This is a genomic window from Marinobacter sp. P4B1 (assembly GCF_001447135.1).
Lineage (GTDB): Bacteria > Pseudomonadota > Gammaproteobacteria > Pseudomonadales > Oleiphilaceae > Marinobacter > Marinobacter vinifirmus.
Genome location: NZ_LLXM01000013.1, coordinates 57,106 through 113,830 on the forward strand (window position 1 = coordinate 57,106; position 56,725 = coordinate 113,830).

56 protein-coding genes (2 of these 56 running past the window's edge) are annotated in these 56,725 nt (G+C 59.7%); 34 read left to right on the top strand and 22 right to left on the bottom strand.

The genetic code is table 11. The features are described from left to right. The 7 genes in view from murA to AQ621_RS09745 are tightly spaced (at most 60 nt apart) and all read right to left on the bottom strand, a layout consistent with a single transcriptional unit that may run on beyond the window. Positions 1-443, bottom strand: the beginning of a protein-coding gene (murA, locus tag AQ621_RS09715; RefSeq protein WP_058341293.1) for a UDP-N-acetylglucosamine 1-carboxyvinyltransferase. Its footprint begins 820 nt before the window's first position; 443 of the gene's 1,263 nt are visible here — the first part of the coding sequence; the start codon lies at positions 441-443; its stop codon lies off the left edge, out of view. Between the two features lie 19 nt (positions 444-462). Further along, a complete protein-coding gene (locus tag AQ621_RS09720; RefSeq protein WP_022989665.1) occupies positions 463-711 on the bottom strand; it encodes a BolA family protein in 249 nt (82 codons plus the stop codon). A 60-nt stretch (positions 712-771) separates the two neighbouring features. Then, on the bottom strand, positions 772-1,083 hold the full coding sequence (locus AQ621_RS09725) for an STAS domain-containing protein (protein WP_058341294.1): 312 nt from the start codon (positions 1,081-1,083) through the stop codon (positions 772-774). Beyond that, the gene (locus AQ621_RS09730) at positions 1,080-1,733 is read right to left on the bottom strand and encodes an MlaC/ttg2D family ABC transporter substrate-binding protein (RefSeq protein ID WP_058341295.1); all 654 of its coding nucleotides are present in this window, start codon (positions 1,731-1,733) and stop codon (positions 1,080-1,082) included. Before AQ621_RS09730 ends, AQ621_RS09725 begins: the two co-directional genes overlap by 4 nt. Before the next feature lie 38 nt (positions 1,734-1,771). Continuing rightward, positions 1,772-2,221 carry an outer membrane lipid asymmetry maintenance protein MlaD gene (mlaD, locus tag AQ621_RS09735; RefSeq protein ID WP_058341296.1) on the bottom strand — a complete coding sequence of 150 codons (450 nt, stop codon included), beginning with the start codon at positions 2,219-2,221 and terminating at the stop codon, positions 1,772-1,774. Positions 2,222-2,243: 22 nt separating this feature from the next. Next, positions 2,244-3,026, bottom strand: coding sequence for a lipid asymmetry maintenance ABC transporter permease subunit MlaE (mlaE, locus tag AQ621_RS09740; protein ID WP_058341297.1), 783 nt, complete (start codon positions 3,024-3,026; stop codon positions 2,244-2,246). Further along, entirely contained in the window at positions 3,023-3,835 is an 813-nt protein-coding gene (locus tag AQ621_RS09745) for an ATP-binding cassette domain-containing protein (RefSeq protein WP_058341298.1), read from the bottom strand. Before AQ621_RS09745 ends, mlaE begins: the two co-directional genes overlap by 4 nt. 137 nt (positions 3,836-3,972) lie before the next feature. Between AQ621_RS09745 and AQ621_RS09750 the strand changes: the two genes are divergently transcribed. The 12 genes from AQ621_RS09750 to yjgA all read left to right on the top strand — a co-directional run bounded on the left by AQ621_RS09750 (position 3,973) and on the right by yjgA (position 13,216). Beyond that, the gene (locus tag AQ621_RS09750; RefSeq protein WP_058341299.1) at positions 3,973-4,962 is read left to right on the top strand and encodes a KpsF/GutQ family sugar-phosphate isomerase; all 990 of its coding nucleotides are present in this window, start codon (positions 3,973-3,975) and stop codon (positions 4,960-4,962) included. Next, positions 4,963-5,544, top strand: a complete 582-nt coding sequence (locus tag AQ621_RS09755; RefSeq protein ID WP_058341300.1) for a KdsC family phosphatase — start codon at positions 4,963-4,965, stop codon at positions 5,542-5,544. It abuts the gene before it with no gap. After that, the gene (lptC, locus tag AQ621_RS09760; protein ID WP_058341301.1) at positions 5,541-6,140 is read left to right on the top strand and encodes an LPS export ABC transporter periplasmic protein LptC; all 600 of its coding nucleotides are present in this window, start codon (positions 5,541-5,543) and stop codon (positions 6,138-6,140) included. The genes AQ621_RS09755 and lptC overlap by 4 nt, the downstream gene beginning before the upstream one ends. After that, a complete protein-coding gene (gene lptA / locus AQ621_RS09765) occupies positions 6,124-6,693 on the top strand; it encodes a lipopolysaccharide transport periplasmic protein LptA (protein WP_058341302.1) in 570 nt (189 codons plus the stop codon). The genes lptC and lptA overlap by 17 nt, the downstream gene beginning before the upstream one ends. Beyond that, complete coding sequence (gene lptB / locus AQ621_RS09770) at positions 6,671-7,396, top strand: LPS export ABC transporter ATP-binding protein (protein WP_058341303.1); 726 nt, start codon at positions 6,671-6,673, stop codon at positions 7,394-7,396. Before lptA ends, lptB begins: the two co-directional genes overlap by 23 nt. A 133-nt stretch (positions 7,397-7,529) precedes the next feature. Beyond that, complete coding sequence (locus AQ621_RS09775) at positions 7,530-9,062, top strand: RNA polymerase factor sigma-54 (RefSeq protein WP_058341437.1); 1,533 nt, start codon at positions 7,530-7,532, stop codon at positions 9,060-9,062. 96 nt (positions 9,063-9,158) lie between these two features. Next, positions 9,159-9,461, top strand: coding sequence for a ribosome hibernation promoting factor (gene hpf, locus AQ621_RS09780; protein WP_022989677.1), 303 nt, complete (start codon positions 9,159-9,161; stop codon positions 9,459-9,461). A gap of 95 nt (positions 9,462-9,556) precedes the next feature. Then, the gene (ptsN, locus tag AQ621_RS09785; protein ID WP_058341304.1) at positions 9,557-10,027 is read left to right on the top strand and encodes a PTS IIA-like nitrogen regulatory protein PtsN; all 471 of its coding nucleotides are present in this window, start codon (positions 9,557-9,559) and stop codon (positions 10,025-10,027) included. Positions 10,028-10,061: 34 nt separating this feature from the next. Continuing rightward, a complete protein-coding gene (rapZ, locus tag AQ621_RS09790) occupies positions 10,062-10,946 on the top strand; it encodes an RNase adapter RapZ (RefSeq protein ID WP_058341305.1) in 885 nt (294 codons plus the stop codon). A 6-nt stretch (positions 10,947-10,952) separates the two neighbouring features. Further along, positions 10,953-11,222 (top strand): HPr family phosphocarrier protein, encoded by a 270-nt coding sequence (locus AQ621_RS09795; protein ID WP_022989680.1) that lies wholly within the window; start codon positions 10,953-10,955, stop codon positions 11,220-11,222. Between the two features lie 86 nt (positions 11,223-11,308). Then, complete coding sequence (gene mgtE, locus AQ621_RS09800; RefSeq protein ID WP_058341306.1) at positions 11,309-12,670, top strand: magnesium transporter; 1,362 nt, start codon at positions 11,309-11,311, stop codon at positions 12,668-12,670. 18 nt (positions 12,671-12,688) lie between these two features. Continuing rightward, positions 12,689-13,216, top strand: a complete 528-nt coding sequence (yjgA, locus tag AQ621_RS09805; protein ID WP_022989682.1) for a ribosome biogenesis factor YjgA — start codon at positions 12,689-12,691, stop codon at positions 13,214-13,216. A gap of 28 nt (positions 13,217-13,244) precedes the next feature. Here yjgA and AQ621_RS09810 read toward each other — a convergent pair whose 3' ends face one another. The 7 genes from AQ621_RS09810 to AQ621_RS09840 are packed head-to-tail and all read right to left on the bottom strand — an operon-like array spanning position 13,245 to position 22,339. Continuing rightward, on the bottom strand, positions 13,245-14,069 hold the full coding sequence (locus tag AQ621_RS09810; protein ID WP_058341307.1) for a carbon-nitrogen hydrolase family protein: 825 nt from the start codon (positions 14,067-14,069) through the stop codon (positions 13,245-13,247). A gap of 10 nt (positions 14,070-14,079) precedes the next feature. Then, the gene (locus AQ621_RS09815; protein WP_058341308.1) at positions 14,080-17,802 is read right to left on the bottom strand and encodes a YhdP family phospholipid transporter; all 3,723 of its coding nucleotides are present in this window, start codon (positions 17,800-17,802) and stop codon (positions 14,080-14,082) included. A gap of 39 nt (positions 17,803-17,841) precedes the next feature. Beyond that, the gene (gene rng, locus AQ621_RS09820; protein WP_022989685.1) at positions 17,842-19,323 is read right to left on the bottom strand and encodes a ribonuclease G; all 1,482 of its coding nucleotides are present in this window, start codon (positions 19,321-19,323) and stop codon (positions 17,842-17,844) included. After that, a complete protein-coding gene (locus AQ621_RS09825) occupies positions 19,320-19,922 on the bottom strand; it encodes a Maf family protein (RefSeq protein ID WP_058341309.1) in 603 nt (200 codons plus the stop codon). The genes rng and AQ621_RS09825 overlap by 4 nt, the downstream gene beginning before the upstream one ends. Before the next feature lie 4 nt (positions 19,923-19,926). After that, positions 19,927-20,403 (bottom strand): rod shape-determining protein MreD, encoded by a 477-nt coding sequence (gene mreD, locus AQ621_RS09830; protein WP_022989687.1) that lies wholly within the window; start codon positions 20,401-20,403, stop codon positions 19,927-19,929. Next, the gene (mreC, locus tag AQ621_RS09835; protein WP_082641021.1) at positions 20,403-21,269 is read right to left on the bottom strand and encodes a rod shape-determining protein MreC; all 867 of its coding nucleotides are present in this window, start codon (positions 21,267-21,269) and stop codon (positions 20,403-20,405) included. The genes mreD and mreC overlap by 1 nt, the downstream gene beginning before the upstream one ends. A gap of 29 nt (positions 21,270-21,298) precedes the next feature. Further along, complete coding sequence (locus AQ621_RS09840; protein ID WP_036219800.1) at positions 21,299-22,339, bottom strand: rod shape-determining protein; 1,041 nt, start codon at positions 22,337-22,339, stop codon at positions 21,299-21,301. A gap of 403 nt (positions 22,340-22,742) precedes the next feature. On the opposite strand from AQ621_RS09840, the gene gatC reads away from it, so the two are divergent. Genes gatC through gatB form a run of 3 tightly spaced genes read left to right on the top strand, consistent with a single transcriptional unit; the run spans position 22,743 to position 25,995 of the window. Further along, complete coding sequence (gene gatC, locus AQ621_RS09850) at positions 22,743-23,030, top strand: Asp-tRNA(Asn)/Glu-tRNA(Gln) amidotransferase subunit GatC (protein WP_014422114.1); 288 nt, start codon at positions 22,743-22,745, stop codon at positions 23,028-23,030. Between the two features lie 33 nt (positions 23,031-23,063). After that, positions 23,064-24,521 (top strand): Asp-tRNA(Asn)/Glu-tRNA(Gln) amidotransferase subunit GatA, encoded by a 1,458-nt coding sequence (gatA, locus tag AQ621_RS09855; protein WP_058341311.1) that lies wholly within the window; start codon positions 23,064-23,066, stop codon positions 24,519-24,521. Between the two features lie 22 nt (positions 24,522-24,543). After that, positions 24,544-25,995: an Asp-tRNA(Asn)/Glu-tRNA(Gln) amidotransferase subunit GatB gene (gene gatB / locus AQ621_RS09860; RefSeq protein WP_058341312.1), complete on the top strand. Its 1,452-nt coding sequence runs from the start codon at positions 24,544-24,546 to the stop codon at positions 25,993-25,995. Positions 25,996-26,451: 456 nt separating this feature from the next. Here the strand turns inward: gatB and AQ621_RS09865 are convergent, their stop codons facing one another. Continuing rightward, the gene (locus AQ621_RS09865; protein ID WP_058341313.1) at positions 26,452-27,399 is read right to left on the bottom strand and encodes a LysR family transcriptional regulator; all 948 of its coding nucleotides are present in this window, start codon (positions 27,397-27,399) and stop codon (positions 26,452-26,454) included. 132 nt (positions 27,400-27,531) lie between these two features. On the opposite strand from AQ621_RS09865, the gene AQ621_RS09870 reads away from it, so the two are divergent. From AQ621_RS09870 to AQ621_RS09880, 3 genes are read left to right on the top strand one after another with little or no spacing between them, the layout of a single operon-like run. Beyond that, a complete protein-coding gene (locus AQ621_RS09870) occupies positions 27,532-28,959 on the top strand; it encodes an acetyl-CoA carboxylase biotin carboxylase subunit (RefSeq protein WP_058341314.1) in 1,428 nt (475 codons plus the stop codon). 36 nt (positions 28,960-28,995) lie between these two features. Then, positions 28,996-30,798 carry a sodium-extruding oxaloacetate decarboxylase subunit alpha gene (gene oadA / locus AQ621_RS09875; RefSeq protein ID WP_227508303.1) on the top strand — a complete coding sequence of 601 codons (1,803 nt, stop codon included), beginning with the start codon at positions 28,996-28,998 and terminating at the stop codon, positions 30,796-30,798. Positions 30,799-30,816: 18 nt separating this feature from the next. Next, a complete protein-coding gene (locus AQ621_RS09880) occupies positions 30,817-31,482 on the top strand; it encodes a carbonic anhydrase (protein ID WP_058341316.1) in 666 nt (221 codons plus the stop codon). Positions 31,483-31,638: 156 nt separating this feature from the next. Here AQ621_RS09880 and rimO read toward each other — a convergent pair whose 3' ends face one another. Beyond that, a complete protein-coding gene (gene rimO / locus AQ621_RS09885; RefSeq protein ID WP_058341317.1) occupies positions 31,639-32,979 on the bottom strand; it encodes a 30S ribosomal protein S12 methylthiotransferase RimO in 1,341 nt (446 codons plus the stop codon). Positions 32,980-33,232: 253 nt separating this feature from the next. On the opposite strand from rimO, the gene AQ621_RS17320 reads away from it, so the two are divergent. From AQ621_RS17320 to AQ621_RS09915, 6 genes are all read left to right on the top strand, one after another. Then, the gene (locus tag AQ621_RS17320; protein ID WP_082641023.1) at positions 33,233-33,679 is read left to right on the top strand and encodes a PilZ domain-containing protein; all 447 of its coding nucleotides are present in this window, start codon (positions 33,233-33,235) and stop codon (positions 33,677-33,679) included. Positions 33,680-33,825: 146 nt separating this feature from the next. Beyond that, positions 33,826-34,734, top strand: coding sequence for a sulfate adenylyltransferase subunit CysD (cysD, locus tag AQ621_RS09895; protein WP_058341318.1), 909 nt, complete (start codon positions 33,826-33,828; stop codon positions 34,732-34,734). A gap of 1 nt (position 34,735) precedes the next feature. Further along, complete coding sequence (cysN, locus tag AQ621_RS09900) at positions 34,736-36,394, top strand: sulfate adenylyltransferase subunit CysN (protein ID WP_058341319.1); 1,659 nt, start codon at positions 34,736-34,738, stop codon at positions 36,392-36,394. Between the two features lie 230 nt (positions 36,395-36,624). Then, entirely contained in the window at positions 36,625-36,876 is a 252-nt protein-coding gene (locus tag AQ621_RS09905) for a type II toxin-antitoxin system Phd/YefM family antitoxin (RefSeq protein WP_022989702.1), read from the top strand. Next, on the top strand, positions 36,873-37,127 hold the full coding sequence (locus AQ621_RS09910) for a Txe/YoeB family addiction module toxin (protein WP_058341320.1): 255 nt from the start codon (positions 36,873-36,875) through the stop codon (positions 37,125-37,127). The genes AQ621_RS09905 and AQ621_RS09910 overlap by 4 nt, the downstream gene beginning before the upstream one ends. 248 nt (positions 37,128-37,375) lie before the next feature. Further along, entirely contained in the window at positions 37,376-38,392 is a 1,017-nt protein-coding gene (locus AQ621_RS09915) for a nucleoid-associated protein (protein ID WP_058341321.1), read from the top strand. A 155-nt stretch (positions 38,393-38,547) separates the two neighbouring features. Here AQ621_RS09915 and trmH read toward each other — a convergent pair whose 3' ends face one another. Beyond that, entirely contained in the window at positions 38,548-39,288 is a 741-nt protein-coding gene (gene trmH, locus AQ621_RS09920; protein ID WP_058341322.1) for a tRNA (guanosine(18)-2'-O)-methyltransferase TrmH, read from the bottom strand. A 314-nt stretch (positions 39,289-39,602) separates the two neighbouring features. Between trmH and miaB the strand changes: the two genes are divergently transcribed. The 5 genes from miaB (at position 39,603) to lnt (ending at position 45,227) form a co-directional block, all read left to right on the top strand. Further along, positions 39,603-40,949: a tRNA (N6-isopentenyl adenosine(37)-C2)-methylthiotransferase MiaB gene (miaB, locus tag AQ621_RS09925; protein WP_058341323.1), complete on the top strand. Its 1,347-nt coding sequence runs from the start codon at positions 39,603-39,605 to the stop codon at positions 40,947-40,949. Between the two features lie 442 nt (positions 40,950-41,391). Continuing rightward, the gene (locus tag AQ621_RS09930) at positions 41,392-42,378 is read left to right on the top strand and encodes a PhoH family protein (RefSeq protein ID WP_022989707.1); all 987 of its coding nucleotides are present in this window, start codon (positions 41,392-41,394) and stop codon (positions 42,376-42,378) included. Further along, positions 42,375-42,848, top strand: a complete 474-nt coding sequence (gene ybeY / locus AQ621_RS09935) for an rRNA maturation RNase YbeY (protein ID WP_058341324.1) — start codon at positions 42,375-42,377, stop codon at positions 42,846-42,848. Before AQ621_RS09930 ends, ybeY begins: the two co-directional genes overlap by 4 nt. After that, positions 42,845-43,690, top strand: a complete 846-nt coding sequence (locus tag AQ621_RS09940) for an HlyC/CorC family transporter (RefSeq protein ID WP_022989709.1) — start codon at positions 42,845-42,847, stop codon at positions 43,688-43,690. Before ybeY ends, AQ621_RS09940 begins: the two co-directional genes overlap by 4 nt. Before the next feature lie 67 nt (positions 43,691-43,757). Next, on the top strand, positions 43,758-45,227 hold the full coding sequence (lnt, locus tag AQ621_RS09945; RefSeq protein ID WP_145840277.1) for an apolipoprotein N-acyltransferase: 1,470 nt from the start codon (positions 43,758-43,760) through the stop codon (positions 45,225-45,227). Between the two features lie 157 nt (positions 45,228-45,384). On the opposite strand, the gene AQ621_RS09950 is transcribed toward lnt, so the two are convergent. Further along, the gene (locus AQ621_RS09950) at positions 45,385-45,933 is read right to left on the bottom strand and encodes a zinc ribbon-containing protein (protein ID WP_058341326.1); all 549 of its coding nucleotides are present in this window, start codon (positions 45,931-45,933) and stop codon (positions 45,385-45,387) included. A gap of 183 nt (positions 45,934-46,116) precedes the next feature. Here AQ621_RS09950 and leuS point away from each other — a divergent pair, with 183 nt between their 5' ends. The 5 genes from leuS to AQ621_RS09975 all read left to right on the top strand — a co-directional run bounded on the left by leuS (position 46,117) and on the right by AQ621_RS09975 (position 51,487). After that, positions 46,117-48,702, top strand: a complete 2,586-nt coding sequence (gene leuS / locus AQ621_RS09955; protein WP_058341440.1) for a leucine--tRNA ligase — start codon at positions 46,117-46,119, stop codon at positions 48,700-48,702. Position 48,703: 1 nt separating this feature from the next. Continuing rightward, complete coding sequence (gene lptE, locus AQ621_RS09960) at positions 48,704-49,285, top strand: LPS-assembly lipoprotein LptE (RefSeq protein WP_058341327.1); 582 nt, start codon at positions 48,704-48,706, stop codon at positions 49,283-49,285. Further along, positions 49,282-50,295, top strand: coding sequence for a DNA polymerase III subunit delta (gene holA, locus AQ621_RS09965; protein WP_058341328.1), 1,014 nt, complete (start codon positions 49,282-49,284; stop codon positions 50,293-50,295). The genes lptE and holA overlap by 4 nt, the downstream gene beginning before the upstream one ends. Positions 50,296-50,399: 104 nt before the next feature. Then, positions 50,400-50,663, top strand: coding sequence for a hypothetical protein (locus AQ621_RS09970; protein WP_022989716.1), 264 nt, complete (start codon positions 50,400-50,402; stop codon positions 50,661-50,663). A gap of 188 nt (positions 50,664-50,851) precedes the next feature. After that, positions 50,852-51,487: an endonuclease gene (locus AQ621_RS09975; protein ID WP_058341329.1), complete on the top strand. Its 636-nt coding sequence runs from the start codon at positions 50,852-50,854 to the stop codon at positions 51,485-51,487. A 273-nt stretch (positions 51,488-51,760) separates the two neighbouring features. On the opposite strand, the gene AQ621_RS09980 is transcribed toward AQ621_RS09975, so the two are convergent. The 4 genes from AQ621_RS09980 to bioC all read right to left on the bottom strand — a co-directional run. Next, entirely contained in the window at positions 51,761-53,551 is a 1,791-nt protein-coding gene (locus AQ621_RS09980) for an acyl-CoA dehydrogenase C-terminal domain-containing protein (protein WP_058341330.1), read from the bottom strand. Between the two features lie 223 nt (positions 53,552-53,774). Beyond that, entirely contained in the window at positions 53,775-55,574 is a 1,800-nt protein-coding gene (locus AQ621_RS09985) for an acyl-CoA dehydrogenase C-terminal domain-containing protein (RefSeq protein WP_058341331.1), read from the bottom strand. Between the two features lie 182 nt (positions 55,575-55,756). Further along, complete coding sequence (gene bioD / locus AQ621_RS09990) at positions 55,757-56,461, bottom strand: dethiobiotin synthase (RefSeq protein WP_058341332.1); 705 nt, start codon at positions 56,459-56,461, stop codon at positions 55,757-55,759. A 193-nt stretch (positions 56,462-56,654) separates the two neighbouring features. After that, positions 56,655-56,725, bottom strand: the 3' end of a protein-coding gene (bioC, locus tag AQ621_RS09995; RefSeq protein ID WP_058341333.1) for a malonyl-ACP O-methyltransferase BioC. Its footprint extends 754 nt past the window's final position; the window shows 71 of its 825 coding nt (coding positions 755-825); the start codon falls outside the window, past its right edge — the gene reads right to left on this strand; it ends in the stop codon at positions 56,655-56,657.

The following is a 56,725-nucleotide window of genomic DNA, read 5'->3' on the forward strand; positions in this document are numbered from 1 at the left end:
TTCGCCTTGATGTAGCCGTTCTCCACCTTGATGTCTGCGCCCATCAGCTCCAGGCCGTGGATGTGCAGGTTCACCGGGCGGGTACCGATGGCACAGCCACCGGGCAGGGACACTTCCGCTTCGCCGAAATGCGCCACCAGCGGGCCCAGCACCAGGATGGAGGCGCGCATGGTTTTCACCAGCTCGTAGGGCGCGTGGAAGTGCTTGATGGTGTTGGCGTGAATTTCCACACTCATCTTTTCGTCGATCATCAGCTCCACGCCCATGCGGCCCAGCAGCTCGATCATGGTGGTGATGTCGTTCAGGTGCGGCAGGTTGCCGATGGTTACCGGCTCATCGGCCAGCAGCGTGGCCGCCAGAATGGGCAGTGCCGCGTTCTTGGCGCCGGAAATGCGAATCTCGCCATCCAGGGGCTTGCGGCCCCCGATCAGAAGTTTGTCCACAATACTTGTCCTGTGCTGTTCAGGCCTGGGCCTGCCGCTCGGCCCACTCGCTCGGGGTGTAGGCTTTCGGGTGAAGGGCGTGAATGGTGCCGTCCATAATGTGCTGGAACAGTACCTTGTTGATCATCTGCTGCCGTTTGATGGTGGGCAGGCCTTCAAATACGTCACCCACAGCAACCACAAGGTAGTGGCTGCCATCGACCTGTACCTGAACCTCGCAACCGGGCAGGGCTTCTTTCACAAGTTCGGTAACCTGGGCGGCGTCCATAGGGATTCCTCGACTGGTTTGAAATCAGGGGCGGAATTGTAACCAATTCCCGGGCGCCGGTCAGCTGTGTGTGGCAAATCCGGGAATCTGGTCTTCCAGATTGCTGAGGGCGGCCAACGACAACAGGCGGTCGCTGGCACCCTGAAATGTGAGGGGTTGCTGTTTTTCCAGGGCCAGCCGGTGCCAGCACAACAGCATGGACAACACCACACTGTGGGCGGTGGCCAGGCCGGAAAGGTCAACGGTTAACGGGCCGCTGGCCGCCCCGATCAATTGTTCACCCTGCTTGCGCAGGGCGATCACGGTATCGGCATTCACCTCACCGGTTACGGCGAGTGTATTACCTGAGAGCTCGACAGCCGGAGCAGTCATGAACGGTCCAGCTCTTCATCAAGTTTCAGGGCTTCAACGGCATCGCCCCACCCATCGATCACGGCCTGAACCTGGCCACGATTCTGTTCCATTTCCTGGGCAAATCGATCCCGGAACGCCAGGCCAATGTTCACGCCTTCCACAATGACGTTCTCCATCATCCAGCGGCCTTCGCCATTGCGGTACATGGAGTAGGTGACCGGATAGCGGTTGCCGGACGCGCTGATTACTTCCATCTGCACAGACGCACGGTCGTCGTTCTGAGCCAGGATTTCCGCGTCCAGCACGTTGATTTCGAAGTTCTCGGCACTCACCAGCGCCTGGGCGTAGCTATCGAACAGGCTGCGCTTGAACTTGGCCACAAACTCGTCCCGCTGTTCGGGGGAAGTCTGGCGAGCGTAGCGCCCCATCACCCGGGCCGCAATGCGGCGAAAATCCACAAACTGGTCCAGGGTTTCATCCATGCTGGCGTAGAAGGCTTCCGGGTCCTGCTCGTAAAGGCCCTTTTCTTCATTGAGCTTCTGCACCAGCTTCTGGGTGTTTTCGTCTACATACTGTTTCAGGTCATCTTCCGGACCGGCCCAGGCCTGGCCCGCCACCAGGGCAACCATGGCAAACATCCAGATGAATCGTTGTTTCAGGGCAAGCATTGTGTTCTCCCGTATTCGTTTCTGTGCTCTGCCCGGCATCAGCGTCCGGAGGCAAAGTTACTGATCAGCCGCTCCAGGTTCATGGCGGACTGAGTGGAATAAAAGGTGTCGCCCGGGTTCAGGGACTCAAGGTCGCCACCAACAGATATATCAATGTACTGATCTCCCAGCAGGCCGGATGTACGTATTACTGCTGCACTGTCCGCCGGGATATTGTCGATGCCGGCATCGATAGCCAGCACTACCCGAGCCTGGAAGGTTTCGGTATCCAACTCGATGGATTCGATGGCACCGATGGTTACACCCGCCATCGACACCTTGCCCCGGGGCGCCAGGCCTCCGGTGTCATTGAAGTTGGCATAGAGGGTGTAACGATCACCGGCCGATTTCGGCGACAGTCCGCTCACCTGCAATGCCAGGAACAGCAGGGCGGCCAACCCGGCGATCATGAACAGGCCTACGATTACTTCTGTGGTTCTTTGTGCCATTGCAGGCTCCCTGAAAATTTGATCAGAAATCGCCGAACATGACGGCCGTCAGGACGAAGTCCAGCCCGAGCACCGCCAGCGATGAATAAACAACGGTTTTGGTGGTGGCAGAACTGATGCCGGCGGAGGTGGGCACACAATCATAGCCCTGATACACCGCAATCCAGGCGCAGACAAACCCGAACACCACGCTCTTGATAACGCCATTCAGCACGTCATCCACAAAATCCACTGACGACTGCATATTGCCCCAGAACGCGCCTTCAAACACGCCCAGCCAGTCCACGCCAACCAGCATGCCGCCCCAGATACCCACTACAGAGAAGATGATAGCCAGTACCGGCATGGCGATGAATCCGGCCCAGAGCCTGGGCGCAATCACCCGGCGCAAGGGGTCCACACCCATCATCTCCATACTGGAGAGCTGCTCGGTGGCTTTCATCAGGCCGATCTCTGCAGTCAGTGCGGAACCGGCCCGACCGGCAAACAGCAGAGCCGTTACCACCGGCCCCAGCTCTCGCACCAGCGTAAGGGCGATCATCTGGCCAATCGCAGCTTCGGAGCCGTAATCGCTGAGAATGGTGTAGCCCTGCAGGCCCAGCACCATGCCGATAAACAGCCCGGACACCACCACAATGGCCAGCGAAAGTACGCCGACAAAATACAGCTGGCGCAGCAACAGCGGGAACCCGGTCGCCGGCCGGGGAATGCCTGCCAGAACGCCCACCAGGAAGCGCCCGGACCGGCCAAAGGAAGAAATGACATCCAGCCCGCCACGGCCCAGGTCGGCAATACGGTCGATCATAGTGCGCCTCCGGTTACGCCGAAGTCCGCAGCGGCATCGCTGGCCGGATAATGGAACGGCACCGGGCCATCGGGCTGGCCATTCAGAAATTGCTGGACTCGGTCAGACGGATGCTCGCGCAACTCCTCCGGAGTACCTTCTCCGATCACCTTGCCGTCCGCCAGGATACAGGCGTAGTGGCAAATGCTGAGGGATTCCGGCACATCGTGGGAGACCAGCACGCTGGTCAGCCCCATGGAACTGTTCAGATCCCGGATCAGCTTCACCAGCACGCCCATGGCAATGGGGTCCTGCCCGGCGAAGGGCTCGTCGTACATGATCAGTTCCGGGTCCAGGGCAATACTTCGGGCCAGTGCGACCCGGCGGGTCATGCCGCCGGACAGTTCGGAAGGCATGAGTTTGCGGGCACCACGCAGGCCCACGGCTTCGAGCTTCATCAGCACGATGTCGCGAATCATGTCTTCCGGCAACTTTGTGTGAACCCGAAGGGGGAAAGCAACGTTTTCATAAACGCTCAGGTCAGTGAACAGGGCGCCACTCTGGAACAGCATGCCCATTTTTTCCCGCAGCCGGTATAGGTCTTTGCGCTTGAGGGCCGGCACATTGTGGCCGTCCACGGTAACCTTCCCGGAATCCGGCCTTAGCTGGCCGCCGATCAGGCGCAAAAGCGTGGTCTTGCCGGTGCCGCTGGGGCCCATAATGGCGGTGATCTTGCCCTTGGGTATGTCCAGCGTTACGCCGTCGAAAATGCGGCGACCACCTCGGGAAAACACCACATCCTTAAGTGTTATGTAAGCAGATGACTCCATAATCCATCCTTCTCGGGGAGCGCCTACATTAAGACAAGAGGTTCATAAATGATATACTTGCCAGCCAATCGCTCACGGCCCGGATGGTAGCCGGGGCAGCCAGACCGAGCAAGCGGACAGAGGGAAAACCAGCCGAGATGACAGACTCCAATTCTTCAGGTGGCCAGGACTACCGCACCTCTGCCTTGCGGGCCATCCGCATCGAACGGGAAGCTATCGAAGCCCTTGAAGGCCGCATTAACGGCGACTTCACCCGGGCTTGCGAGGTCATCATGGCCTGCAAGGGCCGCGTGGTGGTGACCGGCATGGGCAAATCCGGCCACATCGGCAACAAGATTGCCGCCACCCTGGCCAGCACCGGCACTCCTTCATTCTTTGTCCACCCCGGCGAAGCCAGCCACGGCGACATGGGCATGATTACCCCGCAGGATGTGGTCATTGCCATCTCCAACAGTGGCAGCACCAGCGAAGTGGTTACCATCCTGCCCCTGATCAAGCGCATGGGCGCTCCGCTGATCAGCATGACCGGCAACCCCAACTCGGTCCTGGCCAAGGAAGCCATTGCCAACCTGGATGTCAGCGTGGCTATTGAAGCCTGCCCCCTGGGGCTGGCGCCCACATCCAGCACCACTGCCACCCTGGTGATGGGCGATGCCCTGGCCGTTGCCCTGCTGGAAGCCCGCGGCTTCAGCGCGGAAGACTTCGCGTTCTCCCACCCCGGCGGCAGCCTGGGCCGGCGCTTGCTGCTGCGGGTCTCCGACATCATGCATTCTGGCGACGCGATTCCGAAAGTCTTCGAGGATGTCAGCCTCAGCACCGCGCTGCTGGAAATCACCCGCAAGGGCCTGGGCATGACCACGGTAGTGAATACAAAGGGCGAACTGACCGGCATCTTCACCGACGGCGACCTGCGCCGTACCCTGGACAAATCCGTGGATGTGCACACCACTGTCATCCGGGATGTCATGACCCGCCACGGCAAAACCATCCGCGCCGACCACCTGGCCGCCGAAGCCCTGAACATGATGGAAGAACTGAAGATCAACGCCCTGCCGGTCACCGATGAAAACGGCCAGCTGACCGGCGCCATCAACATGCACGACCTGCTGCGCGCGGGGGTTATCTGAATGACCGGCATGGTTCACCCCCTGCAAAACCAGTGGAACGACGCACTGAAAGCCAAAGCCGCCGCCATCCGCCTGGTGGCCTTTGACGTAGACGGCATTATGAGTGATGGCCGCCTGTACTTCAGCGCCGGCGGCGACGAGCTGAAAACCTTCAACATCCTGGATGGCCTGGGCCTGAAACAGCTGATGCATGCCGGCATTACCGTGGCGGTGATTACCGGAAGGCGCTCGCCGCTCACCGAAAAGCGCATGAACGACCTGGGCATCAGCCACCTGATGCAGGGCCGGGAAGACAAGCGGGTGGCCTTGCAGGAACTGGTGGCTGACATGGACATTACCGCCGGGCAAATCGGCTACATGGGCGATGACCTGCCGGACCTCCCTGCCCTGCAGTACGCGGGCCTTGGCATCAGCGTGCCCAACGGCCACTGGCTGGTACGCCGGCATGCCGACTACTGCACACAGGCAGCGGGCGGTCAGGGCGCCGTGCGCGAAGCCTGCGAACTGATTCTCTGGGCCCAGGGCCAGCTGGAAAACACCCTGGCCCCCTACCTGGCCGAATCACAGGACGACCGGGCATGATCCGGCGGTTCTTTTCCTCACAGGCCGGCACACCCTGGCTGCGCACCCTGGCCCTGGCGGCTACGGTTGCCGCCACGGTTTACCTGATGTGGCAAAGCGGCGAGCCACCGGTACCCGATCCCGAAGCGGCACAGCTTCGGGGCCCCGCCGAGCCGGACGGCTTCGTGGTGGGCGCCGACTACCGGGCCTGGAATGAACAGGGCACCCTGGAAATCCACATGACCAGCCCCCGCATCGAGCAGTTCGATCACGACAGCAGCGCCAGGATGACAGACCCGCGCGCCCGCCTGTTCGGCGAGGGTGAGGCCGAACCGTGGATAATTGAAGCCGATGCAGGTAGCCTGCTGCAATCTCAGGGGCTGATGCACCTGGAAGGTAACGTGACCGTACTGCGCACCAGCGGCGACTCCCGGGCCACGCTGGCCACCGAAGCGCTGACCCTGGACAACAACGAAGGCACCGTATTCACCGACCTGCCGGTAACCATTACCGAGCCGTTCGGTACCACCCAGGCCACCGGAATGAAGGCCTGGATTGATCAACGCATACTGGAACTCAACTCCCGGGTGGAAGGGCAATATGAAACCGTCAGGTAAGCTCCGTTTTTATCCGCCGGCGCTGCTGGCTGCCGCGCTGATGCTGGCCGCCCCGGCGATGGCCTTTGATATGGACTCGAACACCCCCATCCAGGTGAGTGCCGACTCCGCCCGGCTGGATGACAGCGCCGGCGTGGCCACCTACACCGGCGAGGTGGAACTGGTGCAGGGCCGCACCCGGCTGGAAGCCCAGCGGGTGGTGCTGTACCGGGACGACCAGGGCCTGAGCCGCATTGAAGCCAGCGGATCTCCCGCCCATTACCGCCAGCCCTCCCGGGAAGGCGAAGGCATGACCAATGCCAGCGCCCTGAACATTACCTGGGCCGCAAAAGACAACCAGCTGACCTTCGAGCGCCAGGCCGTCATCGAACAGGCGGGCAACACCTTCAAGGGTGATGTTATTCATTACAATACGGTCAGCCGGGTGGTTACCGCCGAGGGCGGCAGTACAGAAACCGGCGGTTCCGGCCGGGTCGAAATGGTCATCCAGCCGCGTAACACCGGCCAGTCCAGCAACGGGGAAGGTTCTGATGGCAGTACTCAGGGCCAGTAATCTGGCCAAAAGCTACAAGCAGAAAAAAGTGGTCCTGGATGTTTCCCTGGAGATCCGCTCCGGAGAAATCGTCGGCCTGCTGGGCCCCAATGGCGCCGGCAAAACCACCTGCTTTTACATGATCGTAGGCCTGGTGCCGGCAGATCGGGGCCGCATCACCATCGACAGCCAGGACATCACTCCGCTGCCCATGCACGGCCGCGCCCGCAAGGGTATCGGTTACCTGCCCCAGGAAGCCTCGGTATTCCGCAAACTCACCGTGCGGGACAACATCATGGCCATCCTGGAAACCCGCAAGGGCCTGAACAGGGCCGGCCGGGAAGCCAAGCTGGAAGAGCTGCTGGAAGAATTTCACATCACCCATATCCGGGACAGCCTCGGCATGGCCCTGTCCGGTGGCGAACGTCGCCGGGTGGAAATTGCCCGGGCCCTGGCCATGGAGCCTGCCTTCATCCTGCTGGACGAGCCCTTCGCCGGGGTAGACCCCATTTCCGTCAGCGACATCAAACACATTATCCGGCACCTGCGGGATAAGGGCATTGGCGTACTGATTACCGACCATAATGTGCGGGAAACCCTGGATATCTGTGAGAACGCCTACATTGTGTCCGGCGGCCACATCATTGCCTCCGGCAACTCCGAGGCCATCCTCGCCAACCAGCAGGTAAAAGAGGTGTATCTCGGGGACGAATTCCGCCTTTAAGCGGAACGCCCCGCCCTTTCACCGAGGTCTGATTGTGTTGCAGAACGGTAACAAGTAAACTCGGCAAAGATCTTGCAAGGAAATTCGATTTTTTACCGGGATACCAGTCTGTTATGGATCTAAAGCCATGGTTATGAAAGCCTCGTTACAGCTAAAACTGGGCCAGAGCCTGACCATGACGCCCCAGTTGCAGCAGGCCATTCGCTTGTTGCAGCTTTCTACCCTCGATCTCCAGCAGGAAATCCAGCAGGCGCTGGACTCCAACCCCATGCTGGAAACCGCCGAGGACGACGACCACGGCCCGGATGACACCACCGAACCGCAAAGTTCTGACGACCAGGATAACGAAACCGCCAGCGCCCAGGATGACAACGCCCCGGAAAGCAGCAACGACTGGGACGAATCCGAAAACGGGCCGGACTGGAACTCGGAAAACGACATTACCGACACCATTCCTGACGACCTGCCGGTCGATACCGCCTGGGAAGACATCTACCAAACCGCCCCGGCCAGCACTCCAAAAGACGACGACGAGAACGACTCGGACTTCGAAACCCGCAACTCCCCTACGGAAACCCTGCGGGATCACCTGGAATGGCAGCTGAACCTCACCCCCCTGAGCGAACGGGACCAGGCCATCGCGCACGCCCTGATGGACGCCGTGGACGACCGGGGCTATCTCACCTCGCCGCTGGACGAAATCCACGCCGGCCTGCGTGAAGACAGCGATGAAGACCCACTGGACCTGGATGAGGTGGAAGCCGTGCTGCACCGGCTGCAGCATTTCGACCCCCCGGGTGTGTTTGCCCGGGACCTTCAGGAATGCCTGCTGATCCAGCTGAACCAGCTGCCACCGGACACCCCCTGGCTGCGCCAGGCGCGCCAGGTTGTCACCCAGTTCCTGCACCTGCTGGGCAACCGTGACTACGCACAGCTGCTGCGCCGCAGCCGGTTGAAGGAAGACCAGTTGCGGGAAGTCCTGGCCCTGATTACCAGCCTGAACCCGAAACCGGGGGATGTGATTGATCACGGTGATACCGACTACGTAATCCCCGATGTGATCGTACGCAAGCATGAAGGCCGGTGGCGGGTGGAACTGAACCCGGAAATTGCCCCGCGCATCCGGGTGAACGCCAGCTACGCCTCGCTGATTCGCCGGGCCGACAGCAGCGCCGACAACACCTACCTGCGCGACCAGCTGCAGGAAGCCAAGTGGTTCATCAAGAGCCTGCAGAGCCGTAACGAAACCCTGCTGAAAGTGGCCACCCGCATTGTCGAGCACCAGCAGGGCTTCCTGGACCAGGGCGAGGAGGCCATGAAGCCCCTGATCCTGTCGGACATCGCCCAGGCCGTGGAGATGCACGAGTCCACCATCTCCCGGGTAACCACCCAGAAATACATGCACACACCCCGGGGCATCTTCGAGCTGAAGTATTTCTTCTCCAGCCACGTGGGCACCGCCGAAGGCGGGGAGTGTTCCTCTACGGCAATTCGTGCCATGATCAGGAAACTGATTGCAGAGGAAACCCCGAAAAAGCCGTTGAGCGACAGCAAAATTGCGGCCATGCTAGGGGAACAGGGTATCAACGTGGCCCGGCGCACCGTGGCCAAGTATCGGGAGGCCATGCACATACCTCCTTCGAACGAACGCAAGCGACTGGTTTAAGCCTTTACCGACAATCGTTTACCAATATTCACCGGGGCACGAAGCCCTGGTACTCAGTCCGGCGGAACGCCGGCATGATGACAACAGGAGACGCCAATGCAACTCAACATTTCAGGCCATCACGTAGAACTGACCCCTGCACTGAAGGATTACGTCAACACCAAGTTCGAGAAGCTTGAGCGCCACTTTGACCACATCAGTAACTGTCAGGTGACGCTGGAAGTTGAGAAAGTTCGCCAGATGGCCGAAGCTACCCTCCACGTTGTGGGTGGCGAGGTTCACGCAAAGGCTGAAAACGAGGATATGTACGCGGCAATCGATGCCCTGGTGGACAAGCTTGACCGCCAGATCCTCAAGCACAAGGAAAAGAACGTAGACCGGATGCACGGTAACGGCTAAGCGCCTTCAGGCGCAGGCTACCGGGTAATTCAATCGAACGAGCTGCGGCAGGGCTACCGGCCGCAGCCTTTTTTTTACGGGTTCACAGTTAATCCATGAGCGATACATCCCTGACCATCGACAACATCCTGGCCCCGGCACTGACGCTGTGCCAGGTACCGGCGTCCAGCAAGAAACGGGTGTTGGAGTTTATTGCCGAGCGGATTCACTATCAGGACGAGACTCTCAACGATAACGACATCTTCAACAACTTGGTGTCCCGGGAGCGTCTTGGCAGCACAGGTATCGGGCAGGGTATCGCCATACCCCACTGCCGCCTGGAAGGCCTGGATCGGGTAATCGGAGTGTTGATGACCCTGGCCGAGCCGGTGGACTTCGATGCCATCGACAACCAGCCGGTAGACCTGGTGTTCGCCCTGGTTGTGCCCAAAGAAGCCACCAGCGAGCACCTGGAGCTGTTGAGCCAGCTTGCCGAACGTTTCAACGACAGCGCATTCTGCGAGCGCCTGCGCAAATGCCAGGATGCCGACTCCCTGTATAAGGGCATGACCACCGACAGCCAGTAACCGAGGGCTGTCAAAGTACGGGAGAAGCCTAACCATGAAGCTGATCATCGTCAGTGGCCGGTCCGGGTCGGGCAAGAGTACGGCACTGCACGTACTGGAAGACCTGGGGTTCTATTGCATAGACAACCTGCCCATCGGCCTGCTGTTTCCCCTGACCCGGGAAGCCGTGGCCCACGAGGCCCCCGGCCGCCTGAAGAAAATGGCGGTCAGTATCGATGCCCGCAACCTGTCCGGTGAACTGGCCAATTTCGAGGACATCTACCAGCGGCTGGGTGATACCGGGATCGAGATCGAAATCATCTTCCTGGATGCCGACGAGCAATCCCTGCTGCAGCGGTTCCACGCCACCCGGCGCAAGCACCCCCTGAGCGACGACAAGACCTCCCTGCGCGAAGCCATCAGCAACGAGAAACAGCTGCTGGAACCGCTGTCGAAGCTGGCCGACCTGTATATCAACACCACCGGCCTGTCCATGTACGAGTTGCGCGACATGGTGAAACAGCGGGTGGCCGGCCGCAGGGAACAGGAAATCGCCCTGCTGTTCCAGTCGTTCGGTTTCAAGCACGGCGTGCCGGTGGATTCCGATTATGTATTCGACGTGCGCTGCCTGCCCAATCCGTACTGGGACACCAGCCTGCGCAAGCACACCGGCACCGACCAGCCGGTAATCGATTTCCTGGAGCGGGAACCGCTGACCGGGCAAATGGTGGACGACCTCACCGGTTTCCTGAACACCTGGCTACCGTCCTTTGCCGACAGCAACCGCAGCTACATGACCATTTCCATCGGCTGCACCGGTGGCCAGCACCGGTCGGTGTATGTGTGCGAGCAATTGGGCGCTTACTTCCGCAAGCAGTACCGCAACGTGCAGGTGCGCCATACCGAGTTGCCTCACCTGCAAGCCCGGGGGGAGATCTGAGCCGCCATGATCTGCCGCCCCATCACCATTATCAACAAGCTCGGGCTGCACGCCCGGGCCACCAACAAGCTGGTCACCACCGCCTCCCGGTTTGACAGCAAGATCACCCTGAAGGCCAAGGGCCGGGAAGTGGATGCCCGCAACATCATGCAGGTGATGATGCTGGCCGCCAGCCAGGGTACCGAAGTGGAGCTGGCCGCCGATGGCCCGGACGAACAGGAAGCCATCGACGCCCTGGTTGCACTGATCGACGACTATTTCGGCGAGGGTGAATAAAACTTCGCCATTCACCTACAAGTCTTCCTCACCTGTGTAACCTAACTCCGCTATAATACAAAGGTTTTCTGATCGCAGGTGGTTTCATGACCGACATTCTGGAAAAAAGTCAGGCCCGACAGCGGCTTCGCTCCCTCAGTGAGGCCCTAGACAGTGGTGCCCTCAAACAGGTAGCGCGCATCCTGAATGGCGGCCTGAGCCCCAGTGATATTGCCCACCTGCTGGAATCTTCCCCGCCACGGCAGCGGGTTTTGCTGTGGAAGCTGGTCGACAAGCAGCTGGAAGGTGAAGTCCTCCAGTACATGTCGGACGACATCCGGGCCGACTTCCTGAGCGAGTTCAACGCCCAGGAACTGGCCAACCTGCTGGAAGACTTCGAATCGGACGACCTGGCCGACTTGCTGCAGCAGCTGCCGGATACGGTGATCCAGGAAGTCCTGGATACCATGGACGAGCAGGACCGGCAGCGGGTAGAGGAAGTACTCTCGTACCCGGAAGACACCGCCGGTGGTCTGATGAACACCGATACGGTGACGGTGCGCCCGGACATCACCATTGACGTTGTTCTGCGTTACCTGCGCCGGCACCGTACCCTGCCGCCGATGACCGACAGCCTGATTGTGGTCAGCCGGCGCGACGAATTTATCGGTATTCTGCCCATTACCCGCATGCTGGTATCCAATCCCGGCGCCACCGTGCGGGAGGTTATGGATACCGATATAGAGCCGATCCACGTCACCCTGTCCGACACCAAGGTTGCCACCCTGTTCGAGCGCTACGACCTGATCTCCGCACCGGTGGTGGATGAAACCAACCGCCTGCTCGGCCGGATCACCATCGATGACGTGGTCGACGTTATCCGGGACGACGCCGACCATTCCCTGATGAGCATGGCCGGCCTGGATGAAGACGAAGACACCTTTGCCCCGGTGATGAAAACCACCAAGCGCCGGGCCGTCTGGCTGGGCGTAAACCTGATTACCGCCTTTACCGCCTCGGCAGTCATCGGCCTGTTTGAAGAAACCATCTCCAAGGTGGTGGCTCTGGCGGTACTGATGCCTATCGTGGCCAGCATGGGCGGCATTGCCGGCAGCCAGACCCTGACCCTGGTTATCCGAGGCATGGCCGTGGGCCAGATCAGCGGCGCCAACGTAGGCTGGCTGCTGAACCGGGAGTTTCTCTCCGGCGTACTCAACGGCCTGTTATGGGCCCTGGTGGTGGCGACCGCCGCGGTGCTCTGGTTCAACGACTGGCTGATTGGTGCGGTGATTGCCGCTGCCCTGGTGATCAACCTGGTAGCTGCGGCCCTGGTGGGCACGGTGTTGCCGCTGTTCCTGAAATCCCGGAACATTGACCCGGCGCTGGCCGGCAGCGTTATCCTGACAACGGTAACCGATGTTGTCGGTTTCATGGCCTTCCTGGGATTGGCCACCCTTTTCTACGCCTGACAGACAAGCCTTATTGCCATGACAGACCAACACGAAGACCAGTTCGAGGAAGATTTCGGCCCCAGTAAATCCCAGCTCAAACGGGAAATGCACGCTCTGCAGGAACTGGGCAAACGCATGCTGGACCTGAGCGATGAACAACTGGCCTCGCTGACCATCAGCGAAACCCTGAAAGCCGCCATTGTGGAATCACGCCGGATTAACCAGCGCGAAGCCCGGCGCCGGCACCTGCAATACATCGGCAAGGTGATCCGCCAGGAAGATGACCCTGAAACGGTGAGCCGGGCCATTGATGCCTTCCACGCCGGCAGCGAGGAACACACGCGCCGGCACCACCTGGCCGAGCGCTGGCGCGACCGGATGATCGCCGAAGGCGACAAGGTGGTGGGCGAGTTTATCGACTACTGTCCGACCGCCGAGGTGCAGCATCTGCGCAACCTGGTGCGCAACGCCCGCAAGGATGTGGAGAAAGAGAAGAATACCGGCCAGTCCCGAAAACTGTTCCGCGCCCTGCGGGAATGGATTGACGACGCCGAGCAGCAGTAATCACGGCGGGGCACAATGCCCCACCGCTTTACAAGCGCCGGTGCTGCCACACCGGCATGCGGGTTCTCAGCTGTTCCAGCCGCTCCAGGTCCAGGTCTGCCAGCACCACGCCGGGGCCCTGCTCTAGTTCGCAGACCACCTCGCCCCAGGGATCACAAATCAAGCTATGGCCGTAGGTTTTGCGGCGTTCGCTGTTCTGACCACCCTGCCCGGCTGCCACCACCCATACCTGGTTCTCGATGGCCCGGGCACGAATCAGGGCATGCCAGTGGGCATCACCGGTCTGCCAGGTGAAGGCGCTGGGCAGGCATACCCAGTCTGCCCCTTGCTCCCGTAGCGCCCGGAACAACTCCGGGAAGCGCAGGTCGTAGCAGATTGCCAGCCCCAGCCTGCCCGCCGGCGTATCCACGGTAACCACCTGCTGCCCGGGCTCGAAGCTGTCTGACTCCCGGTACTGGCCGTGGGCATCGTCCACCATGGCATCGAACAGGTGGATTTTGTCATAGCGGGCGACTTCGTGGCCCTGGTCGTCATACACCAGGCAGCTGGCCCGCACCCGGTCCGGAATATCGCTGCCGTCAGGCCGGTTCGCCAGCGGCAGGGAGCCGCCGACAATCCAGAGTTTGTTTTGCCGGGCCTGGTCAGCCAGGAAACGGCGGATGACCGGTTCCGGCCCGGCCTCCTGCTCACCGCAGCCACGCATCTTCCCCGTGGCCAGTACGGCAAAGTTCTCGGGAAGCACGGCCACCTTCGCGCCCTGCCCTGCGGCTTCGGCCAGCAAGCGCCCGGCTTCGTCCAGGTTGGCTGCAACATCGTGGCTGCTGACCATCTGTATGGCGGCTACCTGTGTCATCCTTCCCTCCTTACTGTTCAGCAGTATCAAACACACTGCGCAGATCAACTTCGGGTTCGCTCCAGCTACCGGTGACACTGTAGGTGGCGCTGGTCAGTTTGCTCAAGGGGTCGCCAAGGATCTTGTCCAGCACAAACAGGGCGCCACCAATCGGCGCACTGGCTCCCATCAGTATGGCAGCCAGGGGCAGGTTCTGGGTAACCGGTAACACCACCACCAGTCGCATATCCAGGCTTTCATCGGCCATGTTGGTGGTGCCGTTGATCTTGAAGGCACCGGACGGGCCCACCAGTTGCAGCTCCGGGTCCATGGTAACCAGTCCGTCACTGATGCGGGCCTTGCCGGAAATAGCATCAAAGGCCACGCCCCGCTCGTACAGGTCGGAAAAGTCCAGGCGCAGGCGGCGCCACAGGGTGTCGGTGTTCAGCAGGTTGAAGACCCGGAACAATTGGGCCGAGTTGTTCTGCTCCAGGATCACGCCATCGTCCAGCCGCACGCTGACTTCCCCGCTGAGCGCACTCAGGCCGATATCATTGGGGCCACCAGGCCAGTCAATATCCAGCTCCACCGCCGTGGCCTGGTTGGTCATGGGGATGGAGCTGCCGGTCAGGGCTTCCAGGTCTTTCAGGGCACCGCCGGTCAGCTGGCCCTGAAAGCGGGTGGTTTCCCGGTCATCCACGACCCGCCAGACCATGTCGCCTGTCAGCTCCAGGGCACCCAGGCGGCCTTCAATGGCCTCCACATTCAGCTGGTGCGGGGCCGGGCGCAACCGGAAGCTCCAGCTGCCCGCCGACTCACCCCCAAGCTTGAGGTTACTGATGCGGCCGTCCACATCCGGCCAGCTGCCAATATCCAGCTGGCGGAAGGCTTCCAGCTGTTGCTCCAGGGTCAGCAGCTCAGGCGCTTGGTCCTGTTCGGTTGAAGCGTCCTCCCGGCTCAGGTGCAGTGTGTGCAGGTCGACCTCAACCACGCCGTCGCCCTGCGGAATAACAACCCGGCCGGCGGCCCGTTCCGATTCGGTATTGACCACCCAGCGGTCGCCCAGGTCCAGCGCGCTGATGGTGATATCGGTGAGCCGGTGGCTGCCCAGGCTCAGGTAATCAAACTGCAGGTCCACGGCAGACTCCTTCCAGAGCAGGTCGAACGCCATCCGGTCCTGCCAGTCTCCGGTAATGCGCACACCTTCCGGAGCGAAAGGATCAACCCGGGCTTCCAGCTGCGCGGTTTGGTCGGCGGTTTTGCCCAGCGGTTCCGGCCAGTCTACGTTCAGGCCGGCAAGGTCGGAGGTCATCACAATGCTCGAGGGCCCGCTGGCATCAATCCGCATCCGCCCGCTGTAATCCAGGGTACCCGCCAGGCCAAAGCTGCTGTCCTCACCCGGCTCCCACTGCTGCAAGAACGCCGGCAGGGCCAGGCGGCCGTCCTGGCGGATCGACAGTGCATCACCCGCCGCATTCTGTGTGAACGAGACGCTGACCGGCTGATCCATAAAACGGGCATGGACCGGGCCACCGGAAAAACCCCGTTCGGTGTGGTAGGTCAGGTCCGTGCGGATTCCGGTCCAGCTGAGGTCGGGCCCAGGCAGGCGGAAACCGCCGTTTTCGGTTTGAACCCGGGCCTGCACGGCGGTATCAGCGCCATCGCTCAGGGGAATATCGATGTTCAGGCCGAGCTGGAACTGGCCGGCAAACCCGGCGCCACTGACCGCCTGCCCTGCCAGTTCGCCCAAGGGGCTGTTGGCCATCCACCAGGCGACTGCCTCGCCCGGCACGCCGGATGCCACATCCACCAGCACCCGGGTAGGCTGCTCGTCACTGCCCGGCACCACCCGGACCACGCCTTCGCTGACCTCAAGGCCCCCGGTCCGGGCCCTGTTCAGGGTAACCAGGGTGTCGGCATTCTGGACTTCAACCCGGCCGGCGGCGGCCTCTACCTCCGGCCAGCGGTCGTCGTAGCGAACCCGGGCATTCTCGAACTCGTACCACATGGATGACACAAAGGAGCCCTTGGGCGCGCCGGAATCAATCCAGCCGTGACCATAGTACTGGCCGCCGGTGATGTCGGCTTCGGTAATCCGGGTGGTGAGCCACTGATACAGCCCCTCGTCGACCACTTTCGATGGTACAAATTCCGCCAGCATTCCGGCCTCGGCGTTCTCCACGCCTACGCGCAGGCCCAGGTAGTCGTCCCCGGCGCGGTCCAGCCGCAGCTCGAAGGCACCGGTCAGGCGGGTATTGTCCTGATAGGAAAACACCAGGTCATCTGCCCGAACCCGGCTGACACCACCAGACACTTGCCAGGACACCCGGCCGGTCATGGCGCTAAAAGTCCAGCTGCCGGTATACAATTCCGGGAAACCCAGGGTGACAGGCTGGTGGGTATCCAGCTCAACAAAGCCCTGATCGGCTGTCAGCTGCAGACGGCCGTTGAGCCCGGTGGCACCAGGTGCGCCGCCCCAAGGCTCAACCCCTAAGCCCCTTACCTGCCCGGACAACATGAAATCCCGGGTCTGCTCCGGCAAATCCAGCAGCATGTCGTCCAGATAGCCGGTGGGGCGGTAGTGGTCCAGTGCATCTTCGGCCACCTCGGGCAAGACAGACAGAGCCCGCACCAGCCGCCGGATCGGGCCCAGCGGCACCGCATCAGCCACCAGCGCAGAGGAATCGGGCTGGTTCAGCAGGCGCACACTGAACGGTTCCACCTGGTCGCCATCCCATTGCCACTGCAATTGCTGCAGCATCAGGTCACCCCCCCGGCGCCAGCCAAAGCGGGTGCTGATGTCTTCCAGCGGAGCCAGTGACGCCATGCCGACACCCAGCTGAAGGTACGGGGTTTCCAGGGTGCCCTGTATCTGCTGCAAGTTGCCGTTTTCAAAGGTCAGCCAGGCCCGTCCGCCGAGATCGAAGCCTTCCACCCGGATGCCGCGCCAGCTCAGGTCATCGATCAGGCCATCAAACAGGCGGCCCGAATCCACGTCTACATACAGCTGGCCGGTAAAGTCGCCCCGGAAAAAACGCTGCCCTACCAGCGCAAAGCTGGCTAGCTGGGTGGCCGTGCCGCTTTGCATGGCACGACCGGAAGCCTGGAACAGCCCACGGGTATACAGCAAATCAAGTCTGGGAATATAGAGATGGCGCAGGTCGTCCTCGTTCTGGCCGATGGCCAGGCTGACCCGGGTAATCCGTACCTCCGGCTCCGACAACCACTGGCCCGCCAGCTTCAGCCACTCCCGGGCTGCCCCTTCATTGAGCGGTTCCAGTTCGGCAATCTGCTCGACCGGGTCCGAGAGCTGGTCTCCGGGAGCCCGAATCAGGGTAAGCACCAGGCCATCGGCCTCGAAATCCTCGAACACCAGCCGAAGCCGTGATACCGACGCCAGGAAATCCAGCCGCAGGCGCAGGTGTTCCAGCTCGGCAATGGTGCGGCCGGAATCGGGATTGGAGAGGGTCAGTCCGGAGGCGGTCAGGGACGGGTCGAGCCAGTTCCAGCTGGAGGACAGCCGGGTAATATCTACATCCAGCCCGGTCTGGGCAGATATTTCAGCCGCAATACGATCGGAAAAGCGGTCGACCTGGGCGGTCAGCTGCCGGCCGATGCCGGCATACAGGGCAAGCAATACCAGAACCACCAGGATCGACCACCAGACCGCGCCTGCAATCAGCTCCAATAGCCGGCCAACCGGGCCGCTTTTTGGCAGCTCCGGCTGATCGGTGTTCTGATCGCGGCTCGACATATGGCAGAGAACTCCCCGGCTGGTTCCGCCGGTCAGGCGTCAGAGCAGAACCACATCGTACTGCTCCTGGCTGTAAAAAGGCTCTACCTGGAAGCGAATGGTCTTACTGATAAAGGTTTCAAGGTCGGCCACATTGTCGGATTCTTCGTCCAGCAGCCGGTCCACCACTTTCTGGGACGCCATCACGAGGTAGTTTTCCGCCTCGTAGGCCCGGTTGACCCGCAGGATCTCCCGAAAAATTTCATAGCACACCGTTTCGGCCGTTTTCAGGAAACCCCGGCCGTCGCAAATCGGGCACGGCTCGCAAAGCACCTGACCCAGGCTTTCGGTGGTGCGCTTGCGGGTCATTTCAACCAGGCCCAGCTCCGACACGCCGGTGATCTTGGTCTTGGCGTGGTCCCGCTCGAGCATTTTTTCCAGCATGCGGTGCACCTGGCGCTGGTGCTCCGGGTCTTCCATGTCGATAAAATCGATAATGATGATGCCGCCGAGGTTACGCAGGCGCAGCTGCCGGCTGATGGCCCGCGCCGCTTCCAGGTTGGTTTTGAAAATGGTTTCTTCAAGGTTCCGGTGGCCGACAAAGGCGCCGGTGTTGATGTCGATGGTGGTCATCGCCTCGGTCTGGTCGATGATCACATAGCCACCGGATTTCAGCTGCACCTTGCGGCTGAGCGCCTTCTGGATTTCATCTTCCACGGAATACAGGTCGAAGATCGGTCGCTCACCGGGGTAGTACTCAACCTTGTCGGCAAACTCGGTAACAAACTCCCGCACAAACTCCATCACCCGCTGGTAGCTCTCGCGGCTGTCGATGCGTACCTTTTCGGTTTGCGGCCGGATCAGGTCCCGGATGGTGCGGATAAACAGCGGCAGGTCCTGGTAAACAACGGCCGGAGCCTGCACCTTGCCGATCCGTTCCTTGATAGACACACTCAGCCGGTGCAGATAGGTCATGTCGGCGATCAACTCTTCCGCCTGGGCAGCTTCTGCCGCTGTGCGGATGATGTAACCGCCCTGCACGTCGCTGTCTTCGGCTGCGGCTTCTTCGATCAGGGTTTTCAGGCGGGCGCGTTCGGTTTCATCTTCAATGCGCTGGGAAATACCGACGTGGCTGACCCCGGGCATAAAGACCAGATAGCGGGACGGGATCGATAACTGGGTGGTCAGCCGAGCGCCCTTGGTGCCAATCGGGTCCTTGGTAACCTGAACCACCAGGGACTGGCCTTCGCGCAGCAGGGTGCGGATGTCGGGCACGGTTTTCGGGCCGTCTCCACCTTCGTCGCTGGGTTGTTGGGTGCAGGCTACGTCAGAGGCATGGATAAACGCCGCCCGTTCCAGGCCGATATCCACGAACGCTGCTTCCATGCCCGGTAGAACCCGCACGACCTTACCCTTGTAGATGTTGCCAACGATGCCTTTGCGGCTGGTCCGCTCGATATAGGCTTCCTGCAACATGCCGTTTTCGACCAGTGCCACCCGGGTTTCGACCGGGGTTACGTTGATCAGAATTTCTTCGCTCATGCCTGGTTCTCCTTACTGCGCGGCCAGTTCTGCCAGACCGGACAACCGGCCTGAGCGAGTAATTCGGCGGTTTCCTGTAGTGGCAATCCCACTACGGCACTGTAACTGCCTTTCAGTTCCCTGACAAAAATACCGCCACGGCCCTGAATGCCGTAGCCGCCGGCCTTATCCATCGGCTCGCCACTGGCCACGTAGGCCTGAATTTCCGGCTCGCCCAGGGTACGGAACGTTACTTCGGTGATGCTCACCCGGGACTGGCAATCGCTTCCCCTGGCGAGCGCCACGGCGGTCATGACCTGGTGGGTTTGCCCGGACAAACGGGACAGCATACTGCAAGCATGGTCATCCGACTCCGGCTTGGCCAGGATCTCGCCGGCCAATACCACGGTGGTGTCTGAACCCAGCACCAGGTTTTCCGGATGGTCAGCAGCAACCGCCAGGGCCTTTTCCCGGGCCAGCCGTTCTACGTAGTGTTCAGGGGATTCGCCGGCCAGCGGGGTTTCGTCGATATCCGCCGGGCAGGCCCGGTGGTTTACGCCAATCTGGCTCAGCAGCTCGGCACGTCGGGGAGAAGCAGATGCCAGGATCAGGCCGGTCATAGGGTTATCCGAGTTTGCGGTTCAGGCTATCGAGCAGTCCAGACACGAAGGGCCAGGCGACGGCACTGGTCAGCGCAGGCCATAGGTAACTGAAGCCGGGAGTGTCGGCGCCGAACAGCTGTTTAACGAAATGCACCAGCATCTGGTTGATGCCCACTAACAGAAACACCATCAGACACTGCTGGGGCAAGGGATACATGCGCAGGCGGTGATGAACCGTCAGCACCAGGAAGGCAATCAGGGCCATGGCCATGGCGTTGACGCCCAGCGGTGTGGATTCCAGGATATCCAGCAACAGACCCAGGCACCAGGCCATCACGATGCCGAATTGAGCGGGCGCCCGGAAAGTCCAGTAAAAGACGATAAGCCCCAGCCACTCGGGGCGGAACTCGAACCAGCCCACCGGGAACCAGGAAATACTGAGCACCAGCGCCAGCACAACCGTCAGGGCAAACAGGGGGTAGCTGATCACCGACAACATCAGTTCTGCTCCTCCACTTCTCCGAGCGGTACCAGCGGGGCTTCGGCTGGCTCATCCTTCTGCTGGAACACCACCAGTACCAGGCGGCTCTGGTTCAGCCGGGCCTTTGGCACGGCGACAATATCCACAAAGGGCTCGCCCGGCTCCTTGGAAATGCTGCTGACCTCTGCCACCGGATAGCCCCGGGGAAAACGACCACCCAGGCCCGAGCTCACCAGCATATCGCCTTCGCGGATATCGGCAGTGTCGGGGACATGCACCAGTTCCAGTTCGTCGGTCTCGCCGTTACCCAGCAGAATCGAGCGCAGGCCGTTGCGAACCACTTCCACGGGCACGGCATGGCTGCTGTCCGACACCAACAATACCCGGGAGGTAAACTGGCTGGTCTGGATCACCTGGCCCAACAGGCCTTCGGCATCGAGCACCGCCTGCCCGGTCGTTACACCGTCGTTGCTGCCTTTGTTGATGACAACCTCATGGGAGAAAGGGTCCGGGGAGACCGCGACCACTTCGCCGACAATCACCCGGTCATCCAGCACTTCGGAGGAGTTCAGCAGGCGGCGCAGTTCGTTGTTTTCAGACGCCAGGGCGGCGTATTTGAGGGCCCGGCGCTCGAGAATTAGCAGGCGGGTTTTGAGTTCTTCGTTTTCCTGCTGCAGGTCGTCGCGGCTGACAAACAGGCCGGAGAACCAGTCGCTGAAGCGGTAGGGCGCGTTGCCCAGCCAGTAAACGGGGCCAAGGCCGGTAGCAATCACGCTGCGCACCGGTGCCAGCTTGTCAAAACGGCCATCGGCAGCGATTAACGCTGCCGATACCAGAATCACAAGCAGAAGTCTGAAGCCGGGAACCGGCCCCTGGACGAAGATGGTCTTAATGGCTTAGCCCTCCCACAGGGTCACCCCTCCTGGGAGAACATTCCGATGCCACCGCGATCAATGACTTCCAGCGCCTTGCCGCCACCACGGGCGACACAGGTGAGCGGGTCTTCGGCGATGATCACCGGCAGACCGGTCTCTTCACTGATGAGTTTGTCCAGGCCACGCAGCAGGGCGCCACCACCGGTCAGCACGATGCCGCGCTCGGCGATATCAGAGGCCAGTTCGGGCGGAGACTGCTCGAGGGCGCTTTTCACGGTCTGGACGATCTGGGCCAGGGATTCCTGCAGGGCATCCAGAATTTCTTCACTGTTCAGGGTGAAGGCCCGGGGCACACCCTCGGCCAGGTTGCGACCGCGAACGTCGATCTCGCGCACTTCCAGGCCTTCGTAGGCGCAGCCGATTTCGTGCTTGATGCGCTCGGCGGTGGAATCACCGATCAGGCTGCCGTAGTTGCGGCGCACGTAGGTGACGATGGCTTCGTCGAATTTGTCACCGCCGACACGCACGGAATCCGCATATACGATGCCGTTCAGTGAGATGATGGCGATTTCGGTGGTGCCGCCGCCGATGTCGACGATCATGGAGCCGCTGGCTTCTTCTACCGGCAGGCCGGCACCGATGGCCGCCGCCATGGGCTCTTCAATCAGGAAGACTTCACGGGCGCCGGCGCCCAGGGCAGATTCGCGGATGGCTTTGCGTTCTACCTGGGTGGATTTGCTGGGCACACACACCAGTACGCGGGGGCTCGGGGTGATGAAGCTGTTTTCGTGCACTTTGTGGATGAAGTGCTGGAGCATTTTTTCGGTGACTACGAAGTCTGCAATCACGCCGTCTTTCATCGGGCGGATGGCGGTAATGTTGCCCGGGGTACGGCCAAGCATGCGCTTCGCTTCGGCGCCTACGGCGGCGACCATTTTCTGGGACCCGCTGGTGCGGATGGCGACAACGGAGGGTTCGTCCAGTACGATTCCGCGATCACGTACAAAAATCAGTGTGTTGGCGGTGCCCAGGTCGATGGACAGGTCGCTTGAGAACAGGCCTCGGAGTCTTTTGATCAGCATTAGTGTAGTTTCAACCTGAGAGTTGCGGTTGCGGATGTAGAAGAATCCGGCAACTTTAGCAGTGGCGCCATTTTCAGGCAAGGCGCCATCTGTGGCGGGAGCTTACCATTCTCACATTTTTGGGCGTGTTCCGGGGCCAATCTTGGCTTCGATTCTGCTAATATATCGGGCTTTATTGCAGTCAGGGTCTGGTGCTCCTTTCTTTTGGTGCGCAGATGCTTGTGGGTAAGGCTTTCCAAAACACGCTCCTTCGGCACATCCATGTGGCGCTTGGGCTCCGCCATCCTTGGCTCCGCACAGTTTTGGAAAGCCCTACCCACAAGCATCTCCAAACATTATTCCTGGCTTCAGAACAGTCATTAAATTGTTTTCACACTCTTTTATTCCTATTGGAGGCAACGTGAGCATTTCCCGCGAGGACATCGAAAAAGTTGCCGTGCTCGCCCGCATCAAGGTGGACGGCGAGCAGGTTTCGGCTCTGGAGAAAGATCTCGGTAATATCCTGGATCTGGTGGATCAGTTGAGTGCCGCGGATACCGATTCGGTGGAGCCCATGGCGCATCCACTGGATGCGGTGCAGAAGCTACGGCCGGATGTGGTTACCGAGACCAATCAGCGGGAGGCGTTTCAGGCGATTGCGCCGGCTACCGAGGATGGGTTGTATCTGGTGCCCAGGGTTATTGAGTGATTTGGTCGTCCATCAGAGATTTCGGGATTTATCATGCATAACAAGTCTGTAGCAGAGCTTTCCAGAGAGCTGGAGAGTGGCAGGATTTCGAGTGTGGAGCTGACTCAGCAGTTCCTGGACCGTCTGAAAACGGAAGACGGCAAGTACAACAGCTTTATTACCATCTCCGACGAGCAGGCGCTGGCTGAGGCGAAGACCGCTGATGAGATGCGGGCTGCCGGTAAGGCCACGGTGTGGACTGGGGTGCCGTTTGCTCACAAGGATATCTTCTGCACCAGCGGGGTTCGCACCAGCTGTGGTTCGAAGATGCTGGATAATTTTGTGCCTCCCTACGACGCCACGGTGACAGCCAATTTCAAGGCGGCCGGTGCGGTGTGTCTGGGCAAGACCAATATGGATGAGTTCGCCATGGGTTCGTCCAACGAGTCCAGTTTTTATGGCGCGGTGACCAATCCCTGGGGGCTGTCCAGCGGTGACAAGCGGGTGCCGGGTGGTTCTTCCGGCGGTTCTGCCGCTGCGGTAGCGGCGCGGCTGGTGCCGGCGGCGACGGGCACGGATACCGGCGGCTCTATCCGCCAGCCAGCGGCGCTGTGTGGCATTACTGGCCTGAAGCCGACGTACGGCCGGGTGTCTCGCTATGGAATGATCGCCTTTGCTTCTTCCCTGGATCAGGGCGGGCCGATGGCGCGTACCGCTGAAGATGCGGCGCTGATGATGAATGTGATGGCAGGGCACGATCCGAAGGATTCCACCTGCATCGACCGGGAGGTTCCGGATTACACGGCCACCCTGAACGAGCCGCTGAAAGGCCTGAAGATTGGCTTGCCGAAGGAATACTTCAGCGACCAGCTGTCTCCGGCTATGGAAGAGCAGGTTCGTAACGCGATTCGCGAGTACGAAAAGCTGGGTGCGACGGTGAAGGAAGTGTCGCTGCCGAACGCGAAGCTGGCCATCGCAGCCTATTACGTGATTGCGCCGGCAGAGGCGTCCGCCAACCTGTCCCGGTTTGACGGTGTGCGTTACGGCTATCGCTGTGAAGATCCGAAAGACCTGATGGATATGTACACCCGCACCCGGGCGGAAGGGTTTGGTAACGAGGTGAAGCGCCGGATTCTGGTGGGCTCCTATGCCCTGTCCGCCGGTTACTTTGATGCCTATTACCTGAAGGCCCAGAAGGTGCGCCGGTTGATTCAGCAGGATTTCATCAATGCGTTCAAGGAAGTGGACGTGCTGATGAGCCCGGTGTCGCCGACGCCGGCGTTCAAACAGGGCGAGAAGAACACCGATCCGGTGTCCATGTACCTGGAAGACGTGTTCACTATCGCCATCAACCTGGCGGGTATTCCGGCCATGTCGGTGCCGGCCGGGTTTGTTGACGGCTTGCCGGTGGGGCTGCAGATTATCGGAGACTACTTCTCCGAGGCGCGCCTGCTGAACGCCGCCCATCAGTTCCAACAGGTGACCGACTGGCACCAGCGTGAACCCCAATAAGCCCGGACTAGGAGACGAACACATGCAGTGGGATATCGTGATCGGGCTGGAAATTCACGTTCAGCTCGCCACCCAGACCAAGATTTTCTCTGGCTCCAGCACCGCTTTCGGTGCCGAGCCCAACACCCAGGCCAACGCCGTTGACCTGGCCATGCCCGGCACCCTGCCGGTGCCCAACGAGCAGGCATTTCGCTACGCGGTGATGTTCGGCCTGGCCACCAATGCAGAAATCGGCCGCCGCTCGGTCTTCGAGCGCAAGAACTACTTTTACCCGGACCTGCCCAAGGGCTACCAGACCACCCAGCTGGCGCAGCCCATTGTCGGCCCCGGCTACGTGGACATCGACCTGGCTGACGGCAGCACCAAGCGCGTACGCATTCACCACGCCCACCTGGAAGAAGACGCCGGTAAGTCTCTGCACGAGGACTATCATGGCATGACCGGCATCGACCTGAACCGCGCCGGTACTCCGCTGATCGAGGTGGTGACCGAGCCGGACATGACTAACGCCGAGGAAGCGGTGGCCTTCGCCAAGAAGCTGCACAGCATCGTGACCTCCCTGGGCATCTGCGATGGTGATATGTCCCAGGGCTCCATGCGCTTTGACGTCAACATTTCCCTGAAACCGAAAGGCTCCGACACTCTGGGCACCCGCACCGAAACCAAGAACCTGAACTCCTTCCGGTTCATGGAACAGGCCATCGCCCACGAAGTGGAGCGGCAGATGGATATCCTGGAAGACGGCGGCAGCATCACCCAGGAAACCCGCCTGTACAACGGCGACCGCGACGAGTCCCGCTCCATGCGCACCAAGGAAGAAGCGAACGACTACCGCTACTTCCCTTGCCCTGACCTGTTACCAGTGGAAATCGACGATGCCTTCATCGAAGACGCCCGCTCTCGCCTGCCGGAACTGCCGGACGCCCGCAAGGCCCGCTTCAAGGAGCAGTACGGCCTGAACGACTACGACGCCGGCATCCTGTCTGCCGACGCCAAGCTGGCCGCGTTCTTCGAAGAAACCGCTGAACACGGCAAAGACGCCAAGCTGGCCTCCAACTGGATTCAGGGCGAGTTCTCCGCACGCCTGAATGCAGAAGAAAAATCCGTAGCCGAAGCCCCGATTACCGGCGCACAACTGGGCGCCATGGTGACCCGCATCGCCGACAACACCCTGTCCTCTGCCGGCGCCAAGAAGGTGTTCGAGGCGCTGTGGGCGGGCGAGAACGACGATGTAGACGCCATCATCGAGGCCAAGGGCCTGAAGCAGGTGTCTGACACCGGCGCCCTGGAATCCATGGTGGACGAGGTGCTGGCCGGCATGCCGGATCAGGTGGCCCAGTATCAGGGCGAGGAAGACCCCAAGAAGCGCAAGAAGATGCTCGGCGGCTTCATGGGCCCTCTGATGAAGGCCTCCAAGGGCCAGGGCAACCCCAAGCTGTTCAACGAGATTCTTGTTCGCAAGCTTGGCGGTTGATGGTTCTGGCTAGGTGCCGAGGGTCTGACTCCGGCCCTAGCCTGTTAGATATGAGGAGGGTCGGGTTTGGGGCCCCTTCCCAAAAACCGCTACGAGCACATCCATGTGCGCTTCTCTCCGGCCATCCATGGCCTCCGACATTTTTGGGAAGGGGCCCCAAACCCGCCCGTTCAAACTATCGGGGCATAGTCTGTAAAGACCCCACGTCCATGGTACTTACTTTTTTCGGCTGAACCTCCACCACATTCTGCCAAACAGCCTGACACTTCTATTTCTCAACGCTCTTCAGACTATTACTCCGCGTGCCTGAAGGCCTTGGCGGGAGGTGCCTCCCAAAAATTTGCGGAGCCATGGATGGCGGAGCAGAAGCGCCACAGGGATGTGCCGTAAGGAGCGGTTTTTGGGAGGCACCTCCCGCCAAGGCCCACCACCGAAATCGACAGGCTAGGGCCGAAACTAAGATCCCAAACGCCGAAACAGCCGTTCAAACTGGGCGATGTTTTGCTGGATGTAGTCTATGAACGCCTGCATGGCCGGCGTCGGGTGCCGGGCCTGGGGGTAGACCACGCACCAGCTGCGGCGCAGGGGGAAGCCGGTGATGTTTAGGGCCTGCAGGGAACCCAGGGCCAGCTCTGAAAGCACGCTGAGCTTCGGCACCACCGCCACACCCAGACCGGCCAGGACTGCGTGCTTCACAGCATCGTTGGAACCCAGTTCGATGGTTGGCTCCATCTTCAGGCGGTGTTGCTGGCAATAGACCTCCAGCGCCAGACGGCTGCCGGAGCCGGTTTCCCGGGTTAATAGTTGGCTGTTCAGGAAGTCCTGAGGTGCTACAACCTCCTGCTCCAGCAGCGGATGGCCGGCCGGGACGATGGGTATGAGTTCGTTGTCGAGAAACGGCAGCGAGGTCAGCGGCCGGTCCGGGGGCACCATGCCCATGATCACCAGGTCGTCGCTGTTGTCGTTCAGGCGTTGCAAGGCCGTGGCGCGGTTGACCACGGCCACCGAGACGTTGACCTGAGGGTTCAGTTGCAGGAATGAGCGCAGCAGGTAGGGCACCACGTATTGCGCGGTGCTGACGGCCACCAGTTTCAGATCTCCCGCTACCCTGCCCTCCAATGCCGCCAGGCGGTTCTGCATGTCGGCCAGTTCCTGGAACACGGAGCGCACGCAGGCGGCCATTTCTTCGCCTGCCGCGGTGCAATACAGTTTTCGACCCACGTATTCGAACATGGGCATGCCCAGGGCCTGCTCCAGGTGGCGTACCTGGCTGCTGACGGCGGGCTGGGTCAGGCCCAGCAGGTCGCCGGCTTTGCTGTAGCTTTTCAGGTCGTAGACCGCCTTGAATACCTGCAGCTGCCGGAAGGTCAGGCGGTTGGCGAGTTTCTGGATACTCAGGGGCATGGGCGTTCCTGGGTCAGTCTGTTCATAAGATATTAGTTATACATAAGCGAAATAATATCAATTTTTCGTGATCCGTCATCCCCGTTACTCTTTTCCCACCTTCATTCGGGACGACGAGACGAGGAATCGCCCATGTTGAAGCCCACGCTTAAAAAAGTTCTGATCGCCAACCGTGGCGAGATTGCGGTGCGTATTGTCCGCGCCTGCGCCGAGATGGGCATCCGCTCGGTGGCGATTTATACCGAGCCGGATCGCTACGGCCTGCACGTGAAGCGCGCCGACGAAGCCTATTCACTGGGAGAAGACCCGCTGGCCGGCTATCTGGACCCGGCGCGGATTGTGAACCTGGCGCTGGAGACCGGCTGCGACGCCATCCATCCCGGCTACGGCTTTCTGTCGGAGAATGCCCGCTTTGCCCAGCTGTGCGAGCAGCACGGAGTTACCTTTATCGGCCCCAGGTCGGACGTTATCCACAAGATGGGCGACAAAACCCAGGCCCGGGACAGTATGCGGGCGGCCGGTGTGCCCATTACCCCGGGTTCCGAAGGCAACCTGGCAGACCTGGATCACGCGCTGAAGCTGGCTAACGAGATCGGCTACCCGGTAATGCTGAAAGCCACCTCCGGTGGTGGCGGCCGGGGCATTCGCCGGTGTGATTCCCCGGAAGAGCTGAAAACCCAGTACCCGCGGGTAATTTCCGAGGCGACCAAGGCTTTCGGTTCGGCCGAGGTGTTCATGGAAAAATGCATTGTGAACCCGCGCCATATCGAGGTGCAGGTGCTGGCTGACAGCCACGGCAATGCGATTCACTTGTTCGAGCGGGACTGCTCCATCCAGCGCCGCAACCAGAAGCTGATCGAGATCGCCCCCAGCCCTCAGCTTACCCCGGAACAGCGCCAGTACATCGGCGGCCTGGCGGTAAAGGCGGCGAAAGCGGTGGGTTACGAGAATGCCGGTACGGTGGAGTTCCTGCTCACCGGCAACGAAGTCTACTTCATGGAGATGAACACCCGGGTGCAGGTGGAGCACACCATTACTGAAGCCATCACCGGGGTGGATATTGTCCGGGAGCAGCTGCGCATCGCCGCCGGCGAACCTCTGAGCTACCGGCAGGAGGACATTTCCTACCGGGGTTACGCCCTGCAGTTCCGGATCAATGCGGAAGACCCGAAGAATGACTTCCTGCCCAGCTTCGGCCGCATTACCCATTATTACGCACCGGGCGGCCCCGGCGTGCGGGTGGATACGGCCATCTATACCGGCTATGAAATTCCGCCCTACTACGACTCCATGTGCCTGAAGCTGGTGGTCTGGGCCCTGACCTGGGACGAGGTCATTGCCCGGGGCAAGCGGGCGCTGGATGACATGCGCCTGCACGGCATTACCACCACCGCCAACTATTACCAGCAGATCCTGGACCATCCGGATTTCCGGGCCGGGGTGTTCGATACCAGCTTTGTGCCGAGCCACCCGGAGCTGCTGAACTATTCCGCCAAACGCCATCCCAGTGAAATTGCCCTGGCCATTGCCGCCACGATCGCAGCCCACGCCGGCTGGTAATCCGCAGGAGGATTGAACATGAGTAACGCCAAGAAAATTGCCAAACGAATTGAAGTATCCGACGTTATCCTTCGTGACGCGCACCAGTCCCTGATCGCTACCCGCATGCGCACCGAAGACATGCTACCGATCTGCGACAAGCTCGACCAGGTGGGCTACTGGTCGCTGGAAGTCTGGGGCGGCGCCACCTTTGATGCCTGCGTGCGTTTTCTGAAGGAAGACCCGTGGGAGCGCCTGCGCCAGCTACGCCAGGCCCTGCCCAACACCCGCCTGCAGATGCTGCTGCGGGGCCAGAACCTGCTGGGTTACCGGCATTACGCCGATGACGTGGTGGAAGCCTTTGTGCAGAAAGCCGCCGACAACGGTATTGATGTGTTCCGGGTGTTCGACGCCCTGAACGATCTGCGCAACCTGGAAACCGCCATGAAAGCGGTGAAAAAAGCCGGCAAGCATGCCCAGGGCACCATTTGCTACACCACCAGCCCGGTGCACACTCCTGAGCTGTTTGTCGAACAGGCCCTGCAACTGAAAGACATGGGCGCGGATTCCATCGCCATCAAGGATATGGCCGGCCTGCTCACCCCCTACGCCACCTTTGAGCTGGTGAAAGCCATCAAATCCGCCGTCGACCTGCCACTGGTGATTCACAGCCATGCCACCGCAGGCCTGGCGGCCATGTGCCAGTTGAAAGCCATCGAAGCCGGTGCCGACCGGATTGATACCGCCATTTCTTCCTTTGCCAACGGCACCAGCCATCCGGCCACCGAATCCCAGGTGGCCGCCCTGAAAGGCACCGACTACGACACCGGGCTGGACCTGGAACTGCTGAGCGAAATTGCCGATTACTTCCGGGAAGTGCGCAAGAAGTACCATCAGTTCGAAAGCGAATTCACCCGGGAAGACGTGTCAGTACAGATCAACCAGGTGCCGGGCGGCATGATGTCCAACCTGGCCAACCAACTGAAGGAGCAGAATGCACTGGACAAGATCCGGGATGTGTTCAGCGAGATTCCCCGGGTGCGGGCGGACCTGGGCTACCCTCCTCTGGTAACACCCACGTCCCAGATTGTCGGCACCCAGGCGGTGTACAACGTTCTGGCTGGGCAGCGCTACAAGACCATCACCAACGAGGTGAAACGCTATCTGCAGGGCGGCTACGGCCACCCGCCAGCTGAGGTGAATGCGAATATCCAGAAAAAAGCCATCGGCAACGAAAGCGTAAACGAAGGCCGGCCGGCAGACCTGCTGAGCCCCGAGCTGAACAAATTGCGAGAAGACATTGGTAGTCTGGCCACCTGCGAGGAGGATGTGCTCACATACGCCATGTTCCCGGACCTCGGCCGGGAGTTCCTGCAGCAGCGCAAAGACGGCACCCTCAAGCCGGAAGAACTGCTGCCGGCCGAGCACAAGGGCCGTGACCGAATGGGCACTTCTGTGGCCACCGAATTCCGCATTGACGTGCACGGGGAAACCTACGAAGTCGCCGTTACCGGCGTGGGCGCATCCGGCCCCGGCAAGCGCAAGCTGTACCTGTCGCTGGACGGCATGCCCCAGGAAGTGGTGTTCGAGTCCCTGAATGAATACGAGGCAGCAGCCGGCGGCAGCGGCCGCAAGCAGGCCACGGATCCGGGCCATGTCACCACCACCATGCCCGGCAATGTGGTGGATGTACTGGTCAAGGAAGGCGATACTGTCGCCGCTGGCCAGGCGATGATGATCACCGAAGCCATGAAAATGGAAACCGAAATTCACACCAGCGTGGACGGCACCGTGCAGGCGGTTTACGTCACCAAGGGCGACCGGGTTACTCCGGGCGAAGTATTGATCGAGATTGCCTGACCGGCAGGAGGAAACACTATGGACCACATTGTTCGCGGCGTACTGGATTTTCGCAAGAACGTTTACCCGGAGCACAAAGACCTGTTTGGCGCCCTGGCCGACAGTCAGAACCCGGATGTTCTGTTCTTCACCTGTTCCGATTCACGCATCGACCCGAACATGGTGACCGGCTCCAACCCCGGTGACCTGTTCATCTGCCGTAATGCCGGCAACGTGATCCCGCCCCACAGCAACGAGACCGGAGGCATGACCGCTTCCATCGAATATGCTGTGGCGGTGCTCGGCGTGCGACACATCATCGTCTGCGGCCACACCGACTGCGGTGCAATCAAAGGTGCACTGGATATCCCGGCCCTTAAGGGCCTGCCGCACGTAAAGGAATGGCTGGGCCATTGCCGTTCCGCCATGGAAATCGTTCGTGAACGCCATGGCATTGACGGTGACACGCCGCTGGATCCGAAATACCTGAACGAAGCCATTGAGGAAAATGTGCTGCAGCAGGTTCAGCACCTGCGCACGCACCCTGTGGTGGCGGCCAAGCTGGCTACCGGAAAGATCGAGATTCACGGCTGGGTGTACGATATCAAGTCCGGCAACATTCGTTGCTGCGGGCGGGATAGCATCGAGTTCAAGAATTTCGATGACTATTATGCGGAGACAATTGCTCGGGTTGCTGAGGCCTGACGTCTTTGTGTGGGGTTTGGGCGGGGTGGGGATACCTTCCCTCCGGGAAAAAAGAACTCGCTTCGCTCAGACATCTTTTTTTCCTGCGGGAAGGCATCCCCACCCCACCCTTTCAGACCTTGGCCTCACACGCCAAGACCCCGCCCCTTATTCCGATCAGGCCAGTACGGCCCAGAGGTCGTGCTCATCGGCGTGCTCCACTACGGCCCGGACAATCTGGCCTGGCTGCAGCTCGGTCTCGCCATTGAGGTAGACCATGCCGTCGATTTCAGGGGCGTCGGCCTTGGAGCGGCCGATGGCGCCTTCTTCGTCTACTTCGTCAATCAGCACATCAATGGTCTTGCCGATCTTCGCCTGCAGGCGGGCGGCTGAGATTTCTGCCTGTTTGGCCATAAAACGGGCCAGGCGCTCTTCCTTCACTTCTTCCGGCACGGCACCTTCCAGCTCGTTGGCTTTCGCGCCCTCTACCGGGCTGTAGGTAAAGGCGCCCACGCGGTCGAGCTGGGCTTCGTCGAGCCAGTCGAGCAGGTACTGGAAGTCTTCTTCGGTTTCGCCGGGGAAGCCGACAATGAAGGTGGAACGAATCGTCAGTTCCGGGCAGATCTCCCGCCACTTCTTGATGCGCTCCAGGGTTTTGCTGTCGTGGGCCGGGCGTTTCATGGCCTTGAGCACTTTCGGGCTGGCGTGCTGGAACGGGATATCCAGGTACGGCAGGATCTTGCCTTCCGCCATCAGCGGAATAATGTCGTCCACATGGGGGTACGGATATACGTAGTGCAGGCGAACCCAAACGCCCATGTCACCCAGGGCTTCACACAACGACTGCATTTTTGTCTTCAGCGGCCGGCCCTGCCAGAAGCCGGTGCGGTATTTGATATCCACACCGTAGGCGGAGGTGTCCTGGGAAATCACCAGCAGTTCCTTCACGCCGGCATCCACCAGGCGCTTGGCTTCGTCCATGACATCACCAATGGGACGGCTGACCAGTTTGCCGCGCATGTCCGGGATGATGCAGAAGGTGCAGCTGTGGTTGCAGCCTTCGGAAATCTTCAGGTAAGCATAGTGGCGCGGGGTCAGTTTGATACCCTGGGGTGGCACCAGGTCCATAAACGGATCGTGGTCTTTGTTCGGCGGCACAAACTGGTGCACCGCGCCCACCACTTCTTCGTAGGCTTGGGGGCCGGACACTGCCAGCACGCCGGGGTGGGTTTCGCGGATTTTGTCTGCTTCCACGCCCATGCAGCCGGTTACGATGACCTTGCCGTTCTCGCTGATGGCCTCGCCGATGGCGTCCAGGGATTCCTGCTTGGCGGCATCGATAAAGCCGCAGGTGTTTACCACCACGATGTCGGCGTCGTTGTAGGTTGGCACTACGTCGTACCCGTCCAGGCGCAGCTGGGTAAGAATGCGCTCGGAATCAACCAGTGCCTTCGGGCAACCCAGGCTGATAAAGCCGACTTTTCCGCCCTTGGCGGTGTTTTCTGTTTTCTCGGTCATAACGGTTCTGCAGGAATCCCGGAGCAAAGCTCCTGATGAATGTAGGCGGCGATTTTACCTCAGCAGAATTGCAACTGCAGCACTATCCGGCTACCGGTCGTGGGTGGATAATACGGATCACCGCAGGCCATTCTGTGAACCGTGGTTCAGATTTAATTCATAAATTTGCAAGAATATGCTTCAATACCCTTGCTGGTCATAATTTGAACAACTACACTCTCTCAGCAATCAAACACCTGTTCGGAAGCCATCTATGGGAAAGGCAACACATCTGGAAACTGCATTCGCCAGAAGGGTTCGGGTCAAGCCCATCGCTGCAAGGCACAACCTGCGCAACCAGCAACGGGTGGAAGTGTCTGCCGACATTTTGATTGAACGAGCGGATGGCAGCCGCCTTGACGGCAAAATTGCCAACCTTTCCCGCTCCGGCGTGATGATTTCCTGCTCACAGGACACTGCCCGGAAACTGCTGCCCGGCCTTGTCCCGCCGGCTCCCGGCCAGTCGCTGGAAGTAACCACCCGTTTCAGCGTGCCGGTATTACCCACCCAACCGGTTGCCGTGGTAGCCGAAGGCAATATCGTGCACATGCGCCGCGTTGCCAGGGACGAGTTTCACCTGGGCATCCGTTTCTGCGAATTTGAAGGCAACGGCTTTGATTATGTAGACCGTTACGTGGCCAAGCTGCTGGCAGGAAGCTGACCGGCATACCCGCCGGACTGCCCGCGAGTCGCTATATTTTTAGAACCCGAAGTTCTTGTTGTCCATCTTCTTATTCCATATTGCCCTCTGATATAGTCGGTTTTCTGAGTTAAAGCCCTTACTGGCCTTTGCGGCAACGGAAAACCATGACCACATACAACCTCACCCATCTCAAGCAGCTGGAAGCAGAAAGCATCCACATCATCCGGGAAGTAGCGGCCGAGTTCGACAACCCGGTTATGCTGTATTCCATCGGCAAGGATTCCGCCGTGATGCTGCACCTGGCGCTCAAAGCCTTCTATCCGGGCAAGCCCCCCTTTCCCCTGATGCACGTAGACACCACCTGGAAATTCCGGGAGATGATCGAATTCCGTGACAAGCAGGTGAGCCGTTACGGGCTGGATCTGATCGTGCACACCAACGAAGAAGGCGTGAAGCAGGGCATAGGTCCCTTCACCCACGGCAGCGCCAAGCACACCGACATGATGAAAACCCAGGCCCTGAAACAGGCTCTGAACAAGTACAAGTTTGATGCCGCCTTCGGTGGCGCGCGCCGGGATGAAGAGAAATCCCGGGCCAAGGAGCGGGTGTATTCGTTTCGGGATGAACACCACCGCTGGGATCCGAAGAACCAGCGCCCGGAGCTTTGGAATATCTACAACGGCAAGGTCAACAAGGGAGAAAGCATTCGCGTGTTCCCGCTGTCGAACTGGACCGAGCTGGATATCTGGCAATACATCTACCTGGAAAACATCGACATAGTGCCCCTGTATTTCGCCGCCGAGCGCCCGGTGGTGGAGCGCGACGGCACCCTGATTATGGTGGACGACGACCGCATGCCACTGAAAGAAGGCGAAAAGCCGATGCTCAAGTCGGTGCGGTTCCGGACCCTGGGCTGCTACCCCCTGACCGGCGCCATTGAATCCGCGGCCAACACGCTGCCGGAAATTATCCAGGAAATGCTGCTGGCCACCAGCTCCGAACGGCAAGGCCGGGTAATCGACCACGATTCCGCCGGCTCCATGGAACAGAAAAAGCGGGAAGGGTACTTCTGAGATGTCACACCAGTCTGAACTGATCGCCGACGATATTCTGGCGTACCTGAAACAGCACGAGAACAAAGAGCTGCTGCGCCTGCTCACCTGCGGCAGCGTGGATGATGGCAAAAGCACCCTGATCGGCCGCCTGCTGCACGACACCAAGATGATCTATGAAGATCACATGGCCAGCCTGAAAACCGACAGCGCCAAGATGGGCACCACCGGTGAAAAACTGGACCTGGCCCTGCTGGTCGACGGCCTGCAGGCGGAGCGTGAACAGGGCATCACCATTGATGTGGCCTACCGCTACTTCAGCACTGACAAGCGCAAGTTCATCATTGCCGACACCCCGGGCCACGAGCAATACACCCGCAACATGGCCACCGGCGCCTCCACCGCGCAACTGGCGATCCTGATGATCGACGCCCGCCACGGCGTGATGACCCAGACCCGCCGGCACTCGTTCATCGCTTCACTTCTGGGCATTCGCCACATTGTGGTGGCGGTGAACAAGATGGATCTGGTGGCGTTCAGCGAACAGCGCTTCAACGAAATCCGCGACGAGTACCTGGCCTTTGCCACCAAGCTGGGCCTGAAGGACATCCGCTTCGTGCCGATTTCCGCCCTGGACGGCGACAACGTGGTGAACAAGAGCGAGAACACCCCCTGGTTCACCGGCCAGCCATTGATGGAAATCCTCGAAACCGTGGAGGTCTCCCGGGACAAGAACCTGGAACACTTCCGCTTTCCGGTACAGTACGTCACCCGCCCCAACCTCAACTTCCGGGGTTTTTGCGGCACCATCGCCTCCGGCGTGATCCGCCCGGGCGAAACCGTGATGGCCCTGCCCTCGCGGCGCACCAGCAAGGTCAAGGAAATCGTCACCTTCGACGGCAACCTGAGCGAAGCCTATATCGACCAGGCCGTGACCCTGACCCTGGAAGACGAAATCGACATCAGCCGTGGCGACATGCTGGTGAAAGCGGACGACGAGCCGGAAGTTCACAACCGCTTTAACGCCAATATTGTCTGGATGATGGACGCGCCTCTGGAAACCGGCCGCCTCTACGACATCAAGCTGGGGCCCACGTTTACCTCCGGCACGGTGAAAAAGATTCATCACCAGACCGATGTAAACACCCTGGAGCAGAACCCGAACCCAAGCCAGCTCCAGCTCAACGAAATCGGCCTGTGCGAACTGACCCTGAACCAGCCCATCGCGTTCGACGCCTACCAGCGCAACCACGCCACCGGCAGCTTCATCGTCATCGACCGCCTGACCAACGTGACTATCGGCGCTGGCATGATCGCGGGCCTGGCCGATGGCCTGGAATCGCTGGATCCGGTCACCGCCGAGGAACGCGAACGACGCCTGGCCCAGAAACCGGCCATCATCGCCTGCACCGGCAAACAGGCCCCGCAACTGGCCCTGGCCGTGGAGCGGGCTTTGTTTGACCAGGGCAAGACGGCGGTGGTGGTGTCCGAAGAAAACACCGGCGACGCCGACGAGCGCCGGCGCGTGGCCCAGCTGCTGACCGCCCATGGTCTGGTGGCTGTGGCGGTGAACCTGGGCACTGACATTGCCAATGCCAGCGTTTCTGCTGATTCGGAGACCGATATTCCAGCTGCGGTTGCCGGGCTCTTGCAGGACCTGGCTCGGAGTCAGCGGGTTTAAGCTCTTGATTCCCCATCCTTGGCGGGCGGGCTGCCGGGGTGGGGGATGGTTTTCTTTGGAAAAACAACTCGCTTCGCTCAGACATCTTTTTCCGGCAGAAAACCATCCCCCACCCCGACGCCGGCAGAGATTTTTAGGGGGTTCTGTAATCCAACTGTTTGTTGGTGGTTGCCACTTTTTGGCCTGCACAGTATCCTGTACAGTACAGCATTCTGTACAGGGCATATTTTATGGACGCTATCAGCTATACCGTTGCAAGAAGTAATCTGGCGAAAACCATGGAGCAGGTTTGTGAAGACCACTCACCGGTGATTATTACCCGGAGCAAGGCCCAGTCTGTGGTGATGATTTCGCTGGAGGATTACGAAGCACTGCAGGAAACCGCCTATCTGCTACGGGCACCCAAAAACGCCCGCCGTCTTTTGGAATCCGTCGCTGAACTGGAACAAGGCGGCGGTCAGGAAAAGGACCTTCTTGAATGAAACTCATCTTCTCCGAGCACGCCTGGGAAGACTATTTGTACTGGCAGAGAACTGACAAAAAGGTCGTTAGTCGCATCAACAAACTTATCAAGGAGACCATGCGGGAGCCCTTCGAAGGCATCGGCAAGCCGGAGCCACTAAAGCACAACCTCGCCGGTTACTGGTCACGCCGGATTAACGAAGAAGACCGCATGGTCTACAAAGTCACCGAAGACGCCCTACTCATCGCCCAGCTCCGATATCACTACTGACAGCAAACACCCCCTTATCCTCAGCAGTTCCAGAAAAAGCCGACTTCACTCAAATGGTCTGCCGGTCGTGGGGTGGTGGTTTATTTTTCTGCCGGAAAAAGATGTCTGAGCGAAGCGAGTTGTTTTTCCAAAGAAAAATATACCACCACCCCGCGACCCGCCCCCACAACTCGAAAGCTACAATGAATCCCACGCCGAACCATGGCAAAATCCCCGCCCACCAAGATTAACCACAGGAGCTGAATAACATGGCCATCAAACACCTGCGCACTGCCTTCGCCAGCCAGTACCAGCCGGGCCAGCCCGCCCGCCTTGTTGCCGGCGAGGCCCTGCAGGAGCCCGGTGGCGATTATGAAGCCCTGCACAAACAGATGAAGCGCCTGTTCAACAGCAAACCCGGCAAGAAATACGGCCGCTTCTCGGACGACATCGGCGAATGCCCCTTCAGCGCCTGGCTTAAAGACTATCTGGAAGACAAACAAACCTTCACCGCCATGACCGACCGCCTGTTCGGCCAGTGGCAGGAACTGCTCAACGGCAGCCAGGAAGAGTTTGATGGCCACCTGATGGTGGTTCACGACGCCCTGGCCGATTCCGAAGTGGTTTACCTGTTCATCCTCGAAACCGACGGCGCCATGCGTTTTGACGGCAGCCAGAAACTGGATGCCACGGACGTGCTGAGCCTGTCGCGCCTGAACCTCGCCGTGCGAATTGAGCTGGACGAATGGCGTAATGAAAACACCAGCGACAACTACATGACCGTCGTCCACGCCCGCGGCACCGGAGACCCCGGCGAGCTGTTCCTGCGCCTGTGCGCGTTCACCAACAGCGTGGATGTGGAAAAGGAAACCATGACGTTCCTGGATGCGGTGGAAGCCTTCGCCAAGTCCAGCGAACCGGAAAAAGCCGGTGAAGTCCGCGCCAAGGCCTACGAGTTTTGCAAAGACCAGCATGCTCTAGGCGAGCCGGTGGCCATCGAGGCGCTGTCTAATTACCTGGACGAAAGCCAGCCTGAGCGCTTCAAGGAATTTGCAAGCAAGAACGCAGAAATGCCCGAAACCGGCGTGCTGCACCCGGACCACCGCAAGGTCAAAAAGCTGGTGCGCATCGCCGGCTCTGGCGGGGGTATGAGCGTGTCTTTCTCTTCTGACCTGGTGAACCAGGCCGTTTACTACGACCGTGACAAAGACGCCCTGACCATTACCCGCCTGCCCAAGGCTTTGCGGGAGCAGTTGCAGCGGTACCTGGAGGCTCGCGAGGACTGAGTTGTGCTTTCCTAGCCTGCTGGTTTTGGGGGCGGGTCGCGGGGTGGGTGAAGCTTTTTTCTTTGGAAAAACAACTCGCTTCGCTCAGACATCTTTTTCCGGCAGAAAAAAGCTTCACCCACCCCGCACCGGCATGACAATGATGCGGGCGTCCGTCAGGTCTCGTTTGTTTTTAGATTTTCTGGTTGCTCATCCCACCGGGGGCGGTTCGCCCTTATTTTTCTGACTTCCTGCATCCACCCTACCCCGTCGATTAACTCACCGGTTTCGTGGTCGATGGGCGGATACGGCAGGTTGCGGTCGTCGCAGTAGCGCTTCACCGTGGGCTGGCACCAGCAGAACAGCAGGCGGTTGTATTCGTCATCCGGCATCCGCCGCTGGTCAAACATCCCCGCCAGCTTTCGCTGCCGTTGTGCCTCCGAGAGAATAATCGAACAGGCTGAGGACACGTTCAGCGACTCCACCATCCCCATCATCGGAATCACGATATGCTCATCCGCCTGCTCGGCGGTCACCGGGTTCACCCCGTCCACCTCGTTACCCATGATAATCGTGCAGGGCACGGTGAAATCCACCTCCCGAAAATCCACAGCCCGGTCTGACAACTGCGCGGCATACAACTTATGCCCCTGCGCCTTCAGCTCAGTCACCGCGTTGTCCATGGTGGGATGGGTGTGGGTTGTTACCCAGTGAAAGCTTCCGCCGGCTGTTTTGCGAAACGCCCGAAAACCCTCCTTCGGCCAGACCACGTGCATGTTCGCCACACCAAAGGCGTCGCAGGAGCGGATAATGGCGGACAGGTTTCTGGGTTTATGCACCTGATCTGTCAGCACCCGCAGGTCGGGTTGGCGGGTGTTCAGGACTTGTTTGATTCGGGCGAGGCGTTCGGGGGTCATAACGTAATGTCTGTCGGAATCCAGGAATAGCGTCGGGGAAGGCTTGTGGGATGGGGCTTCCAAAAATTTGTGGAGCCATGGATGGCGGAACAGAAGCGCCACATGGATGTGCCGTAAGGAGCGTTTTTTGGAAGCCCCATCCCACAAGCCTTCTTGCACCCACGCCGGAAAGCTGGAAATGATACCACAGCAAAACTAGAGACAATCCGAGACAACGGTGGTTGAAGTTTAGGCACCCCGTTATAATACGCAGTCAATTTTTGCCAGCGCCCCACACCACCCCGGCGCAACACACACCAAACTACGTGAGACCCATGGCCAAGAAGCTGTTCATCAAAACCCACGGCTGCCAAATGAACGAGTACGACTCTGCCCGCATGGCAGACCTGCTCAAAACCGGCGAAGCGGTTGAAATGACCGACAACCCGGATGACGCCGACATCCTGCTGCTGAACACCTGCTCCATTCGCGAAAAAGCCCAGGAAAAAGTGTTCCACCAGCTCGGCCGCTGGAAACGTCTCAAAAGCAAAAAACCCGATATGATCATCGGCGTCGGCGGCTGCGTTGCCAGCCAGGAAGGCCAGGCCATCCTCGACCGGGCCCCTTACGTAGACATGGTCTTCGGCCCGCAAACCCTCCACCGCCTGCCGGACATGATCACCGAAGTCCGCACCAAGGGTAACGGCGTAGGCGTGGTCGACGTCAGCTTCCCGGAAATCGAGAAGTTCGACAACCTGCCGGAACCTGGTGCCGATGGCCCTTCTGCGTTCGTTTCTATCATGGAAGGCTGCAGCAAATACTGCACCTTCTGCGTGGTGCCCTACACCCGTGGCGAAGAAGTCAGCCGCCCGGTAGACGACGTGATTGCCGAGGTGGCCCACCTGGCTGCCCAGGGCGTGCGCGAAGTAAACCTGCTGGGGCAGAACGTAAACGCCTATCGTGGCGACACCCACGACGGCGACCAGATGGACCTGGCGGAACTGATCGAAGTGATCGCCACCATTGATGGCATCGACCGCATCCGCTACACCACCTCTCACCCGGTGGAGTTCAGCGAGTCACTGATCGACGTCTACGAGCGGGTTCCGGAGCTGGTCAGCCACCTGCACCTGCCGGTACAAAGCGGCTCCGACCGCATTCTGGCAGCCATGAAGCGTGGCCACACGGCGCTGGAGTACAAATCCAAGCTGCGCCGTCTACGCAAGATCCGCCCGGACATCAGCTTCTCCTCGGATTTCATCATCGGCTTCCCGGGTGAAACCGATAAGGATTTCGAAGACACCATGAAGCTGATCAACGACATCGGCTTTGATATGTCTTTCAGCTTCATCTACAGCGCCCGTCCGGGTACGCCGGCATCGGACCTGCCGGACGAGACGCCGATGGAGGTGAAGAAGCAGCGGTTGAGTATTCTGCAGGATCGACTGAACCAGAATGTGATGGATATCAGCCGCAAGATGGTGGGTTCCACTCAGCGGATTTTGGTGACTGGCCTGTCCAAGAAAGACCCGGGCGAGTATGCGGGCCGTACCGAGAACAACCGCATTGTGAACTTCCGCCATGAGAATCCTGAGGTGGTTGGCCACTTCATCGACGTAGAAATCGTCGAGGCCTACCCGAACTCTCTTCGTGGTGTGCCGGTTAGTTCTGAGTTGTTTTAGGCTTCGGCACCTATGTGCTTGTTATTTGGGGGCGGGATCTTGGGCGGGTAGGCCTTCCAAAAACCGCTCCTTACGGCACATCCCTGTGGCGCTTCTGCTCCGCCATCCATGGCTCCGCACATTTTTGGAAGGCCTACCCGCCCAAGCTCCGACCATCAACAGTGCAGCATGCAAAAACGCTCACCGTAGTGCGTTCATCATGAAGCAACAGCCAAGCCAGCTTGATTTTTAATCAGCGAACCTGCACATAGCAAGAAAGGCCGGTGCGTGGGTTCGCTTCCACAGGGTATCGTAGGCCATGGATGGCCGAAGCTAAGCGAACAGGACGTCTTGAGCGTCCCTGTGGAAGCGAACCCACGCATCGGCCATACTGCCCAATTCAAGAAATGCATGCTCCGGCCTAAACCACCCGGGCCAGAGTTAAAACCAGAACGGAGCAATATTGAACACTCACGATACCAGACAATTTGACCTGCACCCGGTGAACCAGCGTCGGCTGGCGACTCTGTGCGGGCAGTTTGATGAACACCTGAAGATGATTGAACAGCGCCTGCAGGTGAAAGTCGGCCGGCGCGGGCATCATTTCCGGGTGGAAGGCCACACTGAAAACGTGGCGGCGGCTACCGAGGTCATCCGGCACCTGTACCGGGAAACCGAGGCCAGTGAGGACATTCCGCCGGATACCGTGCACCTGTTTATCCGCGAGACCGGCCTTGAGCGGCTTCCGGATGACGTGCCTTATGATGAGGGCCAGATTACCGTCATCAAGACCCCCAAACTGACCGCCAAGCCCCGGGGCCGGAATCAGCAGAAGTATGTGCACAGCATACGCACCCACGATATCAACTTTGGCATCGGACCGGCGGGTACGGGTAAGACCTGGCTGGCCGTGGCCTGCGCGGTTGAGGCACTGAAAGACGAGCAGGTGAAGCGGATTCTGCTGGTTCGGCCAGCGGTGGAAGCCGGTGAGAAACTGGGCTTTTTGCCCGGTGACCTGGCCCAGAAGGTGGACCCGTACCTTAGGCCGCTGTACGACGCGCTTTATGAAATGCTGGGCTTTGACCAGGTTACCCGTCTGATCGAGAAGAGCGTGATCGAGATTGCGCCGCTGGCGTTTATGCGCGGGCGCACGCTGAACAACTCGTTCATCATTCTGGACGAGAGCCAGAACACCACACGGGAGCAGATGAAGATGTTCCTGACCCGGATCGGTTTTGGCTCTACGGCGGTGATTACCGGTGATACCACCCAGGTGGACCTGCCCCGGGGCCAGAATTCCGGCCTGATTCACGCCGCCGGCGTGTTGAGCAAGGTGCCTGGCATCGGCTTTACCCGTTTTGAAGCCAAGGATGTGGTGCGCCACCCGCTGGTTCAGCGGATTGTGGAAGCCTACGATTCCTTTGATGACGGGAGTTCCGGCAGCCGATGAACAAGCTGACTGTGGACTTCCAGATGGCCTTTGACGGTGCGGGTGTGCCGGATGAAGCGCAGTTCCACAGCTGGGCCGAAAAGGCCTGGCTGGGCGAGGATCCGTCCGAGGTGACCATCCGTATTGTCGATAACGACGAGAGCCGGGAGCTGAACCACCAGTACCGGGGCAAGGACAAACCCACCAATGTTTTGTCCTTCCCATTTGAAGCGCCAGCGGGTATAACGATGCCATTGGCCGGAGATCTGGTTATTTGCGCACCGGTTGTTGAAAAAGAGGCGCAGGAACAGCATAAAGAGCCTGTAGCCCACTGGGCTCATATGGTGGTGCACGGTATGTTGCACCTTCAGGGCTACGACCATATTGAAGATAACGAAGCCGAGGTCATGGAAGCCCTCGAGGTTCGGCTGCTGTCGCAGCTCGGATTTGCTAACCCTTACGAAGCAGAGGAAACGGAACCAGACTCATGAGCGACGATCAGTCGAGTCGCAGCCAGGGCAGCAAGTCCTGGCTGGAGCGTATATCACAGGCCTTTTCCAGCGGGCCTGAGTCCGTTGAGGACGTGCTGGAAATTCTGCGGGACGCCGAGTCCCAGAGCATTATTGATACCGATTCCATGAGCATCATCGAAGGTGCCATGCAGGTGATCGATATGCGGGTGGATGAAATCATGATTCCCCGCTCACAGATGATCACAGTGAAAGCCTCCCAGGAACCGAAAGAATTCCTGCCCGAGATCATGTCATCTGCCCACAGCCGTTTCCCGGTGATTGGTGAAAGCCCGGACGACGTGCTGGGTGTTCTGCTGGCCAAGGATCTGCTGCCGCTGGCCCTGAATAACGATCTCAACTGGTCCCGCATCCGTGAAATCCTGCGCCCGCCCACCTTTGTGCCCGAGAGCAAGCGGTTGAACCAGCTGCTCAAGGAGTTCAAGGAAAACCGCAACCACATGGCCATCGTGGTGGATGAGTACGGCGGTACGGCAGGCCTGATTACCATTGAGGATGTGCTGGAGCAGATCGTCGGCGAGATCGAAGACGAACACGATTTCGACGAAGAAACGCACATCAAGGCCCGGGGCGATGGCACCTTTGCGGTGAAAGCCGTGACTCCGGTTGACGACTTCAATGAATTTTTTGGCACCGGCCTGGACGAAGAAGAGTTCGATACCATTGGCGGCCTGGTACTCAAGGAGTTCGGCCACCTGCCCAGACGGGGCGAAACGGTTGAATTCGGCGGTTTGCAGTTTACTATTGCGAACGCCGATAACCGAGTCATCCGTTTGCTGCAGGTAACCCGAAGTGAGTCATGAAAACGGCCTGAGCCATCCGCTCAACCTGAAATTTACTGCCCATCCCTGGCTGGGGCTGGTGATCCTGATGATCGCCGGCGCCCTGCAAACCCTTACCTTCTCCCCGTTCCATATCTGGGCGCTGGGGCCGGTATCGGTTCTTCTGATCCTCCTGGTTACCCTGAACCTGCCCTCGGAGAAGCTGTTTCGCGCCGGCTGGTTTGTCGGCCTTGGGCTGTTTGCCTCCGGCGTGAGCTGGATTTACATCAGCATCAGCAAGCACGGCAACACCTCGGTGCCCATCGCGGTTCTGCTGATGGTGTTGTTCGTTGCAGGGCTGGCGCTATTCCACGGGCTGGCGTTCTGGTTCTGGGGCAAGCTGGCCAGGCAAAGCATGGTGCGACGGTTGATTCTGTTTCCCGCCATCTGGCTACTGGGGGACTGGCTCCGGGGCTGGCTGCTGACCGGCTTTCCCTGGCTGTACCTGGGCACGGCCCACACCGATGGCCCACTGGCCGGGCTGGCACCATTAACCGGTGTGCACGGGCTGACCTTCTGGATCGTGGTTACCGGCGCAGCAGCTTACGGGGCGTGGTGGCTGATCCTGGCTGGCCGAAAAACTGCGGCGGGTGCAACGGCGGCGATCGCGGTATTACCCTGGCTGCTGGCTCCTGCCCTTAACCAGGTCAGCTGGACCAGTATCAGCGAGGAGCCGAAAAGCTTTGCTGCCATGCAGGGCAATATTCCGCAACAGATCAAGTGGGATCCGGAATTCCTGAAAGACCAGATTGTGGCGTATCTGGGGATGACCGAAGAACACTGGGATAAAGACATCATCCTGTGGCCGGAAACCGCCATTCCCATTCCCCAGGACCAGGCCGGCAAGATCATTGACCACATCGAGGAACGGCTTGGCGAGAACAGCACACTGATTTCCGGTATTCCCTGGTATGGCTACAGCGGCGAAATCGAAGACTACACCTTCCACAACAGCATCCTGGCGGCCGGTGGCGGCGAGGGCATATACCACAAGCAGAAACTGGTGCCTTTCGGCGAGTATGTGCCGCTGCAGGGATTACTGCGGGGCCTGATTGGCTTCTTTGACCTGCCCATGAGCAGCTTCACCCCGGGCCCGGGCCAGCAATCCGGCCTGAGCGCCACCGATACCCGGCTGATGCCCTACATCTGCTACGAAGTGGCCTACCCGGATTTTGTGGCGTTCAACGCGCGGAATACCGGCATGCTGGTGACCATCAGCAACGATGGCTGGTTCGGCGATTCCATCGGCCCCCTTCAGCACCTGCAACTGGCCCGCATGCGCGCCCTGGAAACCGGGCGCTACATGCTGCGCGGCACCAACAACGGGGTGACGGCCATCATCAACGAAAAAGGCCAGATCACCGAGCGCATCCCCCAGTTCCAGCGGGCCGTACTCACCGGCGAGGTATTCTCCGCCACCGGCAGCACGCCCTACATGCAGACCGGCTCCTGGCCAGTGCTGACCCTGGCGGTGATTCTGATTGTTTTCGTGCGGGAGCGGGTGATTACTAAAAACTGACTTTTTTGCCACGAAATCCACGAAAAAACACGAACAAAGATTACTGACTGGAACCTAAAACGTCTTCGTCTTTAATTTCGTGTTCTTTAGTGGATTTCGTGGCAAATCACTTTTCTTTTTCTTTTTTCCGTGGATTCCGTGGATTCCGTGGCAAAAATCACCCTTCTTTAGGCGGCCACCGACTGGTCACCCGTTCAAAATAGTGGGAACCGCAGGCCTCACAAGGGTGCAGGTGGCTGGTTTTGGTCAGGCACAGCATATGGCTGCAGTTCAGGCAGCGGAACATGCCGGCGGTGGCCACTTCGCCGGAGATGTAGTGGCTGACATCTTCGTTCTCCAGCTTCTGGGACAGCTCCAGGGTATCTACCAGGGTCTGGTCCGCCACCGACAGCAGGCGGTCGGCCAGGGTCTGTTCCAGCAGGGAGATGTCCAGCTGCAGCCACTCTTTCAGGCCTTCCCCGGTTTCCTCCACAAAGTGCATCAAATGCTGGAGGTCCCGCTGCAGGTACGCGCCCAACAGGTCGGCTTCCTCCCGGGTCATCTCCTCCAGTTCGTATTCAAACTCGACCGCCTTCTGCACTTCTTCTTCCAGAGTCTGCAGGGATGTCTCCTGCAGATCGTGCAGGCGGGCCTGCACCCGCTCCAGCATTCGGTCATAGGCCTCGAGGGCTTTACCTGAAAGGTGACTGCGTTCCGGTTCTGTCATAACGGCTCCTTCAACCTGACTTCCAACCTGACTTCGGGGCACTGGCCTGCGGCCTTCGCCATTACTGACAGTCTGGCACATCCCGCAGAATTTGGCAGACTACCTGTTAAGCCTTCGGTGCGTTAGAATGTTCGGCCTTTTCGAACATCCTTTTCTCACAGGGTACTTTTGGTAATGGCAGGAATGGACGAGCAATACAACCCACGTGACGTAGAACAGACCGCCCGCAACTTCTGGGAAACCAACGAAACCTTCAAGGTGAAGGAAGAGCCGGGCAAGCCCAAGTACTACTGCCTGTCCATGTTCCCCTACCCCAGCGGCAAGCTGCACATGGGCCACGTTCGCAACTACACCATCGGCGACGTGATTTCCCGCTACCAGCGCATGCAGGGCAAGAACGTGATGCAGCCTATGGGCTGGGACGCCTTCGGCCTGCCTGCGGAAAACGCCGCCATTGCCAATAAGTCCGCTCCGGCAAAGTGGACCCGCTCCAACATCGATTACATGAAGAACCAGCTCAAGCAGCTGGGCTTCGGTTACGACTGGAGCCGTGAACTGGCCACCTGTGACCCGGAATACTACCGCTGGGAACAGTGGTTCTTCGCCCGCCTGTACGAGAAGGGCCTGGTGTACAAGAAGATGTCCACCGTTAACTGGGATCCGGTTGACCAGACCGTCCTGGCCAACGAACAGGTGGTTGACGGCCGCGGCTGGCGCTCCGGCGCGCTGGTAGAGCAGAAAAAGATTCCCCAGTGGTTCATCCGCATCACCGACTACGCGGAAGAACTGCTGAACGACATGGACGACCTGGAAGGCTGGCCGGAACAGGTCAAGACCATGCAGCGCAACTGGATCGGCAAGTCCACCGGTACCGAGCTGACCTTCCCCCTGAAAGACCGTGAAGACGGCCTGACCGTTTACACCACCCGCCCGGACACCCTGATGGGCGTGAGCTACATGGCGGTCGCTGCCGAGCACCCGCTGGCCAAGGCAGCAGCAGAGCGCCACCGCGACGTGGCGGAGTTTGTGGACCAGTGCCGTAACAGCAAGGTAGCTGAGGCCGAAATGGCCACCATGGAAAAGAAAGGTATTGATACCGGTTTCAAGGCCATCCACCCGCTGACCCAGGAAGAGATTCCGGTTTGGGTCGCCAACTTTGTGCTGATGGACTACGGCACCGGCGCCCTGATGGCCGTACCGGGCCACGATGACCGTGACCACGAGTTTGCTCGCAAATACAAACTGGCCATCAAGCAGGTGATTGCACCAAGCAACCACGAAGATATCGATGTTCAGGAAAAGGCCTACACAGAAAAGGGTGTACTGGTAAGCTCCGGCAAATACAGCGGCCTGACCAGCGATGAAGCCTTCGAGGAAATCGCCAGCTACCTGGAAAGCAACGGCATCGGCAAGCGCACTGTCAACTACCGCCTGCGGGACTGGGGTGTTTCCCGCCAGCGTTACTGGGGCGCGCCCATCCCGATGATGACCCTGGAAGACGGCACCGAAATGCCGGTTCCGGACGACCAGCTGCCGGTTCGCCTGCCGGAAGATGTCGAGATGGACGGCGTGCAGTCGCCCATCAAGGCCGATCCCGAATGGTGCAAAACCGAATACAACGGTCAGGCTGCCACCCTGGAAACCGATACCTTCGACACCTTCATGGAGTCATCCTGGTACTACGCCCGTTTCTGCAGCCCCAACTACGACAAGGGCATGCTGGACCCGGCCGCCGCCAACTACTGGCTGCCGGTAGACCAGTACATCGGCGGTATCGAGCACGCCATCCTGCACCTGTTGTACGCCCGCTTCTTCCACAAGCTGCTGCGGGACGTAGGCCTGGTAAACAGTTCCGAGCCGTTCAACCGCCTGCTCACCCAAGGCATGGTGCTGGCCGAAACTTACTACCGTAACGAAGACAACGGCGGAAAGACCTGGTTCAACCCGGCGGACGTCACCGTAGAACGCGACGGCAAGGGCCAGGTGGTACGCGCCATCCTGAAAGCCGATGGCCAGCCGGTGGAAATCGGCGGCGTTACCAAGATGTCCAAGTCCAAGAACAACGGCATCGATCCCCAGTCGATCATCGATGAGTTTGGTGCCGACACTGTGCGCCTGTTCATGATGTTTGCCGCACCGCCAGAGCAGTCCCTGGAGTGGTCTGACAGCGGCGTAGAGGGCGCGCACCGCTTCCTCAAGCGCCTGTGGCGCATGGTGACCGAGCATGCGGCCGGCGGCGATGTTGCTGCCCTGGATGCCAGCGCTCTGAACAGCAGCCAGAAAGACCTGCGCCGCAAGACCCACGAGACCATTGCCAAGGTCAGTGACGACATCAGTCGCCGCCTGACCTTCAACACCGCCATTGCAGCCGTAATGGAACTGCTGAATGAAGTGGGCCGCCTGGGTGATGACGAACCCCAGAGCCGCGCCGTGCGCCAGGAAGCCCTGGACACCGCGGTACGGGTGCTGGCTCCGATCGTGCCTCATATCTGTCATAAACTCTGGCAGGTGCTGGGCCACAGTGAGCCGGTGGTTGACGCCAGCTGGCCGGTTGCCGATGAAAGCGCCATGGTCCGCAGTGAGATCGAAGTGGTTCTGCAGGTCAACGGCAAGGTACGGGCCAAGGCCACAGTCCCGGCCGATATCAGCAAGCCGGACCTGGAAAAGCTGGCCCTGGAGAACGAAAACGTTCAGCGTTTTGTTGAAGGCAATACCGTTCGCAAGGTGATTGTAGTGCCCGGCAAACTGGTCAACGTGGTGGCCAACTGATATGACCACCACCGCCCCGTTCCTGAAAGCGTTGAAACTCGCCGCCCTGGCACTGGCTACCCTGGTGCTGGCCAGCGGCTGCGGCTTTCAGTTACGGGGCACCTCGCCGGTACCGGCCGCGCTGCAACCCCTGGCGGTAGACTGCCCGGACAACCTGCCCGGCCGCTTCTGTCAATCGGTCCGGGATCAGCTGACCCTCGGCGGTGTCCAGGTTGCTGACAGCGCCGCCCAGGCCGATTACATCCTGCGCCTGCGGGATTACCGGCAGGATCGCCGGGCCTCGGCCATTACCGCCCAGGCCGCTGCCGCAGAGTACGTTCTGCGCCATACTGTCGCCATTGAACTGCTCACGGCTGACCGGATCCCGCTGATTGCCAGCACCAACCTGAATGCCAGCGAAACCTACCGCTACGACGAAACCAACGTACTCGCCAAGCAGCGCGAGGAAGAGGAGCTTCGGCAACAGCTAGGCGACCGGTTGGCCCAGCAGGTTATCTTCCGCCTGGCGCCCATGACCCGGGAACGGATAGACGCCATCATCGACGATTACCGGGCCAGCCAGGAACAGGCTGAGCCGCAATGAAAACCCAGCCTGGCCAGCTCCCTCAGTTACTGAAAAAAGGCCTGGCACCGGTTTACCTGATCTCCGGTGATGAACCCCTGCTGGTTCAGGAATGTTGTGACCAGGTTCGAAAGGCCGCCCGGGAAGCCGGTTACCAGGACCGCCTCACCTACCACGCAGATCACCAGCTCGACTGGAACTCCGTAGCAGACGAATGCAACGCCATGTCGCTGTTTGCGGAAAAACGCCGGATCGAGATTCACCTGCCCACCGGCAAACTCGGCGATGGCCGCAAGGTACTCGAGCAAATCCTGCAGGCCCCGCCTGAGGACGTCATCCTGTTGCTGATAAGCGCCAGGCTGGATGCCGCGGAAACCAAGCGTAAATGGTACAAGGACCTTCAGAAAACCGGCGTACATGTGCCGGTGTGGCCGGTTGAGGCGGACAAATTCGCCAACTGGCTGCAGCAACGGGCAAGCAATCAGGGGCTGAGCCTGACCCGCGGTGCACTGGGAATGCTGGCTGAACGGCTGGAAGGCAACCTTCTGGCTGCGAGCCAGGAGCTGGATCGCCTGACACTGCTGACCAACGGCAAAACCATTGACGAGGAAACCGTAGAGCAGGCAGTCCAGGACAGCGCCCGCTTCAACGGCTTTGAACTGGTCACCGAGCTGCTCACCGGCAAGGCCGGCCACGCCAGCCGCATCATCGGCGTACTGCAGCAGGAAGGAGAAAATCCCCTGGGCCTGCTGAGCGTGCTGGTGCGCGACCTGAACATGATTATCGAGCTGAAGACCGCCCTGCCCCCGGGCGACAACCCCTCGGGCTTCCTGAAGAAACGGGGCGTTTTCCAGCCCCGGCGAGCGTCTGCCATCCAGCAGGCAGCCCGCCGCCTGACCCTGCCCCGCCTGAACCAGGCCCTCGCCCTGTGCAGCCTGACTGACCGGGCCGCCAAGGGCTTTGATGACCTGACGCCCTGGCATTACCTGCGTGACCTCTCAATTCTGCTGGCCGCAACCCGTAACGGCTGACCTGGATCAAACCCGTGAGAGTACCGGCCCCGGCGGCACTTGACACGATTTTGCAATCGGGCGCATTGTACATTCTCCACTCAATCAGGGAAGGAGAACCTGCCATGAGCCTGCAAGACGAATTCAACAAGCTGTCCGAGAAAGTCAGACAATACCGCGACGAAGCCAAGGTGCAGATGCACCTGGCCAAGGAAGATGTGAAGGACGAATGGGACGACCTGGAGCAGAACTGGGACAAGTTCCGTTCGAAGCTCGACCAGATTTTCCATGACGCAGAAGATGCCAGCCAGGAAGCCCGGGAAACCGCCCGCAAGATGGGTGAAGAGCTAAAATCCGGCTACCAGAACATCCGCAACAAGCTGAAGTAAACGTTAACCCGTTAACAAACAGACACATCAAGACAGGCACAGAGACACACGTCTCATCGTCTCTGTGCCATACTTCACAGTAAGAAATGAATCTTACGTCATAATTTTGTCGTGTTGTTCATTTTGCCACCAACTTGCCGTCTGGCTGGCCAAGGAATATGGCACATACTGTGAGGTATACCTGTCATATGAAAAAAGTTACTGCGCTCTCTGTCACTCTCGCCCTGTCTCTCTCTGCCGGTCTGGTCACTGGCCAGAACATCCGTTTCAGTGATCCCGAAACCGTTATCAAGAATGAGTTCTGGGGCAACCTATATGCGGAAGGCGGTTCATCGTTCTTCTGCGAAAAACCGTTTACCAGCAAGGGCTTTGTGCTGACCGACGGTTATATCTACCCGCTGGCCGATGTGCGTTCCGCCTTGGATTGCGGTACTACATCCCAGTGCAAGCGGGATAACCGCTACCGGCAGATTGCCTCGGATTTGCACAATATGGTGCCGGTTACCAGCCGGATAGAGATGCGTCGCCGCAATGCCCGCTATGAAAACATTGGCGCCAGTGCCCAACCGGACGACTGTGGTATTCGTGAAAGCACCCAGTTTTTCGAGCCACCCGAGCATGCCAAGGGTGATGTGGCCCGGACGATGGCGTACATGGTCGATACGTACGGTTTGCCGTGGTTGGGGGCTACTACGCTGTTCCAGGGCTGGAACGAGATGGATCCGCCGGATGATGGCGAGTTGGCGCGGCATGGCCGGATTGCCGAGATTCAGGGTAATGAGAATCCATTTGTGGTTAATCCCGGGTTGATTAGTCGGCTCTGAGGCTTTGATCTCACTTTGGGAGTAAGCACCAGTCAGGGGGTAGCTTTCCAAAACACGCTGTGGATACGTCCGTGTACGCTCTGCTCCGCCATCCCTGGCTCCGCAAGGTTTTGGAAAGCTACCCCCTGACTGGCGCTCGCACTTCTGCGATCAGCTACACAAGGTTTCGGAAGGGCCTCCCCGATCCAACGCCCGGACATTTCAGCTAACACCAAACAAAAAAGCAGGCCACCTGGGCCTGCTTTTTTGCTTTCTGGAAGAACGAAACCTGTATCAGATTTCGTTAGCCGCCAGAGCCATCATGGCATCGCTGCCACTGCGAATACCTTCGGCCAGGGACACGGTCTTTGGCAGCAGGCGGTCGAAGTAGAAGCGGGCCGTTTTCAGCTTGCCGGTGTAGAAGCCGGAGGTGTCAGCCTCTGCCTTCGGAGCGGCGGCTTTGACGGTTTTGGCCCACATGTACGCCAGGGCGGTGTAGCCGAACATGTCGAGGTAGTCGACTGCAGCTGCGCCGATGGCGTTGGGGTTGTCGCCGGCTTGTTTGATGACGTGTTCGGTAACGTCGGACAGGCGCTCAACAGCAGCCGCCAGCGGCTCAAGGTAAGGCTTGAGGGCGGCGTCGCCGGTGTTTTCTTCGATGAAGGTGGCTACGTCCTGTACGAACAGTTCGTACAGCTGGCCCTGGCTGCCAACCACTTTACGACCCATCAGGTCCATGGCCTGGATGCCGTTGGTACCTTCGTAGATCTGGGTGATGCGGCAGTCACGTACCAGCTGTTCCTGGCCCCACTCGCGGATGAAGCCGTGGCCACCGAATACCTGCTGGCCGATGATGGTGGTTTCCAGGCCGCGGTCGGTCAGGAAGGCCTTGGCGACGGGGGTCAGCAGGGCAACCATGCCTTCGGCGTGTTTGCGCTGTTCGTCGTCCTGGGAGTACTTGGAAATATCCAGCCACTGGGCCACGTAGGTAGAGAAGGCACGGCCGCCTTCCACGTAGCTCTTCATGGTCAGCAGCATGCGGCGTACGTCCGGGTGTACCAGGATCGGGTCAGCGGCTTTTTCAGGCTGCTGGGCACCAGTCGGCGCACGGCTCTGGATACGCTCGTTGGCGTACTCGCGGGCGCTCTGCAGGGAAGCTTCGGCGGCGCCGATGCCCTGGATGCCCACACCCAGACGCTCGTAGTTCATCATGGTAAACATGGCGGCCAGGCCTTTGTTTTCTTCACCGACCAGCCAGCCCTTGGCGCCGTCGAAGTTCATCACGCAGGTAGCTGAGCCTTTGATACCCATCTTCTTCTCGATGGAACCGCAGCTGAACTGGTTGCGCTCGCCCAGGGAACCGTCGTCATTCACCATGAACTTGGGCACCAGGAACAGGGAAATACCCTTCGGACCTTTGGGCGCGTCCGGCAGCTTGGCCAGCACCAGGTGGATGATGTTCTCCGCCATGTCGTGCTCGCCCCAGGTGATAAAGATCTTGGTGCCAGTCACGTTGAAAGAGCCGTCGTCATTGGGCTCGGCCTTGGTGCGGATAATGCCCAGGTCGGTACCGGCGTGGGGCTCGGTCAGGTCCATGGCACCGGACCATACGCCGGAATACATGTTGGGCAGGTACTTCTCTTTCAGCTCCTGGCTGCCGTGGGCGTCCAGGGCCAGGCAGGCACCGGCGGTGAGCATCGGGGCCAGGCCGAAGGCCATGTTGGCGCCCTGCATCATTTCTTCAAACTGGGCCACCAGGGTTTTCGGCATGCCCATGCCGCCGAATTCCGGGTTGCCGCCCAGGCCGTTCCAGCCACCCTCAACGATGGTCTGGTAGGCTTCCTTGAAGCCTTCCGGGCTGGTTACTTCGCCTTCGTTCCACTTACAACCCTGCTCGTCCGCTTCGCGGTTCAGGGGCGCCAGTACGCCGCCGGTGATCTTGCCAGCTTCTTCAAGAATCGCGTCGGCAGTGTCCGGGTCTACGTTTTCGGCAATCTTTGGCAGTGAGGCCCAGAGTGCGGGCGCGTCGAACACTTCGTTCAATACAAAACGCATGTCACGAAGGGGTGCCTGATAATCAGCCATGTATAACTCTCCAGAAATTCAGTCAGTCACTTGGGGAACCGGGTAACAACGCCTTCTGTGTAAAGGTCTTCGGGTTCGCCCGCTCGGCTATGTGTCCGAAACAAGGTTGTTATTCTGTGGCCCGCCATTCTACCTCAAACGTGCCACCAAACTCATGAAAAAAGCCCGCCTCCGAGCGGAGAACGGGCTTTTGCTGTGCCTTCAACCAGATAGCAACCCCGTCTTAGATAACGAAGGCTTCTTCCGGCATATCCAGCAGGCTGTCTGCACCGGCCAGCATGGTTTCTGCGTGGGTCTTGGTGCGCGGCAGCAGGCGCTTGAAGTAGAAGCGCGCAGACTGAACCTTGGCGTTGTAGAACATCTCCTCGGAGGTGCCTTCGGCCATCTTGTCCAGTGCCACCTTGGCCATACGGGCCCACAGGTAGGCGAATACCGCGTAACCGGAGTACATCAGGTAGTCCACCGCAGCGGCACCGACTTCTTCACGGTTCTTCATGGCGGTCATACCAACCTTCATGGTCAGATCGCCCCACTCCTTGTTGATCGCAGCCAGCGGCTCGATGAACTCTTTCAGCTGCTCGTTGTCGGCGTTCTCTTTGCAGAAGACGTGAACCTGCTTGGTGAACACTTTCAGAGCTTCGCCCTGGGTCATCAGAACCTTACGGCCCAGCAGGTCCAGCGCCTGGATACCGGTAGTACCCTCGTAGATCATACCGATGCGGGAATCACGAACGTTCTGCTCCATGCCCCACTCAGCGATAAAGCCGTGGCCACCGAATACCTGCATACCCAGGTTGGCAGACTCGTAACCGATCTCGGTCAGGAACGCCTTGGCGATCGGAGTCAGGAAGCCCAGCAGTGCATCGGCGTGCTTGCGCTCTTCTTCGGTCTTGCCACTGTGAACCACGTCCACTTGCTGGCCAGCCAGGTAGATCAGGGCGCGGGCGCCTTCCGCTACAACCTTCTGGGTCAGCAGCATGCGGCGTACGTCCGGGTGCACGATGATCGGATCAGCAATGCCGTCCGGGTTCTTCGGACCACTCAGGGAACGCATAGCCAGGCGATCCTTGGCGTAGGCGAGGGAGCCCTGGAAGCCCAGCTCTGCAGCACCCAGACCCTGGATGGCCGTGCCGATACGGGCGGTGTTCATGAAGGTGAACATGCAGTTCAGGCCTTTGTTCTCAGGACCGATCAGCCAGCCCTTGGCGCCGTCGAAGTTCATCACGCAGGTCGCGTTACCGTGGATACCCATCTTGTGCTCCAGGGAGCCACAGGAAACCGCGTTACGCTCACCGGCAGAACCGTCTTCGTTCGGCAGCTGCTTGGGCACGATGAACAGGGAGATACCCTTGGTGCCTTCCGGTGCGCCCGGCAGACGGGCCAGTACGATGTGGACGATGTTCTCGGCCATGTCGTGCTCACCGGCAGAGATGAAGATCTTGGTACCGGTGATGCTGTAGGTGCCGTCAGCGTTCGGCTCGGCCTTGGTGCGCAGGGTGCCCAGGTCAGAACCACAGTGCGGCTCGGTCAGACACATGGTACCGGTCCACTCACCGCTGATCAGCTTGGTCAGGTAGGTCTGCTTCTGCTCTTCGGTGCCGTGGGCTTCGATGGTGTTGGTGGCGCCGTGGCTCAGACCCGGGTACATACCCCAGGACCAGTTGGAGGTACCAACCATTTCACTGACCACCAGGCCGATGGAGTGCGGCAGGCCCTGGCCACCGTAGTTGGGGTCGGCAGTCATGGACGGCCAGCCACCTTCAACGTACTGCTGGTAAGCTTCTTTGAAGCCGGTCGGGGTTTTCACACCGTCTTCGCTCCAGGTACAGCCTTCCTGGTCACCTACCTGGTTCAGCGGAGACAATACCTGCTCACAGAACTTGGCGCCTTCCTGGATGATGGCATCAACCATATCCGGAGTCGCGTCTTCAGCACCTTCCAGATTGGCGTAGTGCTGCTCGCTGTTCAGCAGCTCGTTCATTACGAATTTAATGTCACGCAGGGGCGCTTTGTATTCAGGCATGGAATCCACCTCGGTTTGGTCTCGGCTGAATGCAGTAACAGCCTTCGGCCTTGGGTTTGCTCAGACACCACGATGCGCTGCACCGCAGCCTTAATTAAACACTTGTTTGAAACATACGTTTTGAGGCACGGAATTGTCAATAGCCCTGAGCAAATTTTGTGTGGCCCAGCCTGCAGAAGCTGTCAGCCGTCAAATAACGGCGAGATATTCAGAAACTCCGCCAGCCGGGCGGGCAGACGCTCGGTTGGTGTGTCATCAAGACCCGGCAGAATGCCCAGACAAGGCGCGGGAATGTGGTTAACCAGGTAACTTAGGGTTTCCTGTTCACAGCTCATGGTTTCCGGTTCCGGGTGGTTGGCTACCCAGCCGGCTACCGTCAGGCCGTCATTCTGAATGGCCTCCACCGTGAGCATGGCGTGGTTGATGCAACCGAGTTTGAGAGGGACCACCAGGATCACCGGCAGTTTCAGCTCGCGGGGCACTGCTGCGTAGGTTTCGCGGTCGTTCAGGGGGACCCGCCAGCCGCCGGCGCCTTCCACCAGCATGAGGTCGGCCGGGCGGATCTGCATTCCGCGGCAAAAGCCGACCAGCCGCTGGGCACTGAGTTGTTTGCCGGCTTGCTGGGCGGCTACGTGGGGGGCGATGGCGGGTTCCATGGCGATGGGGTTGATGGCGTCGTAGGCCAGTTGTTCGGTTATGGCCGCCTGCAGCATCAATGCGTCTTCATTACGCAGCCCGTCGGGGGTCTGGTCGCAGCCCGACGCAATGGGCTTCATGGCGAGGGTGCGTTTGCCCTGGGCCTTGGCGGCCTCAAGGATGGCCGCAGCTACGATGGTTTTGCCTACGCCGGTGTCGGTGCCTGTTACGAAATAGGTTTTCTTTGCCATTTTCTGGAGTTCCTACTGTATCGGTTTCGGGTGCAAGGTGAGGGTGTGGTGTGTCTTTCCGGGACACGCTCAAGACTTCCCTGTGCGCTTAGGTCGGGCCATCCCTGGCCCTCTATAGTCCCGGAAAGACACACCACACCCTCACCGCAAACTTTCGAGGTTGCCGTCCTCATCCGGTCATTGAAAGTCGTAGTCAGATCGGCTTTGACCAGTACAACCAGCCTGCATGGTAGCTGGCGATGATCTCACCGTTTTCCAATGTCG

Bases quoted from the DNA above. Each gene is read 5' to 3' on its own strand.
- holA (WP_058341328.1), top strand. From the start codon at position 49,282: ATGAAAACCCAGCCTGGCCAGCTCCCTCAGTTACTGAAAAAAGGCCTG.
- AQ621_RS09870 (WP_058341314.1), top strand. From the start codon at position 27,532: ATGTTGAAGCCCACGCTTAAAAAAGTTCTGATCGCCAACCGTGGCGAG.
- AQ621_RS09725 (WP_058341294.1), bottom strand. From the start codon at position 1,083: ATGACTGCTCCGGCTGTCGAGCTCTCAGGTAATACACTCGCCGTAACC.
- ybeY (WP_058341324.1), top strand. From the start codon at position 42,375: ATGAACAAGCTGACTGTGGACTTCCAGATGGCCTTTGACGGTGCGGGT.
- miaB (WP_058341323.1), top strand. From the start codon at position 39,603: ATGGCCAAGAAGCTGTTCATCAAAACCCACGGCTGCCAAATGAACGAG.
- mlaD (WP_058341296.1), bottom strand. From the start codon at position 2,221: ATGGCACAAAGAACCACAGAAGTAATCGTAGGCCTGTTCATGATCGCC.
- AQ621_RS09825 (WP_058341309.1), bottom strand. From the start codon at position 19,922: ATGACCGGCCTGATCCTGGCATCTGCTTCTCCCCGACGTGCCGAGCTG.
- rng (WP_022989685.1), bottom strand. From the start codon at position 19,323: ATGAGCGAAGAAATTCTGATCAACGTAACCCCGGTCGAAACCCGGGTG.
- lptE (WP_058341327.1), top strand. From the start codon at position 48,704: ATGACCACCACCGCCCCGTTCCTGAAAGCGTTGAAACTCGCCGCCCTG.
- AQ621_RS09910 (WP_058341320.1), top strand. From the start codon at position 36,873: ATGAAACTCATCTTCTCCGAGCACGCCTGGGAAGACTATTTGTACTGG.
- rapZ (WP_058341305.1), top strand. From the start codon at position 10,062: ATGAAGCTGATCATCGTCAGTGGCCGGTCCGGGTCGGGCAAGAGTACG.
- mreD (WP_022989687.1), bottom strand. From the start codon at position 20,403: ATGTTGTCGGTGATCAGCTACCCCCTGTTTGCCCTGACGGTTGTGCTG.
- AQ621_RS09950 (WP_058341326.1), bottom strand. From the start codon at position 45,933: ATGACAGAACCGGAACGCAGTCACCTTTCAGGTAAAGCCCTCGAGGCC.
- bioD (WP_058341332.1), bottom strand. From the start codon at position 56,461: ATGGCAAAGAAAACCTATTTCGTAACAGGCACCGACACCGGCGTAGGC.
- AQ621_RS09880 (WP_058341316.1), top strand. From the start codon at position 30,817: ATGGACCACATTGTTCGCGGCGTACTGGATTTTCGCAAGAACGTTTAC.
- mgtE (WP_058341306.1), top strand. From the start codon at position 11,309: ATGACCGACATTCTGGAAAAAAGTCAGGCCCGACAGCGGCTTCGCTCC.
- AQ621_RS09810 (WP_058341307.1), bottom strand. From the start codon at position 14,069: ATGACACAGGTAGCCGCCATACAGATGGTCAGCAGCCACGATGTTGCA.
- lptB (WP_058341303.1), top strand. From the start codon at position 6,671: ATGGCAGTACTCAGGGCCAGTAATCTGGCCAAAAGCTACAAGCAGAAA.
- gatB (WP_058341312.1), top strand. From the start codon at position 24,544: ATGCAGTGGGATATCGTGATCGGGCTGGAAATTCACGTTCAGCTCGCC.
- cysD (WP_058341318.1), top strand. From the start codon at position 33,826: ATGACCACATACAACCTCACCCATCTCAAGCAGCTGGAAGCAGAAAGC.
- lnt (WP_145840277.1), top strand. From the start codon at position 43,758: ATGATCGCCGGCGCCCTGCAAACCCTTACCTTCTCCCCGTTCCATATC.
- AQ621_RS09915 (WP_058341321.1), top strand. From the start codon at position 37,376: ATGGCCATCAAACACCTGCGCACTGCCTTCGCCAGCCAGTACCAGCCG.
- AQ621_RS09750 (WP_058341299.1), top strand. From the start codon at position 3,973: ATGACAGACTCCAATTCTTCAGGTGGCCAGGACTACCGCACCTCTGCC.
- AQ621_RS09745 (WP_058341298.1), bottom strand. From the start codon at position 3,835: ATGGAGTCATCTGCTTACATAACACTTAAGGATGTGGTGTTTTCCCGA.
- trmH (WP_058341322.1), bottom strand. From the start codon at position 39,288: ATGACCCCCGAACGCCTCGCCCGAATCAAACAAGTCCTGAACACCCGC.
- AQ621_RS09970 (WP_022989716.1), top strand. From the start codon at position 50,400: ATGAGCCTGCAAGACGAATTCAACAAGCTGTCCGAGAAAGTCAGACAA.
- AQ621_RS09940 (WP_022989709.1), top strand. From the start codon at position 42,845: ATGAGCGACGATCAGTCGAGTCGCAGCCAGGGCAGCAAGTCCTGGCTG.
- hpf (WP_022989677.1), top strand. From the start codon at position 9,159: ATGCAACTCAACATTTCAGGCCATCACGTAGAACTGACCCCTGCACTG.
- yjgA (WP_022989682.1), top strand. From the start codon at position 12,689: ATGACAGACCAACACGAAGACCAGTTCGAGGAAGATTTCGGCCCCAGT.
- lptA (WP_058341302.1), top strand. From the start codon at position 6,124: ATGAAACCGTCAGGTAAGCTCCGTTTTTATCCGCCGGCGCTGCTGGCT.
- AQ621_RS09975 (WP_058341329.1), top strand. From the start codon at position 50,852: ATGAAAAAAGTTACTGCGCTCTCTGTCACTCTCGCCCTGTCTCTCTCT.
- AQ621_RS09720 (WP_022989665.1), bottom strand. From the start codon at position 711: ATGGACGCCGCCCAGGTTACCGAACTTGTGAAAGAAGCCCTGCCCGGT.
- AQ621_RS09775 (WP_058341437.1), top strand. From the start codon at position 7,530: ATGAAAGCCTCGTTACAGCTAAAACTGGGCCAGAGCCTGACCATGACG.
- cysN (WP_058341319.1), top strand. From the start codon at position 34,736: ATGTCACACCAGTCTGAACTGATCGCCGACGATATTCTGGCGTACCTG.
- AQ621_RS09980 (WP_058341330.1), bottom strand. From the start codon at position 53,551: ATGGCTGATTATCAGGCACCCCTTCGTGACATGCGTTTTGTATTGAAC.
- lptC (WP_058341301.1), top strand. From the start codon at position 5,541: ATGATCCGGCGGTTCTTTTCCTCACAGGCCGGCACACCCTGGCTGCGC.
- AQ621_RS09865 (WP_058341313.1), bottom strand. From the start codon at position 27,399: ATGCCCCTGAGTATCCAGAAACTCGCCAACCGCCTGACCTTCCGGCAG.
- ptsN (WP_058341304.1), top strand. From the start codon at position 9,557: ATGAGCGATACATCCCTGACCATCGACAACATCCTGGCCCCGGCACTG.
- AQ621_RS09730 (WP_058341295.1), bottom strand. From the start codon at position 1,733: ATGCTTGCCCTGAAACAACGATTCATCTGGATGTTTGCCATGGTTGCC.
- rimO (WP_058341317.1), bottom strand. From the start codon at position 32,979: ATGACCGAGAAAACAGAAAACACCGCCAAGGGCGGAAAAGTCGGCTTT.
- gatA (WP_058341311.1), top strand. From the start codon at position 23,064: ATGCATAACAAGTCTGTAGCAGAGCTTTCCAGAGAGCTGGAGAGTGGC.
- mlaE (WP_058341297.1), bottom strand. From the start codon at position 3,026: ATGATCGACCGTATTGCCGACCTGGGCCGTGGCGGGCTGGATGTCATT.
- AQ621_RS09755 (WP_058341300.1), top strand. From the start codon at position 4,963: ATGACCGGCATGGTTCACCCCCTGCAAAACCAGTGGAACGACGCACTG.
- AQ621_RS09905 (WP_022989702.1), top strand. From the start codon at position 36,625: ATGGACGCTATCAGCTATACCGTTGCAAGAAGTAATCTGGCGAAAACC.
- AQ621_RS17320 (WP_082641023.1), top strand. From the start codon at position 33,233: ATGGGAAAGGCAACACATCTGGAAACTGCATTCGCCAGAAGGGTTCGG.
- AQ621_RS09795 (WP_022989680.1), top strand. From the start codon at position 10,953: ATGATCTGCCGCCCCATCACCATTATCAACAAGCTCGGGCTGCACGCC.
- AQ621_RS09815 (WP_058341308.1), bottom strand. From the start codon at position 17,802: ATGTCGAGCCGCGATCAGAACACCGATCAGCCGGAGCTGCCAAAAAGC.
- leuS (WP_058341440.1), top strand. From the start codon at position 46,117: ATGGACGAGCAATACAACCCACGTGACGTAGAACAGACCGCCCGCAAC.
- AQ621_RS09985 (WP_058341331.1), bottom strand. From the start codon at position 55,574: ATGCCTGAATACAAAGCGCCCCTGCGTGACATTAAATTCGTAATGAAC.